General features: G+C 42.4%; 48 protein-coding genes and 1 pseudogene (2 of these 49 running past the window's edge). 17 read left to right on the forward strand and 32 right to left on the reverse strand.

Features of this window, described 5'->3' with window-relative positions; all coding sequences use genetic code 11:
- The 5 genes from glcD to MHI35_RS09195 all read left to right on the forward strand — a co-directional run.
- Nucleotides 1-336, forward strand: the final stretch of a protein-coding gene (gene glcD, locus MHI35_RS09175; RefSeq protein ID WP_211063947.1) for a glycolate oxidase subunit GlcD. Its footprint begins 1074 nt before the window's first position; the window shows 336 of its 1410 coding nt (coding positions 1075-1410); its start codon lies off the left edge, out of view; its stop codon occupies nucleotides 334-336.
- A complete protein-coding gene (locus MHI35_RS09180) occupies nucleotides 333-1676 on the forward strand; it encodes a (Fe-S)-binding protein (protein ID WP_211063946.1) in 1344 nt (447 codons plus the stop codon). Before glcD ends, MHI35_RS09180 begins: the two co-directional genes overlap by 4 nt.
- Before the next feature lie 73 nt (nucleotides 1677-1749).
- On the forward strand, nucleotides 1750-3234 hold the full coding sequence (locus MHI35_RS09185; protein WP_211063945.1) for a spore germination protein: 1485 nt from the start codon (nucleotides 1750-1752) through the stop codon (nucleotides 3232-3234).
- Nucleotides 3235-3246: 12 nt separating this feature from the next.
- The gene (locus MHI35_RS09190) at nucleotides 3247-4347 is read left to right on the forward strand and encodes a GerAB/ArcD/ProY family transporter (RefSeq protein WP_211063944.1); all 1101 of its coding nucleotides are present in this window, start codon (nucleotides 3247-3249) and stop codon (nucleotides 4345-4347) included.
- Nucleotides 4344-5444 carry a Ger(x)C family spore germination protein gene (locus MHI35_RS09195; RefSeq protein ID WP_335349390.1) on the forward strand — a complete coding sequence of 367 codons (1101 nt, stop codon included), beginning with the start codon at nucleotides 4344-4346 and terminating at the stop codon, nucleotides 5442-5444. Before MHI35_RS09190 ends, MHI35_RS09195 begins: the two co-directional genes overlap by 4 nt.
- Before the next feature lie 12 nt (nucleotides 5445-5456).
- Here MHI35_RS09195 and MHI35_RS09200 read toward each other — a convergent pair whose 3' ends face one another.
- Together MHI35_RS09200 and MHI35_RS09205 are read right to left on the reverse strand one after the other, a co-directional pair.
- Nucleotides 5457-6446: a hypothetical protein gene (locus MHI35_RS09200; protein WP_335349391.1), complete on the reverse strand. Its 990-nt coding sequence runs from the start codon at nucleotides 6444-6446 to the stop codon at nucleotides 5457-5459.
- A 20-nt stretch (nucleotides 6447-6466) separates the two neighbouring features.
- Complete coding sequence (locus MHI35_RS09205) at nucleotides 6467-6697, reverse strand: excisionase family DNA-binding protein (protein WP_012010197.1); 231 nt, start codon at nucleotides 6695-6697, stop codon at nucleotides 6467-6469.
- 281 nt (nucleotides 6698-6978) lie between these two features.
- On the opposite strand from MHI35_RS09205, the gene MHI35_RS09210 reads away from it, so the two are divergent.
- The gene (locus MHI35_RS09210; protein ID WP_012010198.1) at nucleotides 6979-7581 is read left to right on the forward strand and encodes a DedA family protein; all 603 of its coding nucleotides are present in this window, start codon (nucleotides 6979-6981) and stop codon (nucleotides 7579-7581) included.
- Between the two features lie 40 nt (nucleotides 7582-7621).
- Here the strand turns inward: MHI35_RS09210 and MHI35_RS09215 are convergent, their stop codons facing one another.
- Nucleotides 7622-8443 (reverse strand): uroporphyrinogen-III synthase, encoded by an 822-nt coding sequence (locus MHI35_RS09215; RefSeq protein WP_211063942.1) that lies wholly within the window; start codon nucleotides 8441-8443, stop codon nucleotides 7622-7624.
- Nucleotides 8444-8586: 143 nt separating this feature from the next.
- Here MHI35_RS09215 and MHI35_RS09220 point away from each other — a divergent pair, with 143 nt between their 5' ends.
- Nucleotides 8587-9207, forward strand: coding sequence for an acetate uptake transporter (locus tag MHI35_RS09220; protein ID WP_012010200.1), 621 nt, complete (start codon nucleotides 8587-8589; stop codon nucleotides 9205-9207).
- Between the two features lie 37 nt (nucleotides 9208-9244).
- On the opposite strand, the gene MHI35_RS09225 is transcribed toward MHI35_RS09220, so the two are convergent.
- Nucleotides 9245-10264: an LLM class flavin-dependent oxidoreductase gene (locus tag MHI35_RS09225; RefSeq protein ID WP_335349392.1), complete on the reverse strand. Its 1020-nt coding sequence runs from the start codon at nucleotides 10262-10264 to the stop codon at nucleotides 9245-9247.
- A gap of 174 nt (nucleotides 10265-10438) precedes the next feature.
- Here MHI35_RS09225 and MHI35_RS18895 point away from each other — a divergent pair, with 174 nt between their 5' ends.
- A complete protein-coding gene (locus MHI35_RS18895) occupies nucleotides 10439-12091 on the forward strand; it encodes a BclA C-terminal domain-containing protein (protein ID WP_445661559.1) in 1653 nt (550 codons plus the stop codon).
- A 210-nt stretch (nucleotides 12092-12301) separates the two neighbouring features.
- Nucleotides 12302-13525 carry a BclA C-terminal domain-containing protein gene (locus MHI35_RS09235; RefSeq protein WP_445661563.1) on the forward strand — a complete coding sequence of 408 codons (1224 nt, stop codon included), beginning with the start codon at nucleotides 12302-12304 and terminating at the stop codon, nucleotides 13523-13525.
- Between the two features lie 20 nt (nucleotides 13526-13545).
- On the opposite strand, the gene MHI35_RS09240 is transcribed toward MHI35_RS09235, so the two are convergent.
- The 10 genes and pseudogenes from MHI35_RS09240 to gltB form a co-directional block, all read right to left on the reverse strand.
- Nucleotides 13546-14106, reverse strand: coding sequence for a CatB-related O-acetyltransferase (locus tag MHI35_RS09240; RefSeq protein WP_144523268.1), 561 nt, complete (start codon nucleotides 14104-14106; stop codon nucleotides 13546-13548).
- Nucleotides 14107-14170: 64 nt separating this feature from the next.
- On the reverse strand, nucleotides 14171-15538 hold the full coding sequence (locus tag MHI35_RS09245; protein WP_335349833.1) for an MATE family efflux transporter: 1368 nt from the start codon (nucleotides 15536-15538) through the stop codon (nucleotides 14171-14173).
- Nucleotides 15539-15557: 19 nt separating this feature from the next.
- Nucleotides 15558-17042 carry a D-alanyl-D-alanine carboxypeptidase/D-alanyl-D-alanine endopeptidase gene (gene dacB / locus MHI35_RS09250; RefSeq protein WP_335349832.1) on the reverse strand — a complete coding sequence of 495 codons (1485 nt, stop codon included), beginning with the start codon at nucleotides 17040-17042 and terminating at the stop codon, nucleotides 15558-15560.
- 127 nt (nucleotides 17043-17169) lie between these two features.
- Nucleotides 17170-18150 carry a pectinesterase family protein gene (locus tag MHI35_RS09255; protein WP_144523271.1) on the reverse strand — a complete coding sequence of 327 codons (981 nt, stop codon included), beginning with the start codon at nucleotides 18148-18150 and terminating at the stop codon, nucleotides 17170-17172.
- 94 nt (nucleotides 18151-18244) lie between these two features.
- Nucleotides 18245-18940, reverse strand: coding sequence for a DUF421 domain-containing protein (locus MHI35_RS09260; RefSeq protein WP_144523272.1), 696 nt, complete (start codon nucleotides 18938-18940; stop codon nucleotides 18245-18247).
- A 66-nt stretch (nucleotides 18941-19006) separates the two neighbouring features.
- Complete coding sequence (nirD, locus tag MHI35_RS09265) at nucleotides 19007-19330, reverse strand: nitrite reductase small subunit NirD (RefSeq protein ID WP_144523273.1); 324 nt, start codon at nucleotides 19328-19330, stop codon at nucleotides 19007-19009.
- Nucleotides 19331-19344: 14 nt separating this feature from the next.
- Nucleotides 19345-21765: a nitrite reductase large subunit NirB gene (gene nirB, locus MHI35_RS09270; protein ID WP_335349831.1), complete on the reverse strand. Its 2421-nt coding sequence runs from the start codon at nucleotides 21763-21765 to the stop codon at nucleotides 19345-19347.
- 310 nt (nucleotides 21766-22075) lie between these two features.
- Nucleotides 22076-22168 (reverse strand): annotated as a pseudogene (locus tag MHI35_RS18900) (hypothetical protein); the annotation flags it as partial.
- Between the two features lie 75 nt (nucleotides 22169-22243).
- Nucleotides 22244-23728, reverse strand: coding sequence for a glutamate synthase small subunit (gene gltD / locus MHI35_RS09275; RefSeq protein ID WP_335349830.1), 1485 nt, complete (start codon nucleotides 23726-23728; stop codon nucleotides 22244-22246).
- 16 nt (nucleotides 23729-23744) lie between these two features.
- A complete protein-coding gene (gene gltB / locus MHI35_RS09280; RefSeq protein ID WP_335349829.1) occupies nucleotides 23745-28316 on the reverse strand; it encodes a glutamate synthase large subunit in 4572 nt (1523 codons plus the stop codon).
- 153 nt (nucleotides 28317-28469) lie between these two features.
- On the opposite strand from gltB, the gene MHI35_RS09285 reads away from it, so the two are divergent.
- The 3 genes from MHI35_RS09285 to MHI35_RS09295 all read left to right on the forward strand — a co-directional run bounded on the left by MHI35_RS09285 (nucleotide 28470) and on the right by MHI35_RS09295 (nucleotide 33031).
- Nucleotides 28470-29372: a LysR family transcriptional regulator gene (locus tag MHI35_RS09285; RefSeq protein WP_012010212.1), complete on the forward strand. Its 903-nt coding sequence runs from the start codon at nucleotides 28470-28472 to the stop codon at nucleotides 29370-29372.
- A gap of 99 nt (nucleotides 29373-29471) precedes the next feature.
- Nucleotides 29472-31205 (forward strand): ABC transporter ATP-binding protein, encoded by a 1734-nt coding sequence (locus MHI35_RS09290; RefSeq protein ID WP_119124980.1) that lies wholly within the window; start codon nucleotides 29472-29474, stop codon nucleotides 31203-31205.
- Nucleotides 31202-33031: an ABC transporter ATP-binding protein gene (locus tag MHI35_RS09295; RefSeq protein ID WP_144523278.1), complete on the forward strand. Its 1830-nt coding sequence runs from the start codon at nucleotides 31202-31204 to the stop codon at nucleotides 33029-33031. The genes MHI35_RS09290 and MHI35_RS09295 overlap by 4 nt, the downstream gene beginning before the upstream one ends.
- Nucleotides 33032-33077: 46 nt before the next feature.
- Here MHI35_RS09295 and MHI35_RS09300 read toward each other — a convergent pair whose 3' ends face one another.
- The gene (locus MHI35_RS09300; RefSeq protein ID WP_144523279.1) at nucleotides 33078-33899 is read right to left on the reverse strand and encodes a MerR family transcriptional regulator; all 822 of its coding nucleotides are present in this window, start codon (nucleotides 33897-33899) and stop codon (nucleotides 33078-33080) included.
- An 86-nt stretch (nucleotides 33900-33985) separates the two neighbouring features.
- Between MHI35_RS09300 and MHI35_RS09305 the strand changes: the two genes are divergently transcribed.
- Nucleotides 33986-34555, forward strand: coding sequence for a GNAT family N-acetyltransferase (locus MHI35_RS09305; RefSeq protein ID WP_211063934.1), 570 nt, complete (start codon nucleotides 33986-33988; stop codon nucleotides 34553-34555).
- Between the two features lie 45 nt (nucleotides 34556-34600).
- Here MHI35_RS09305 and MHI35_RS09310 read toward each other — a convergent pair whose 3' ends face one another.
- The 4 genes from MHI35_RS09310 to proC all read right to left on the reverse strand — a co-directional run bounded on the left by MHI35_RS09310 (nucleotide 34601) and on the right by proC (nucleotide 38483).
- Nucleotides 34601-35161, reverse strand: coding sequence for a GNAT family N-acetyltransferase (locus tag MHI35_RS09310; protein WP_335349828.1), 561 nt, complete (start codon nucleotides 35159-35161; stop codon nucleotides 34601-34603).
- Nucleotides 35162-35252: 91 nt separating this feature from the next.
- A complete protein-coding gene (locus tag MHI35_RS09315) occupies nucleotides 35253-36521 on the reverse strand; it encodes a glutamate-5-semialdehyde dehydrogenase (RefSeq protein WP_144523282.1) in 1269 nt (422 codons plus the stop codon).
- Nucleotides 36522-36539: 18 nt separating this feature from the next.
- On the reverse strand, nucleotides 36540-37658 hold the full coding sequence (proB, locus tag MHI35_RS09320; protein ID WP_335349827.1) for a glutamate 5-kinase: 1119 nt from the start codon (nucleotides 37656-37658) through the stop codon (nucleotides 36540-36542).
- A 27-nt stretch (nucleotides 37659-37685) separates the two neighbouring features.
- Nucleotides 37686-38483: a pyrroline-5-carboxylate reductase gene (proC, locus tag MHI35_RS09325; RefSeq protein WP_417894693.1), complete on the reverse strand. Its 798-nt coding sequence runs from the start codon at nucleotides 38481-38483 to the stop codon at nucleotides 37686-37688.
- 471 nt (nucleotides 38484-38954) lie between these two features.
- On the opposite strand from proC, the gene MHI35_RS09330 reads away from it, so the two are divergent.
- Both MHI35_RS09330 and MHI35_RS09335 read left to right on the forward strand, forming a co-directional pair.
- A complete protein-coding gene (locus tag MHI35_RS09330) occupies nucleotides 38955-40151 on the forward strand; it encodes a cytochrome P450 (RefSeq protein WP_335349826.1) in 1197 nt (398 codons plus the stop codon).
- 121 nt (nucleotides 40152-40272) lie between these two features.
- Nucleotides 40273-42315, forward strand: a complete 2043-nt coding sequence (locus MHI35_RS09335; protein ID WP_144523286.1) for a molybdopterin oxidoreductase family protein — start codon at nucleotides 40273-40275, stop codon at nucleotides 42313-42315.
- 243 nt (nucleotides 42316-42558) lie between these two features.
- Here the strand turns inward: MHI35_RS09335 and MHI35_RS09340 are convergent, their stop codons facing one another.
- The 3 genes from MHI35_RS09340 to xylA all read right to left on the reverse strand — a co-directional run bounded on the left by MHI35_RS09340 (nucleotide 42559) and on the right by xylA (nucleotide 46208).
- Entirely contained in the window at nucleotides 42559-43245 is a 687-nt protein-coding gene (locus tag MHI35_RS09340; RefSeq protein WP_012010223.1) for a glycoside hydrolase family 11 protein, read from the reverse strand.
- A gap of 90 nt (nucleotides 43246-43335) precedes the next feature.
- Nucleotides 43336-44835, reverse strand: coding sequence for a xylulokinase (xylB, locus tag MHI35_RS09345; RefSeq protein ID WP_335349825.1), 1500 nt, complete (start codon nucleotides 44833-44835; stop codon nucleotides 43336-43338).
- A gap of 35 nt (nucleotides 44836-44870) precedes the next feature.
- Entirely contained in the window at nucleotides 44871-46208 is a 1338-nt protein-coding gene (gene xylA / locus MHI35_RS09350; RefSeq protein WP_335349824.1) for a xylose isomerase, read from the reverse strand.
- A gap of 214 nt (nucleotides 46209-46422) precedes the next feature.
- On the opposite strand from xylA, the gene xylR reads away from it, so the two are divergent.
- Nucleotides 46423-47583 carry a transcriptional repressor XylR gene (gene xylR / locus MHI35_RS09355; protein ID WP_335349823.1) on the forward strand — a complete coding sequence of 387 codons (1161 nt, stop codon included), beginning with the start codon at nucleotides 46423-46425 and terminating at the stop codon, nucleotides 47581-47583.
- Nucleotides 47584-47628: 45 nt separating this feature from the next.
- Here the strand turns inward: xylR and MHI35_RS09360 are convergent, their stop codons facing one another.
- The 3 genes from MHI35_RS09360 to csaA all read right to left on the reverse strand — a co-directional run bounded on the left by MHI35_RS09360 (nucleotide 47629) and on the right by csaA (nucleotide 51497).
- Complete coding sequence (locus MHI35_RS09360) at nucleotides 47629-49236, reverse strand: glycoside hydrolase family 43 protein (protein WP_335349822.1); 1608 nt, start codon at nucleotides 49234-49236, stop codon at nucleotides 47629-47631.
- Nucleotides 49237-49259: 23 nt separating this feature from the next.
- Nucleotides 49260-50651 carry an MFS transporter gene (locus tag MHI35_RS09365; protein ID WP_144523292.1) on the reverse strand — a complete coding sequence of 464 codons (1392 nt, stop codon included), beginning with the start codon at nucleotides 50649-50651 and terminating at the stop codon, nucleotides 49260-49262.
- 513 nt (nucleotides 50652-51164) lie between these two features.
- Nucleotides 51165-51497 carry a chaperone CsaA gene (gene csaA / locus MHI35_RS09370; RefSeq protein ID WP_335349821.1) on the reverse strand — a complete coding sequence of 111 codons (333 nt, stop codon included), beginning with the start codon at nucleotides 51495-51497 and terminating at the stop codon, nucleotides 51165-51167.
- A gap of 231 nt (nucleotides 51498-51728) precedes the next feature.
- Here csaA and MHI35_RS09375 point away from each other — a divergent pair, with 231 nt between their 5' ends.
- Nucleotides 51729-52208: a site-2 protease family protein gene (locus MHI35_RS09375; protein WP_012010229.1), complete on the forward strand. Its 480-nt coding sequence runs from the start codon at nucleotides 51729-51731 to the stop codon at nucleotides 52206-52208.
- Here MHI35_RS09375 and MHI35_RS09380 read toward each other — a convergent pair.
- The 7 genes from MHI35_RS09380 to MHI35_RS09410 form a co-directional block, all read right to left on the reverse strand.
- The gene (locus tag MHI35_RS09380; RefSeq protein WP_335349820.1) at nucleotides 52198-53829 is read right to left on the reverse strand and encodes a YndJ family protein; all 1632 of its coding nucleotides are present in this window, start codon (nucleotides 53827-53829) and stop codon (nucleotides 52198-52200) included. The genes MHI35_RS09375 and MHI35_RS09380 overlap by 11 nt on opposite strands.
- A complete protein-coding gene (locus tag MHI35_RS09385) occupies nucleotides 53822-54427 on the reverse strand; it encodes a DUF4166 domain-containing protein (protein ID WP_335349819.1) in 606 nt (201 codons plus the stop codon). The genes MHI35_RS09380 and MHI35_RS09385 overlap by 8 nt, the downstream gene beginning before the upstream one ends.
- Complete coding sequence (locus tag MHI35_RS09390; protein WP_335349818.1) at nucleotides 54390-55274, reverse strand: hypothetical protein; 885 nt, start codon at nucleotides 55272-55274, stop codon at nucleotides 54390-54392. The genes MHI35_RS09385 and MHI35_RS09390 overlap by 38 nt, the downstream gene beginning before the upstream one ends.
- Before the next feature lie 148 nt (nucleotides 55275-55422).
- On the reverse strand, nucleotides 55423-55995 hold the full coding sequence (locus tag MHI35_RS09395; protein WP_335349817.1) for a TetR/AcrR family transcriptional regulator: 573 nt from the start codon (nucleotides 55993-55995) through the stop codon (nucleotides 55423-55425).
- Nucleotides 55996-55998: 3 nt separating this feature from the next.
- On the reverse strand, nucleotides 55999-56718 hold the full coding sequence (locus MHI35_RS09400; RefSeq protein ID WP_335349816.1) for an MBL fold metallo-hydrolase: 720 nt from the start codon (nucleotides 56716-56718) through the stop codon (nucleotides 55999-56001).
- Nucleotides 56719-56755: 37 nt separating this feature from the next.
- Complete coding sequence (locus tag MHI35_RS09405; protein WP_144523299.1) at nucleotides 56756-57229, reverse strand: GyrI-like domain-containing protein; 474 nt, start codon at nucleotides 57227-57229, stop codon at nucleotides 56756-56758.
- A gap of 54 nt (nucleotides 57230-57283) precedes the next feature.
- Nucleotides 57284-57671 carry the 3' portion of a helix-turn-helix transcriptional regulator gene (locus MHI35_RS09410; protein ID WP_211063928.1) on the reverse strand. 545 nt of this gene lie beyond the right edge of the window, so only the last 388 of its 933 coding nucleotides appear in the window; the start codon falls outside the window, past its right edge; its stop codon occupies nucleotides 57284-57286.

Here is a 57671-nt window from a genome sequence, read left to right on the forward strand (position 1 = left end):
ATTGCGAGAGAGTACGAAGTGAAAATTTGTACTTTTGGTCATGCAGGCGACGGAAATCTGCACCCTACTTGTGCAACTGATGCAAGAAATGAAGAAGAAATGAAGCGGGTTGAAGAAGCCTTTCAGGCCATTTTTGAAAAAGCAGTCTCCCTCGGCGGCACCATTACAGGTGAACATGGTGTAGGTTTAATGAAAGCACCTTATTTGGAGCTAAAGGTCAAAAAAGAAGGAATCGCTGCAATGAAAGCGATCAAACAAGCGCTAGATCCAGCAAATATCATGAATCCTGATAAGGTGTTTGGAAAAGCAGCAAGGAAGCGAGTGGTGATCTCATGAATTCCTCTAAACAAACAGAGATGCAGCAAACATTTCAACAGCAAATGGATGAAAAGGAGCTGCTCAATTGCATGCGCTGCGGCTTCTGCCTCCCTTCCTGCCCTACCTATATTGAATCCGGTCAACAAGAAACGCACTCTCCACGCGGCCGAATTGCTTTAATGAAGGCGGTAAGAGACGGCGTGATTGAGCCTGATAAAGACGTCGAACATTCATTGAACCTTTGTCTTGGCTGCCGTGCATGTGAACCGGTCTGCCCCTCAGGCGTTAAATATGGCCGTTTACTTGAGGATGCAAGAGACATTATTCAGCAGCACAAAAAACAATCTCTTCCTGTCAAATTTGTGAGACGTGTTGCGTTCAAAGGACTCTTCCCTTCCCAAAGCCGGATGCGTCAAGCGGCTGGACTTCTGCGATTTTATCAAAGCTCTGGTCTGCAAACGGCCGCCCGCAAATCTGGCATGCTAAAGGTGCTTCCGCCGCATTTACAGCTGATGGAGCAGGCCCTTCCAAAGGTGCCGCGTCAACAAAAAAGGCGTGCGTTAGAATACAAAGCCATTGGCACAGCAAAAAAGCGTGTCGCCTTTTTTACTGGCTGTTTAATGGACACCGTTTTTTCCAGCACAAATGAAGCGACCATCCAGCTTTTGCAGCTGGCCGGCTGTGACGTTGTTGTCCCCCCTGTTCAGACGTGCTGCGGCGCACTTCATGGGCATAGCGGAGAAAAGGAACAAGCGAAAGAGCTAGCAAGGCGGAATATTGAAGCATTTGAGGGCATAGAGGCTGATGCCATTGTCATGAATGCGGGCGGATGTGGTGCCTTTTTAAGTGATTATGATCATTTGCTAAAGGATGATCCAGATTTTCAAAAACGAGGTGAAGCCTTCTCACAGAAAATCACGGATATATCAGACATTTTAGTGGAGCTGGCATTTCACCGCCGTACGCCGCTTGCTTTGCCAGAGCAAGTCATCACCTATCAAGATTCTTGTCATTTGCGAAACGGAATGGGTGTACAGCAAGCGCCAAGGGTGCTAATGAAGGCGGTTCAAGGGGTATCATTTAAAGAAATGAAGGATGCCGACCGCTGCTGCGGATCTGCCGGAATTTATAATATCTTACAGCCGCAAATGTCGATGCAAATTCTAGATCATAAAATGACAGAAGCTAGGCAAACAGCTGCGGCTGCTATTGTCACCTCCAATCCAGGCTGTCAGCTGCAAATGGCAGCAGGTATCAAACGGTCAGGACAATCGCCTAACATGCGGGCCGTGCATCTCGTCGATTTTTTATTAGAAGCCGTTCAATATGGAAAAAAAGCGTCCAGTTCATCAAGCTGAACGCTTTTTTTCATGCATATCTTCAGGCAATTGGTTGGATAATAGAGGCAAATCGCGCAAGGAGATGGTTCAAGTGCTGAAGAAAAACAAACAACAAAAAGACCCAAATTCAGTATTTGAGGCATTGTCACGTTCCTCTGATTTTACAAACGAGTTGTCACGAAGTGAAGGATTTCTTTATCGAATTTCTTTTTTTCGTTCTTTAATTAATGGTCATCTACTCCATGAACAAATTTTGCCCTTCATGAAAGAATTACAGCTCACACCCACTCTTGAGGAGCTGAAAGAACGAATTCCCATTGAACAGTCTGTCATCACGACCGATCTCAAGGAAGTGGAAAAAGCCCTTCATCGAGGGAATATGGCCATTCGGCTTGAAACGGACTGGGGCAAAGCGCTTCTAATCCCGATTGAAGAAAAGAAAGGCAGACAAGTAGGTCCGCCTGAGATTGAATTTGGCATTATTAGCGCGCAGGAAGCATTTGTGGAAGTTTTGGATACCAATTTAAATTTGGTCAGACGGCGACTGCCGACACCGAATCTGAAAGTGTCGGAAAAGACGGTTGGCACGCTCTCGCAAACTAAAGTAGCGGTGTTATATATTGAAGAGATTGCGAATCCGGCAAACATTGAAACCGTTCTCCAGCGTATTGAAGACATTGATTTTGATCAAATTTTAGATGCGAATTACCTTTCACAAATGCTTTATGATGTGTCCAATACGATCTTTCCATTGTTTTTAAATACAGAAAGGCCCGATCGCGTATCTTCAGGTTTATCAGAAGGGAAAATTGCCATTTTAGTGGATGGCTCGCCTCATGTCTTGCTTGCTCCGACGATTTTACTTGAGTATTTTTCCACTATGGAAGACTACAATATGCCGTGGATTGCAGCTTCTTGCTTTAGGCTGTTGCGCATATTTGCTGTGATATTTTCCATATTTGCGACACCTTTATATGTAGCCGTTTTAACGTTTCATTATGAGCTGATTCCAAAGGATTTATTAGAAACCATCGTGTCCTCTCGCTATCTTGTTCCATTTCCTCCAATCATTGAGGCGCTATTTTTAGAGATTTCGATTGAATTACTCAGAGAAGCTGGATCGAGGCTTCCAGCTAAAGTCGGACAGACACTCGGGATTGTTGGAGGGATCGTTATTGGACAGGCTGCTGTGGCAGCGGGCTTAACAAGTAATATTTTACTCATTATTGTTGCCCTTTCTGCTCTTGCCTCATTTGTCACCCCTATTTACAAAATGGGCAGTGCTATTCGGCTGCTGAGATTTCCGTTTCTACTTGCGGCTCAGGTGTGGGGTGCACTTGGTATTGCCATAATGGGAGCTTTCCTTCTCACCCATTTAATGAAATTAACGTCTATTGGACGTCCGTATCTAGAGCCAATTTTTCCGCTGCGTCTGACGGATTTAAAGGGGAGCTTGATTCGTCCTCAGCTCCGCTTTTTGAATAAAAGACCGGCAAATTTACGTCCGAAAAATGAAATCATTCATCGGCAAAAGCCTAAGCAAGGCAAAAAGGGGAAAAATGATTTTTATGAATAAGGAAGTGAAAGCATGAGTTCTTCTTCTGTAAAAGAGAAATTTCAAGTTTCCCCTTTTTTCGTGTTTTTTCTCATTAATGCCAATCAAGTAGGTGTTGGTATTTTAAACTTTCAAACAAACCTTGTGCGTTCTATGAATAATGATGGATGGATTGCTATTCTTATTTCTGGCATCAGTGTCAATGTCATGCTCTTTCTAATGTACTTAATGTTTAAAAAGGCCCCTTCGGATGAATTTGGTGATATCACGCAATATGTTTTTGGCAAATGGATTGGGCAATTATTCAACATCCTCTATATTTTATATTTTGCTTCCTTATCGTTGACCGTTCTCGTCCATTATATGGATGTGATCCATGTATGGCTGTTTAAAGAGATTCCAGGTCTATTGTTTGCGTCTGTACTATTGTTGCTCGTGTATTACATTCATACTGGCGGATTTAGAACGATTGCTGGATGGGCATTTTTTAGTATTGTACTGACATATTGGATGACGTTTATTTGTTTTTATGCCATGAAATATAGTCACATTCGCTTCATGTTCCCGATGTTTGATCATACATTTTCGCAGCTGCTAGTGGGAGTCAAAGATGCGTCATTATCCATGTTTGGTTTTGGCACATTGCTTGTCTATTATCCCTTTATTAAACAAGCGCAGACGTCTCAAAAATATGCTCACATGGGGGCATTATTCACGACATGCTTAAACTTACTCACTTTTCTCGTCTCCATTGCATATTACTCAAGTGCACAGCTTAAATTAACCAAATGGCCGACGCTAACGTTAACAAGCATTGTGAAGCTTCCGTTTATCCAGCGCTTTGAATTTATTGAAGTGTCTCTTTGGCTGTTTTTGATCATTCCAAATATCACGATTCCATTATGGGCTGCGAGCCGAATGGCAAAACAAGTGCTTCATACAAGTCAGCGTGTCACGTTCATCGGTCTCAGCATCCTCATTCTGGTCATGTTTTCATTTTTTACAGGGGCGACTTCTTTTGAAGCCTTTAACCAATGGCTAGAATATAGCGGATACTTTCTTGTATATGGCTTGATTGTCTGTATGGTCATTGGACTGATGTGGAAAAGAAGGTGGGTGAAAAAACGAGCATGAAACGTTATATACTCACGGGTCTCATGTTGTTTAGTCTTTTGTTAACTAGCTGTGCACAGCCTCGCCTTTTAGATGAATTAAATATTTCACAGGCGGCAGGCTTTGATTTAATCGAAGATGGAGAAATGAAGGGCTTCTTTGTCTTCCCAGTCTTTAAAAGCCAAGAACAAGGAAGTTATCAAATATTAAGCGCAAGGTCAAATACCATTAGTAATATTCAGTTTCTCGTATCAGAAAAATCACCTTTTCCAGTGGTCATGGGCCAGGTGCTTGTTATTTTAGTGAGTGAAAAATTAGCAAAGGATGTCGGCATGATCGATTTAATGAATTACATTTATCGTGATCCTATCATTGGTTCACGCCAAGTATTTGCCGTTGTAGGCGGAGATGTTGAAGACTTATTATATACAAAAATGAATCAAACAAACTTAAATATAGGCGTATATCTCTCTGATCTGCTATCCCAAAATATGCGAAATGGCAATCAACCTGTCACCAATCAGCATATTTTTATGAATCAGATGCTGGCAAAAGGAGTCGATGCTTCCCTGCCTTACATCAAGAAAACGAGCAATGCTATCAAAGTCACAGGAGTTGCTCTGTTTGATCAGGAAAAAATGGTCGGCCATATTCCTGGAGAAGACACATTCACATTTAAAGCGATGATTGAAAATCATAAAAATGGCATCTACGAGTTTCAATTGGCTGATCAAGCAAAGACCCATGTCGTCATTGAAAATATTAAATCACATGTGTCCTACCAGATCAAACCAACAAATCACTTAACAAAAAAACCTCATATCACGATTGATATCAAGCTGAAAGGCGAATTAAAAGAATTCATGAAGTCCAAAAAAATTGATAAACCGAACATATTGGACCAAGTCGAAAAAGAAGTAGAAAAACGTGTCGCTCAGCAAGGACAAGACCTTGTTCAGTCCTTTAAAAAGCAACATATTGACCCGCTTGGGCTAGGTTTAAGGTATCGATCAAAAGACAAAGCCATGACACCAGAAAAATGGCAGAAAATCTATCCTGATGCGGATATACAAATTAAATGCCATATGAATATTGTGCAAACTGGTGTCAGTCAATAAAGGAGTTGGAAATTATTCGAAAATATCTTCTTTATTGTTCAATATGGTAGACACGTTCGTTTTGACTCTTGGAACGCCATCTTTTTGAAGATAGTCATTTAAAGTGTTCTCTACTTCACTTTTATCTGTGTGAAGGATTTTAGGAGAATATTGTTCCACAAGGACTGGTCTATTCCCTTTAGCACAGTGTGCCATTGTTTCAAGGGCAATTAAACTGAAAGGTCTTCCTTTGTCTAGCCATGTTTTCATTCGATCCCAGGTTGGATGGCTTAAGGCTGCCAGCCTTCCCCAATGAACGTGAAAATGAGTGCAAGCTGACTCCATCCAATCCAGTATTTTGTTAGAACGGAAACGGTACAGGCAGATAAAAGCATCTGTCGGCAATTCTTTTTCACTGATCGATGTCAATTTCTCTAATACATGTTGTAAACCTTCATTTTCTGGCAAACTGCTGGCCGTTGCCCAAGAAAGTGGATAAAGCAATTCTTTGTCAGTCTGAATCATAAGTTCCCTTACCCACCCAGCGGCAGATGTACCTAAAACATCAGCTGTGATTTCTAGCATACGTGATTTCACTTCAATATGCTGAGTCTGATCAAACCGATATTGAACAGAGTCTAAGATTCTTTGCTGATCATGCTGTTTCAGCGCATCAATGACATCAGCCTCAAGAAACCACCTAGTGATTGAAAAGTCTAATAAAGACGCCAAATCTTGCCGAACATCTTGTAATGTGGGGGCTTTATCTTCTTTTGTGACGATGACATCACCCTCTAATAAGACAGCCTGTCCGTCCTCTCCATAAAAGTCATCATGCAGTAAAAATTGTTTAGGTGAATGGAGAACGGCTAAGTGATACCATTCAATCGGTCGTAAAGAATTGTTGAGTAGTCTCTTGTGACACGGTTGGCATAATTGATAAGGTTGTTTTGGTTCATCCGTATCTTCTACCACATTCATTGCGTTCTTTTGACAGGCTTCACACAAGACGGCATTTTCCACTCCATTCACTTCCTTTGAATCTAATCTTCGTCCTTTACATCTGGATCTTCAGGAATCGGTTCATTTAAAATCTCTTGGACGAGCTCTTTATATTGTTCAAGCTGCTTTATATGCGTTTGAAACTGTCCTTGATAAATGAGATATGATTCTCCGTCAAATACAAAACGGATCTTTTTTTGCTGAATTAATTTCTCAATATACGCCTCAGAAACTTCTAAGTATTCAGCTGTTTCTTCAATGGTTAAATACATGTTTGTGCACCACCCGTTCGTTTCATCTATCAAAGTATATCATGATTTGTTGAAAAAACGGTCACAGCCTGTACATGATAGTTCTTCACATAACAAGTGTTCACCAAGTAAATCGTCTAGGTGTGAGCAAATATGGTATGATAAAGTTTGCTCGATGGGCGTTTTTCGGTTTAGCCTTAATGAGAGGTAAGCGTAATCAGACTCATGAGAAAAGCAAAACAAGCATAGGCTTTTATCAGGATGCTTGAAGAAAATTCGTATTTAAAGGCAGCGTGAAATGAATGGGAACCTTTTTTAATGAAATTTTAACCTGGCTGACAAGCCTTGGTTATGTAGGTGTAGCTCTAGGTCTGATGATTGAAATCATTCCGAGCGAAATTGTACTAGCTTATGGCGGATATATGGTGTCAACAGGAACAATCGGTTTTGTGGGAGCTGTTATCGCTGGCGTCATCGGGGGTACGCTCGCACAGTGTTTTATATACTGGATTGGTCTTTATGGCGGAAGACCATTTTTAACAAAGTACGGAAAATACTTATTCATCCATGAACATCATATCGCCACTGCAGAGCGCTGGTTTGATCGATATGGAACCGGTGTGGTGTTTACAGCGCGCTTTATTCCTGTTGTCCGCCATGCCATCTCCATTCCAGCTGGTATTGCCAAAATGCCTTTTTTGAAATTTGTTCTATTGACAGGATTAGCAGCCATCCCTTGGTCGATCTTATTTATCTATCTCGGTATGCAGCTTGGGACAAAGTGGGATCACATTCAAAGCGTTGCTCACGCTTATACAACTCCTATTATGGCCATTGCAATCGTCTTGATCGTTCTCTATTTCGTCATAAAAAAAATTCGGACGAACCGAAAACGGACAATCTAATGAAAAACGCCTTCCACTGCTTTAGTGAAAGGCGTTTTTTCTATGAGTGTGAGGATTGTTTTTTCATATATTGAGATAATTCCATAATCATTGCACCCATTCTCTCAAGTGACGGGGCAAGAATCCTGTCAATGCCCTCTTCTTTTAAAGCTTCAGCTGTGACTTTTCCAACAGCTACTGCCAGTACGTGCTGCTCAAATAGCGCTTTAAGTTCTTCTTTTCTGCCCCATTTTGCTGCTAATGTGAAAAAGGCGTGCACCTGAACAGCGGTTGTAAAACAGACGGCGTGGACTTTTCCGTCTTTCATTTCTTGAAACAATGTTTCTGCGGCTTCTGGTTCAGGTGGTGTGTGCTGATAAGGTAAAAGTGGCAATACCTCTGCCCCTTTGTCATGTAAAAACTTCATGAGAGCTGGAGCATTTTCCCCGTGCAGCTGCACCATGACACGTTTGCCTTGAAACTCTTTGCCTTCAAGCTTTGAGATCAGATCACGCACTGTTCCATCTTCATCAGACACGTCTGGCTGAATTCCACGTTTTTTGAGAGCAGCATAGGTTTTGTATCCTCTTGAAGCAATTTGTGCATTTGATAGAATATGCATAAATTCTTCTCCTAAATCAAGCTCTTCTGCACTCTCAATTAATGTATCAGTCCCAATGCCTGTTGTTAAAATCACCCAGTCAGTACCTTGTTTCACAAAGGTTTCAATGCCTGGCTTTAACTCCTCTTTGGCTAAAAATACGGTTCCTTGAAGAGAACGAATAACAGCTTGTCCCCCTTGCTTTTCGACAAGTGTACGCATTTCTTCTGTTTTTCTCGTTCCACAAATGGCAATCGTTTTTCCAGATAAGCCTTTACTCAATTTTATCCCTCTTTTTCTATCACATTTGATATGTATTAAATATAGATTTATTTGGAAGACGATGCAAGTGTCTACTAAAAAAGAGCTTGACGTTTCGGTCTAATTCGAGTATCTTTTGTAAGTGCAAATTGTAGGAGGTCATTATGGAAAAACAGAATGTTCAAGCTTATCGATTATCAATTGCAGACCCAACACCACTTGGTTTGTTTGGTTTAGCAATGGTGACGCTCGTTGCGTCCTCACAAAAACTAGGAATTACAGATGGCACTTCCCTTATTTTACCTTGGGCTATCTTCCTTGGAGGCATCGCGCAACTGATCGCGTCCATACAAGATTCAAAGCATCATAATATTTTTGGAGCCACTGCCTTTGGCGCATTCGGTCTTTTTTGGATGGGCGTTGGAACGACTTGGCTCATTCAAGCGGGCGTTTTTGGGAAAACGCTTGCGGAAGCAGCAGATCCTAAACAACTAGGTTTTGCGTTTATCGGGTATTTAATTTTCAGCTTGTTTATGACGATTGGTGCAATGGAAACACATAAAGTATTATTTTTGATTTTTGTCTTTATTGATTTCTTATTCCTTGGTCTTTCCCTAAGCTCTTTTGGTGTGATGTACGACGTGACTCATACCATTGCCGGTATTGCAGAATTGATCATTTCCCTGCTTTCATTTTATGGTTCAGCAGCAGTTGTGCTCAATACTCATTTTGGCCGTACTGTGCTGCCAATTGGACAACCATTTCGTATTTTTACAAAAGCATAAGTAAAAAAGAACTGCTTTATGCAGTTCTTTTTTATGTTTATTTTTCTTGTGCTTCTTGGAAGATCTCGCCAATGATTTCATATGAACGCATTCTTTCTTGATGGTCAAACATATCCGAATTAATCATCAATTCGTCTGCTTGAGTGGCTTCAACAAAGGCTTCCAATTCTCTTTTCACCTTTTCTTTATCTCCGATCATTGTCGAACTTAATTGTTCATCCACCATTGCTTTTTCATATGGACTCCAAAGACTGTCCATACTGTCGACAGGCGCTTTGAGTTTTCCTGGAGTATTTCGAATGAGGCTCAAAAACCGCTGATAATGAGAGGTTGCCAAATATTCAGCTCGCTCTGTTTGATCTGCAGCAAAAGCTGTCACCCCCACCATGGCATAAGGCTCTTTTAACACATCAGATGGTCTAAATGACTGTCTATACAACTCTAAAGCAGGAATTGTATTTTTAGGTGAAAAATGTGCCGCAAATGCGAATGGCAATCCAAGCTCTCCTGCAAGTCTTGCGCTAAAACCACTTGACCCAAGGAGCCATATCGGAATGTCTAGCCCCTCTCCCGGAACGGCTCTTACATGCTTTTTGACCTGGCCGGTTGGCTTGAAATATTGCATAAGTTCTTCTAGCTGCTCAGGGAAATCCTCTCCATTATGAAGATTACGTCTAAGTGCCCTTGCCGTTAACTGATCTGTCCCTGGTGCTCTGCCAAGACCTAAATCAATTCTCCCTGGATATAATGTCTCAAGTGTGCCGAATTGTTCAGCAATGACAAGTGAAGAGTGGTTTGGCAGCATAATTCCGCCAGACCCTACTCGAATTTTCTCGGTTCCGCCAGCAATATATCCAATTAAAACGGACGTTGCTGAACTTGCAACACCTTCCATATTATGGTGTTCCGCAAGCCAATATCTATGATAACCCCACTTCTCCGCCTTTTTTGCTAAATCCATACTATGTTCAAAAGATTCCTTAATGGTGCCGCCTTCTGTCACAGAGGATAAATTTAAAACGGAATAAGCTGTGCGCTTTAAAACTGATTGACTCATAAATGATGTCCCCATTTCTGTCAAAAATCATACTAGTTTCATACTTTCAACACCATAACATAAAATCATAAAACATTTAAATGATTTGATTCGATGATTTTCGAAATGATGATTTTCTAGGTTTTACTTCCAATTTAAAAATTTGCTCATAGAATGAAATATCAATTTTAGGAGATGGGCAATTTGTACAATCAATTCGATCACAAATGTCCCTTTTGCGGTAAATATCATGAGGAGCCTCATTACAAAAGATCACGTCATGATCGTCCTCAAAGAAGAGACTGTCCATTTATCAAACAAGAACATTCAAAACAAAACAGACCTCAAGGGGATCCCCCCTGTGCAAAAGGAGAAAAACAACCAAAAATAATTCAAAGGGTTGGACGAAGAGGCCCAGCAGGTCCCGCAGGGCCTACCGGACCAACCGGACCTGCTGGCGGATTAACCGGCGCCCTCTCATTTAACCCCTCACAATCACAAGATTACGAGGCGGGTCAAGTCGTTACGTTTAATGGCAGTACTTATATTGCCAAGGTAGATGCTCCCTCAGGAATACCTGGACTTTCCCCCGATTATACGCTTTTGGCAGCTTCTGGGGAAACTGGTCCGACTGGCCCTACAGGGGTAGGATTAAGTGGTATTGAAGCATATGATCCAGCAAGAGCATCCACGTATTCAGTGGGTCAAGTGGTCACTTATGAAGGTGGTACGTATATTGTGAACTCGGCTCCACCTTTAGGTACGCCAGATACGTCCCCGGATTATACGCTTTTGGCAGCACCTGGTGATCCGGGTTCTACTGGCGTCACAGGTAGCACTGGTTCAACCGGACCTACTGGAGTTACAGGTATCACTGGGGCAACCGGACCTACTGGTGACACGGGAATCACTGGTTCAACCGGATCTACTGGTGACACGGGAATCACTGGGGCAACTGGACCTACTGGCGTCACAGGTATCACTGGGGCAACTGGATCTACTGGTGCCACAGGTAGCACTGGTTCAACCGGACCTACTGGCGCCACAGGTAGCACTGGACCAACTGGTCCGACTGGCGCTACAGGAATCACTGGTTCAACCGGACCTACTGGCGCCACAGGTAGCACTGGACCAACTGGTCCGACTGGCGCTACAGGAATCACTGGTTCAACCGGACCTACTGGTGACACAGGTAGCACTGGATCAACTGGATCTACTGGTGCCACGGGAATCACTGGGGCAACTGGATCTACTGGTGCCACGGGAATCACTGGGGCAACTGGACCTACTGGCGTCACAGGTAGCACTGGACCAACTGGTCCGACTGGCGCTACAGGAATCACTGGTTCAACCGGACCTACTGGTGACACAGGTAGCACTGGGGCAACTGGATCTACTGGTGACACGGGAATCACTGGGGCAACTGGACCTACTGGCGTCACAGGTAGCACTGGACCAACTGGTCCGACTGGCGCTACAGGAATCACTGGTTCAACCGGACCTACTGGTGACACAGGTAGCACTGGGGCAACTGGATCTACTGGTGCCACGGGAATCACTGGGGCAACTGGACCTACTGGCGTCACAGGTAGCACTGGGGCAACTGGATCTACTGGTGACACAGGTAGCACTGGTTCAACCGGACCTACTGGCGCCACAGGAATCACTGGGGCAACTGGATCTACTGGTGCCACAGGTAGCACTGGGGCAACTGGATCTACTGGCGTCACAGGTAGCACTGGGGCAACTGGATCTCTCCGACTGGCGTCACAGGAATCACTGGGGCAACTGGACTGGCGTCACAGGAATCACTGGGGCAACTGGATCTACTGGACTGGTCACAGGTAGCACTGGGGCAACTGGATCTACTGGGCCATCACTGGGGGACCTACTGGTCCGACTGGCGTCACAGGTAGCACTGGGGCAACTGGATCTACTGGCATCACTGGACCTACTGGTCCTACTGGCGTCACAGGTAGCACTGGGGTCACAGGTAGCACTGGGGCAACTGGATCTACTGGCATCACTGGTGCAACTGGACCTACTGGCGCTACAGGAATCACTGGGGCAACTGGATCTACTGGCGTCACAGGTATCACTGGTTCAACTGGATCTACTGGCGCTACAGGAATCACTGGGGCAACTGGATCTACTGGTGCCACAGGTAGCACTGGGGCAACTGGACCTACTGGCATCACAGGTAGCACTGGTGCAACTGGACCTACTGGCGCTACAGGAATCACTGGGGCAACTGGATCTACTGGTGCCACTGGATTCACTGGGGCAACCGGATCTACTGGTGCCACGGGAATCACTGGAGCGACTGGATCTACTGGCATCACTGGAATCACTGGTGCCACTGGATCTACTGGTGACACAGGTAGCACTGGTTCAACCGGACCTACTGGCGCCACAGGTAGCACTGGGGCAACTGGATCTACTGGTGACACGGGAATCACTGGGGCAACTGGACCTACTGGCGTCACAGGTAGCACTGGACCAACTGGTCCGACTGGCGCTACAGGAATCACTGGTTCAACCGGACCTACTGGTGACACAGGTAGCACTGGGGCAACTGGATCTACTGGTGCCACGGGAATCACTGGGGCAACTGGACCTACTGGCGTCACAGGTAGCACTGGGGCAACTGGATCTACTGGTGACACAGGTAGCACTGGTTCAACCGGATCTACTGGTGCCACGGGAATCACTGGGGCAACTGGACCTACTGGTGCCACGGGAATCACTGGGGCAACTGGACCTACTGGCGTCACAGGTAGCACTGGTCCGACTGGGGCTACAGGAATCACAGGACCAACCGGACCTACTGGCGTCACAGGTGTTACTGGAGCTACTGGAACAGGTGGTTTTACGGATACAGCACTTTATGCTGCTAATAGTTCTGGTCCTACCATTGTTACTGTAGCCGGGGGAACGAATATTCCATTGCCGAACTTTCAAAACATTACTGGTTTTACAGCAAACGGCACAAGTACGGTTTTTACCGTTCTGCAAACAGGTAAATATTATATTACGTATCAAGTCAACACCACTACAGCACTTTTGATTAATACGCGTTTGCTTTTAAATGGAGCAAATACTATTTCTGGTTCTGTTCAATCACCTGTTATCTCTACTTCATTTATCAACAATACTGTCATTGTTAATTTAACAGCTGGTAATACTATTTCACTGCAGTTTTTTGGGGCGGTTGTCACAGCTATATTAGTTGGCGGTGGTGGTGCTGCCGGAGCAACCTTGACTATTATACGGCTCAGTTAAACAAAAAAAGAAAGGCTTTTTCAGCCTTTCTTTTTTATGTCTTCTATGACTTTTATACATTGTTCGATATCATCAGATTGTAAGAGGTGAAAAATAGATTGGATGACGGTAAACTCTAAATTCCACCATTCTAATAACTGAAGTTTTTCAATTGTTTTAGATGAAAATCGGTATTTCATGAGCTGCTGCGGATTTCCTGCGGCGATTGCATATGGCGGTACATCTTTTGTGATCACACTATTTGCTCCAATTACTGCTCCGTTCCCTATACATACTCCTGACATAATCGTCGCTCCATTTCCAATCCATACGTCGTGCCCTATGTGCACATCTCCTTTTGATCTGGGATGTCCTTTGATGTGGGCAGCTTCTTTGAAAATTTGATTAAATGGATACGTTGTGACCCAATCTGTCCGGTGTTCACCGCCAAGAAAAATTTTCACTTCGTTTGCAATGGAACAAAACTTACCGATGGTTAGTGTCGTTCCTTCCCCCCATGTCAACACTTGGAAATCTGGTCCGGCATAAGAAAAATCACCGATATCGTGCGTACTCAGTTCACTTCTTTGATTCAAAAACATAGAAGATCACACCTCCTGAAATGTGATAGATCTTCGTATGTATATGCTACTTCACACGTTTACATTATGATTGCACAAGCGCTACAATCTGTTTTTTCTTCCAAACCAGCTGATAGTAGCCGTATTGAAGGAGTAAGTTCACAAAGAAAGCCGCAGGATAGCCAATCCATATGCCCTTGATGCCAAGGGATGTGTAGTGCGATAACACATAAGCAACTGGTACTTCTACAAGCCAAATAGAGCAAATACTAAAGATTGTTGGCCATAAAACTGTTCCACTTGCTCTCATCGTGGCTGCAACAATTTGGGCTGTTCCAAAAATAAGATAGCTCCATAATGTAATGACGACTAAGCTATAGGCAATGTCAATCGTCTTAGAATCTGTTAAAAAGATAGATAAAATCTGTGGTGCTAAGAGATAAACGATGATAATAATGAATCCGCCTATGGCGAAATTGAGCCCTAACCCGATTTTTATTACATCTTTCAAGCGGTTGATATTCCCTGCACCGATGAATTGTGCTGCAAAGATCGAGACTGCAATGCCGAGACTTACCGCCGGCATCTGCACATAGCTCACAACTTGATTGACAACGCCATACGCAGCAGTCGCCTGTGACCCATAATCATTGACAAAGGAAATAACAGCAATTTCTGATAAGGAAATGAGAATCATATTAATGCTCGATGGAATGCTGAGCTTTAATAATGTTTTTAGTAAATCCCCTTTCATCAATAAATGCTTTCTAACTGATGCATCAATACGAAGCGGGTGCTTTGTCTTATATAAGTAGATATGTAGAATAGTAAACGTCACAATGGTTGAAATCACAGAAGCATATGCAGCGCCGTATAAACCGAACGCTGGCAGTCCGAGCCAGCCAAATAATAAAATCGGCAGCATTAAAATATTCGTTGCTGTACTAATCATTAAGAAATAAAAAGGTGTTTTCGAATCCCCAGTTCCTCGCAGGAAGGTCGTGTACACAAAATAAAGAAATAAGATTGGCATTGAGATGAATAGAATTCTGGCATACGCCGCACTTTCCTTCACGATATTTGCAGGTGTCCCCATGAGGTTTAAAATGTCAGTGGCAAAAAAACCTCCAATAATTGCTAAAGAAAGTCCGATCAAAAAAGTGAATGAAAGCGTTGTGCCGATAATTTCTTTTAACCTTTGTTCATTTTTTGCTCCATACGCTTGTCCAATTAGGATTGAACTTCCTGATCCAATTCCAATGGAAAAAGAAACGAGTAAAAAGAAAAGCGGAAAGAATGCAGAAATGGCAGCTACTGCATCCTCTCCGATCCATCTGCCAACAAGAACGATGGATACAAGCTGTCCGATTGATTGCAAAATATTGCTAAGCAAAAGCGGGACGAGAAAAATGGACATGGTTTTTACTAAAGATTGATTGTTATCTAACGTCATGATGGTTCTCCTTCTCTATCTAAAGATTCTCAGCTAAAATGCTGACAATGTGGTCTTCTATCTCTTTCCCCTTTTCGTCATCAACAAGATGATTTAATAAGATGGAAAAAGCGATTGTTTTTCCGCTCTTCGTGTCAATGTATCCAGAAAGTGTACTGACTGTAGTTAATGAACCTGTTTTTGCACGTACTTTTTCTAGTGTAGCAGGTTTTTTTAATCTGTTCCTTAACGTCCCTCCGACCATTCGTTCACTTGCCCCAGCTAACGGAAGCGCATGTTCAAAGGTCTTAAACCACTTTTCTTTTTGAATGTTTGCTAAAAATAATGTGAACTGATTGGCAGAAACAAGGTTAATAGGTGATATGCCTGACCCATCTCGCAAAACTGTCAGAGAAGAATCTATGCCAAAGGCAGGAAGACGTTCATTCATGACATCTAGTCCAGCTTCAAAGCTCCCTTTGTTCTTCACTTTCTTGCCTAGCTCCTTTAGCAAAACTTCTGCATGGGTATTGTTGCTGAGTTTCATCATGGGAACAAGAAGCTCTGATAAAGGCATAGATGAATGGGAAGCAATTTTCTTCGCTTTTTTAGGAACTTGTTTTGTTTTCAGTGGTCCCTTTACTTGGATCCCTTCCACCCTTAATGCGTGTTTCATTAAATCTAACGCATAAGAGGTTGGTTCCCATAACGCTACCCATTGCCTAGATACACTCGCTTTTACCGGAATAGTTCCAGTCAAAGTGATCTTGTTGGTTCCGTGAGAACGCTTAAAAGAAATTTTCTTTTTCCCGCCTTCTGGTACGGTTTTTACTTGATTGATGACTTGAGGGACAGAAGTCTTCGGAATCATGTCATAGGTCGCTTTTTGCCCTGCCTTTTTGCCAGGCTTAACTTCAAGAATCACTGTTCCGGCATCATAATCTTGATTCGGTGAAGCTGTGAGAGCAGAGATTTGTGCACCGTAATATTGATCCTCATCACTCCAAGGTAAATCAATCGAATATCTTGTGTCATCATACCATGTATCGTCTGCCGCAAGCTGTCCGCGAATCGTATGTATTCCGGCCTTTTTCACTTGTTTGGCAAGTGCTGCAAAATCCTCTTCTAATAAAGTCGGATCTCCGGTACCGCGTAGATACAGGCTTCCATGTAACGTTTTCTTTTGAATAGAACCATCCATCCAGATGTCTGTAGGGAATGTGTGTGTTTCTCCAAGTATATCAAGGGCGATGGCTGATGTGAGAAGTTTAATATTAGAAGCAGGAGTGAGACGCATATCAGCTTGATGTTCATAAAGAAGAGAGGAGTCAGAAGTATCGCGGACGCTAATGCCTGAGATTGCGCCCTCTAAATCAGGTGCTGTTCGTATGAATTCATCTAAAGTTGTCATCCACGATAGTGAGCCGTTACGAGCTGTCAGTTGATCATCTTTTGCTGAAAACGGGAGAAATAAAATCGACAGAATACATATTTGTAAAAACAAGAGCTGTGAAAAACGCTTCACGGAATCCCTCCTTTTTTGTCTCAGCCAATTTTAGAAGAATATGTTCATTATACACAAAAGAACGTTTGTTCTCAAAGGTTTTTTAAACAGAAAAGTCAGCTTTCTTTGACGAAAACTGACAAGCCCTTTACCTTTTTTCTGGATTCCAGCCATCGGCTCCGCCAAGAACAGCTTGCACCGTGATTTGACTTGCTTCATTTTTCGTTAAAATGCTGGACCATTTCACGCGGTTTGTCAAATTGCTTCCTGCCCCTGTCGATCCGTATTCTTTATATCTTGCTGTTCTTTCGTTATCGCGGTTATCCCAGTTATGCCACCCCTCTGCCTTTATATGATGATCCATTTTTGTATTGAGGAATGTCACAGCAGAATGAGGCCTCCACGGACGTCCTAAATAAACTGATTGAGCAGCAGCCGTGCCCTTTTGCAGCGTAGAATCAATCAATACATAGCCATATTTTTGAAATTCTGTTGTGGATGCTGCAGTAATATACCCATTTCCAAGACTTTTTATTTCAGCTCTTTTAAACACGGCTGTAGCTGATCCAAAAATAAAATCGACCGTTCCTTCGATATAGCAGTTTTCATAATATTGCCGGCCTGTACCCGTTGCATAAAGTGTATCTTGATACCCTAAGACTCGTACTTGTTTGAATGCAGCCCGGTCACCAGAGACGTACAGTGCAACCGCCTGACCAGCATGTCTGCCGGCCGTATTTTGAAAGGTAATATTTTCTGCGTAAAAGTCGTTCGCACGAATCATTGTGCTTGAACTATTTGTTGTGCTTCCAGTACTTGCATTTGTATCATTATACGTCAGAATCGTCTTGTATTGGTCTTCCCCGATAAAGGACACGTAAGGTTTATTTTGTGGAAGCAGGATTTTTTCTTTATACACACCATTTTTAATATAGATCGTGACGCGCTGTTGATTATTTGCTGGAATCGCATCAATGGCAGACTGAACGGTTCGAAACGAGCCATTTCCCTTTTGATCGACCACAAGGACGCGATTTGTTTGATTCTGATGTCCGGCTGCTTGAAGTGAAGCAGAGTTCAATAGTAATAAAGACAAGGCGATCACAAGCCATACCTTTCCATACTTCATCGTACATCTCCTCCTCTTTGTGAACGTTTTCAATCAAACATTCTTTTTGATCCTATTCATGACGGGCATAAAAAACACCCACTTCTTCTTAATGTTAGGGGTGTTTTTTAGACTTTTCATATTTCATTGCATAAATCCCTTCATTTTCAATCCATTCACAAAATAGAACGTCTCGATAGGAGGAAATGTGCTGCTTTTTTAATTGCTCACTCAACCATGTTTCGTCAAAGCCAGCTTCTTGTAGATCATCTTTTAAAATTTCACCATCAATAATAAACGTTCTAGGCAATTTGACTTCTTTTCCCTTCACGTTCACATCTTCTGCGGTGGCTGTTGCGTATTTCATTTTCGGAAGAACACTGACAGAGCCGTCTGTTTCCAAAATGGCATATTCAATTTCATGCAAGGAAAAATGACCTTTCGCGCGGATCAATGTCTGAAGCTGATTGAGATCCAGCATATTTTTCTTCAAGCGATTGTAGTGAATCTTCCCTTGATCAATGACAAGTGTCGGTCTTCCTTCTAAAAAGGCCCTGATCCCTTTAAAGCGCTGTGAAAACCATTCAACTGTGTAGATGAGGACGCCCCATACCGCAACAGCAAATAAAATGTGCTGAATTTTGACTTCTGGGTCAAAAATGGCGTTTCCGACCATTTCGCCTAAAATGAGTGCAGAAATAAAATCAAACGGCGTGATTTGAGCAAATTGTGTTTTCCCTAATAATTTTGTAATTAAAAACAAGGCGAAAAATCCGATAAAGAGCTCAAGCAATATACTAAGAAACGGCACGAAGATTCCTTCCTTTCTTGCTCTATTTACATACAGCATTTACATGAAAGGAAGGATCTAAACTAGTTATATAGGGAATAAAACAAAGACCTCGTTCCCCTCAACCAATGTTTCATATGTTTTAACGCATCCATGATCTGGTGCTTGAACGTTCCCTGACGAAAGATCGATTTTCCAATCATGCATTGGGCAGAACACATATTCTCCGCTTACCATTCCTTCAGCCAGAACACCGCCTTTATGAGGACAGCGGTTTTCAATCGCTTTGAACTGCTGTTGAGAGGTTTGAAAAACAGCTAATTCAAGAGTACCTGCTTCAACTGTTTTTCCTAGCTGCAGCGGAAAATCTGATAAGGTGCCAATGTGAACTTTTACAACTGAAACTGTCATATGATCTCATCCCTTCAATTGATTGATACAGAAGCCGTTGCTTTTTGAAATAATTGTTTCGTCGCTTTTTGACTCTCGCGAAGCTCCTGCCAAGGCTCTTCATACGTGGAAAGTGCGATGTCCATTCTTTGGATCAAGGCTTCTCGTTTCTCATCGTCTAGAAGTACAGATTGAATATGATCTAATCCAAGTCGTTCAACCCAAGCAGAGGTTCTTTCTAAATAATTAGCCGTTTCTCTGTAATATTGAAGATATGCAGCTGCCACTTGCTCTACTTCTTCAGCTGTACTGACCTTCATCAATAAATCTCCAGCACGCAGATGCGTGCCGCCATTACCGCCAGCGTACAATTCGAATCCTCCATCTATCCCCACAATGCCGAGGTCCTTAATGCCAGATTCTGCACAGTTTCTAGGGCAAGCAGAGACAGCCAATTTGACTTTATGCGGTGTCGCAAGACCTTCGAATTTCTTTTCAAGTGCAATACCAAGCGCCATTGAATCCTGTGTGCCGAACCGGCAAAATTGTTCGCCAACACAAGTTTTGACCGTTCTTAAAGATTTTCCGTATGCATAACCAGAAGGCATATCCAGGTCTGCCCACACTTTAGGTAAATCTTCTTTTTTGACACCTAGAAGGTCAATACGCTGACCGCCCGTCATTTTCACAAGCGGTATTTCATATTTGTCGACGACATCAGCTATTTTTCTCAGGTCATTTGCATTTGTGACGCCACCATACATCCGCGGAACAACCGAATAAGTGCCATCTTTTTGAATATTGGCATGCAAACGTTCATTCACATATCTTGAGCTTCTTTCATCTTTGTACTCAAGAGGTTGAAGCATGCCTAAATAGTAGTTTAAGGCAGGTCGGCATTTTGAACAGCCTTCTTCTGTCTCCCAATCAAGTACACTCATGACTTCCTTGACATGCTGCAAGCCCTTCTCTTTGATTTCGTGAATGACTTCATCCCGTGAAAGAGTGGTGCAGGCGCAGATGGTTTCTTTTTGAGCTGTTCGGTTCGCACCATCGCCCAACGTGTGCCAAAGAATCTCTTCAACAACGGGTTTGCAGCCTCCGCATGATCGTGAGGCACTTGTACATTGCTTGACTTCCTGAAGCGTTGTTAAGCCTTCTTTTTGAATAGCTTCCACAATCTGACCCTTTGAGACCCCGTTACAGCCGCAAACGATATGGTCATTTGACATGCTTTCAATCGTGCTTTCTTGCGCCGGATTATTTGAGGTTAGAACAGACACCTTTTCCCTATCCGACATATCTATCCCTTTTCTAATGTATGAGAATAGGCGGGGCCCATCACTTGTTTCTCCAAACATGACGGCACCTACTAATCGATTTTGCTGGAAGACTAGTTTTTGGTAAATGCCTTTTTGCTCATCAAAAATTTTGATCGCTTTTTTCTCATCGTTTTCTATAAAATCACCGGCGGAAAATACGTCAACTCCTGACACTTTCAGCTGTGTTGACATCACAGAGCCTTCATATGGGGCAGGATTCATGTCACATATATGCCCAGCAAGCACATGCGCTTGGTCATATAAAGGAGCAACAAGACCGTACGTTTGTCCCCTGTGTTCTAAACATTCTCCGACGGCATAAATGCCTGGTACACTTGTTTCCATGAAATCATTCACGATAATACCTTTGTTCACTTCAAGACCACTTATTTCTGCAAGCATTTTACTTGGTTTAATTCCTACAGCCATGACGACGAGATCTGTCTCAAGTGTTGTGCCGTCTGAAAATGATAATTCTTCAACTCTTGTTTCTCCTAAAATCTCAGTTGTCTTCTTTCCTAATAGGAAGTTCATGCCCTGTTCCTCTAATGCTTTTTGAAGAAGCTGACCTGCAGTCGGGTCTAGCTGACGTTCCATTAAATAGGGGCAGAGGTGAATGACATTCACTTCCATGCCTAAGTTAAGTAGGCCGCGTGCCGCTTCTAGTCCAAGAAGCCCGCCTCCAATGACTGCTGCTTTTTTGTACTTGTGAGAGGCTCTCACCATTTCCTCTGTATCTTGCAATGTCCGAAAGCCAGTCACACCTTTTTTATCACTTCCTGGAATCGGCAGGATAAACGGAAGTGAGCCTGTAGCTAAAATCAACCGGTCATAAGGCACGGTGCGTCCTTGATCACTGGTGACTGTTTGGTTTTCTGTATCGATCTTCACAATGGTTTCATTTGTAAAAAGCTGAATCTCATGCGCCTCATACCAGTTCCAATCGTTTAGTGTAATATCTTCAACCTTCGTATCTCCTTGAAGCACCTTTGATAAAAGAATCCGGTTATAGTTAGGATGCGGTTCGCTTCCAAATACCGTCATCTCGAATCGTTCGCTGTCCATTTTTAAAATGTTTTCGATGCTCCGAATACCAGCCATACCGTTCCCCACTAATACGAGTCTTTCTTTCATGATAAAACACCCCTCAAGTGATCATTTTTAGAAAGTACCATCATTTAAACATAGATATAAAATACATGTTTTGATTTCTCACATAGTCTGGCAGCTGTACAGGACAGTTCCCTAGCCACCTTTTTTCATGTTGTGTGACAACGACAAATTTTGCTCCACTATCATAATGTGAGCATTCATTTTTAAAACATCGTTCGGTTCATAGGTCATGCCAGAATAATCAGATTCTTCAACTTTTATTACAGCTCACCATTTTTCTTCTGCGAGTGAAAAAGCCGTATTTGCCTTCATAGAGTTGTTAAAATACAAATGGATATGTTGCTTCTTTTAGCGTAACGCGCCCTTCTACGTTTGTCACGGTACCTTCAGCCTTTAAATATGACGAAGTAAGTAAAATTACATCTTCTGAATCATAAAAAGCCATGACCACTATTTGGTCATGGCTTTTCTTTATATGTGTAAACACCCTTTGTTTGACCTATTTTGGCAGAACCGAACTCCCCATTAAATACCGGTCTACCTCATGCGCCACTTGTCTGCCTTCATTAATTGCCCAGACAATCAAGCTTTGCCCGCGTCTTGCATCTCCCGCTGCAAATACGCCTTCTACATTTGTTGTATATTCCCCATACTTTGCGTCAATGCGATTGTTTTTGCTGTCCACGCCAAAGTGTTTCACAAGTGGCTGTTCAGTTCCCTCAAAACCAATTGCAATAAAGACTAGCTGAGCTGGCCATACTTTTTCTGTCCCTGGAATCTCATGAAATTCAAACTTCCCATGTTCGTTTTTCACCTTTTCCATTTGGATCGTATGAAGCTCTTTTAATTTTCCATTTTTATCTGCCACTATTTTTGTGGTTTGAATGGAATATTGACGCGGATCTTCCCCGAATTTCGCTTGAGCTTCTTCATAAGCATAATCGAGTGAGAAGACGTAAGGCTGTTCAGGCCACATGTTATCCCCTACACGTGTATCTGGAAGCTTCGGATGCTTCCCGAACTGAACAACACTTTTTGCTTTTTGGCGAAGGGCAGTTGCAACGCAATCTGCACCTGTATCTCCTCCGCCAATGACAATAACGTCTTTTCCTTTTGCATCAATAAAGTTTTTGTCTTTAAATCCTGAATCCAGCATGCTTTTTGTTGCGAGGGTTAAATAATCCATCGCAAGGTGAATCCCTTTAGCTTCACGGCCTTCAATCAACAGGTCACGCTGCTTTTGTGCACCTGTACAAAGGATGACCGCATCAAACTGTTCTTTCAGTTCATCGGCAGTGACATCTAAGCCGATTTCTGTGTTTGTCACAAAGTCAATGCCTTCTTGTCTCAACAGTTTGACTCTTCGCTCCACGACTTCTTTGTCCAGCTTCATGTTTGGAATGCCGTATGTCAGCAGTCCGCCAAGGCGGTCAGACCGTTCAAACACGGTAACGGCATGACCTGCTTGGTTTAATTGATCCGCACTTGCAAGTCCTGCTGGTCCTGAGCCGACAATGGCAATTTTTTTGCCTGTACGGCTTGAAGGAATTCGCGGTGTGATCCAGCCATTTTCAAAGCCTTTATCAATGATCGTGCGTTCGATATTTTTAATCGAAACAGCTGGATCATTGATAGCGACTGTACATGATCCTTCGCAAGGAGCTGGACATACTCTCCCAGTAAATTCAGGGAAATTATTTGTTTTTTGCAGTCTTTCGAGCGCTTCTTTCCATCTTCCGCGATACACAAGGTCATTCCATTCAGGAATTAAATTATAGATCGGGCAGCCTGACACACCGCCCCTGATCTCCATTCCGATTTGACAAAACGGTGTGCCGCAATCCATACATCTAGCGCCCTGCTTCTTCAATACGTCATCTGTATAAGGAGCTGAATATTCTTTCCAGTCATTTTGACGAGTGAGAGGGTCACGTTCATTTGGCTTTTCTCTTTTATAATCCATAAAACCTGTTGCTTTGCCCATTGTCCTCTCCCCTTTCTTAATGAGCGAGGGCTGCTTTTTGCCCGTTTGCCGTTTCTTGATTTTTTGGTTTCGTGTTTGCTTCAAAGGCGAACATGACAGCTTCTTCATGACTAAGGCCTGCTTGCTTTTGTTCTTCAATACTTTGAAGCATCATTTTGTAATTTCTCGGAATCACCTTGATGAATTGATCCTTTTCTTGCGCCCAGTTTTCTAAAAGTGCCGAAGCTTTTGCGCTGTTTGTATAGTGAAGGTGCTCTTGAATTAGCTGTTTCACTTCTTGCTCTTCATCGTGATCTATGAGTTTTTCAAACATAATCATTTCCATGTTGCACATTCTTTTGAATTGTTTCGCATCGGATGTATGAATGTAAGCTACGCCGCCAGACATGCCTGCGCCGAAGTTCTTTCCGACGTCTCCTAAAATGACGACACGTCCGCCTGTCATGTATTCACAGCCGTGATCACCGATTCCTTCAACGACTACATGCACACCTGAATTACGAACGGCAAACCGTTCACCTGCACGCCCATTAATAAAGGCTTTTCCGCTTGTCGCTCCGTAGAATGCAACGTTTCCGACAATGACGTTTTCATGTCCATTTTGTACAAAGTGATCAGAGGTTTTGACAGCAATTTTGCCTCCAGAGAGTCCTTTGCCGATATAGTCATTTGAATCACCCGTTAAATAGAGAGACATGCCCTTTGGTACAAATGCGCCGAAGCTTTGTCCTGCGGAACCAGTGAACCTTAGTGTGATCGTATCCTCTGGCAAGCCTTCTTCCCCGTAGCGCTTAGACACTTCACTTCCAGTAATGGTTCCCGCCACGCGATTGATATTGCGAATATTCAATGATAGATCCACCGGTGTTTGATGATTCAGCGCTTCCTGTACATAAGGGAGGATTTCATTCATATCCAGTGATTCATCAATTTTATGATTTTGCGGTGTTCTGAATGTACGAGCTCCTTCTGGCTGATAAAGCAGTGTTTCAAGGTCTAGCTGGCCTGCTTTCCAGTGAGCTTTTGCTCGTTTGCTAACTCCTAGAACATCCGTGCGTCCAATTAATTCATCCATTGATGTAAAGCCAAGCTCTGCTAAGATTTCTCTGACTTCCTCTGCAATAAACATCATGAAATTCACAATGTGGTCAGGGTTCCCCATGAATTTTTTACGAAGCTCTGGATTCTGTGTAGCGACACCGACTGGGCAAGTATCTAAATGACAAGCTCTCATCATGACGCAGCCCAATACGACAAGTGGAGCTGTTGCAAAGCCATATTCCTCTGCTCCTAAGATCGCAGCCATGACAACGTCGCGGCCAGTCATTAACTTTCCGTCCGTCTCAAGAACGACTCTTTCGCGAAGGCCGTTTAGCACAAGGGTTTGATGCGCTTCTGCCAAACCGAGCTCCCAAGGAAGTCCTGTATGTTTAATACTCGTTTTCGGGGAAGCTCCTGTGCCGCCGTCGTATCCACTGATGACAATGACATCCGCCGTCCCTTTTGCAACACCTGCTGCAATCGTACCAACACCTGCTTTAGACACAAGCTTGACGCTGATACGTGCATCACGGTTCGCGTTTTTCAAATCATGGATCAGCTGCGCTAAATCCTCGATGGAATAAATATCATGATGCGGCGGTGGTGAAATCAACCCAACGCCTGGTGTAGATCCGCGTACATCGGCAACCCAAGGGTATACTTTATTTCCTGGCAGCTGTCCACCTTCTCCAGGTTTTGCTCCCTGCGCCATTTTAATTTGCAATTCATCTGCATTGACCAAATAATGACTCTTTACACCAAAGCGTCCAGAAGCAATTTGTTTAATCGCACTTCTTCGATCATCACCGTGCTCATCAACTGTAAAGCGAGCAGGGTCTTCCCCGCCTTCTCCGCTGTTACTTTTACCGCCAATTCGGTTCATGGCAATGGCAAGTGCTTCGTGCGCTTCTTTACTTAAAGACCCAAATGACATGGCACCTGTCTTGAATCGGCGCACGATGGATTCAGCAGATTCAACATCTTCCAAACGAACTGATTTTTGCTTTGGCTGAAAAGCAAATAAATTTCGAAGGAAGCCGATTCTTTCTTCATCTGCTGCCTTTGTATATTGCTTAAATAGATCGTAATCTTCATTGCGGCATGCCCACTGAAGCGTATGGATCGTTTTTGGATTAAAGGCATGGTGCTCCCCATTTTTTCTCCACTGGAAATCACTTCCTGATTCAAGTGTTTGGTCAGTCGCTGCCTGATACCCTGCTTCATGACGGAGTTTTGCTTCATGTGCAATGGTCTCAAGGTCAATCCCGCCAAGCTGAGAAGCTGTTCCCGTGAAATACGCCTGAATGACGTCTTCACTAATGCCGACGGCTTCAAAGATTTGCGCGCCTCTGTAGCTTTGCACAGTGGAGATTCCTACTTTAGACATGACTTTGACGACACCTTCGGTTACGCTTTTTCCAAACTTTGTAACTGCTTCATCAAAGCTGAATGAGATCGCTTCTTCTGCAATCAACTGTTTGTACGTTTCATACACAAGATAAGGATGAATCGCGTCTGCTCCGTAGCCAATCAGTGCGGCAAAATGATGGACCTCTCTCACTTCTCCAGATTCAACGATCAGACTCACCTTTGTCCGTAAGCCTTGACGCACAAGATGTTGATGCAGTGCACTTAGCGCTAGTAGTGGTGGGATCGGCACCTTTTGTTCTGTCATGTCACGATCTGAAAGGATTAATAAAGATACACCTTCACGAATCGCTTTTTCCGCCTCTTCAAACATCGCATCCATTCCACGCTTTAAATCATCGGTGAAAAGAGTATGAATCGTTTTGCTTTTAAAGGCATTATGAACAATTGTTTTCAAACCGTTAAACTGCCCACTTGTTAAGACGGGTGTATACAATTTAATTCGCCGGCATGAATATTCATTCGGATGTAAAATATCTCCTTCAGCACCTAGCCACGTCATCGTAGATGTCACAAGCTGCTCACGAATGGCATCAATCGGCGGGTTCGTCACTTGTGCAAACAGCTGCTTGAAATAAGAAAATAGAGACTGTGCACGATCAGATAACACAGCAAGTGGAGTGTCGCTTCCCATTGAACCAATTGGGTCCTTGCCTTCTTCTAGTAAAGGAATTAAATACTTTTGAATGTCCTCATACGTATAATGGAACGCACGCTGGCGCGTCAATAAATCATCCATTATACTAGAATTTTCTGAATTTTCTTCCGAGCGATTGACGTGCACCATTTCTTCATCAAGCCATTTTTGATAAGGAAGTTCATTCGCAATCGTCGATTTCACTTCTTCGTCAGAGATAATTCGTCCTTCTTCTAAGTCAATTAGTAGCATTTTACCTGGCTCAAGTCGATCTTTATACTTCACATCCTCTTCATTTGTGTCGATCACACCGACCTCAGAAGAGAAAATAATATGATCATCATTTGTGACATAGTATCTTGCCGGTCTTAATCCGTTTCGGTCTAAGATGGCTCCGATTTGTTTACCATCAGTAAAGGAAATGGCTGTTGGTCCATCCCACGGCTCCATAAGAGAACTATGGTATTCATAAAATGCCCGTTTCTCTTTCGACATGTGCGTGTTTTCAGTCCATGGTTCTGGAATCAGCATCATGGCTGTATGAGCAGGTGTACGACCTGCAAGCACAAAGAATTCAAAGGCATTGTCTAGAATGGATGAATCACTTCCGTCTGCATTCAGCACTGGCAAAATCTTGTCTAAATCGTCTCCGAAAGCTTCAGATACGAATTGTTGTTCTCTTGCTCTCATCCAATTGATGTTTCCTCTTAATGTGTTAATTTCACCGTTGTGAATCAAGTAACGGTTTGGATGGGCTCTTTCCCATGTAGGAAATGTATTTGTACTAAATCGTGAATGAACAAGTGAAAATGCAGAAACAAATGTTTCATCCTGAAGATCAAGATAAAAAGCATCGACTTGATCTGATGTTAAAAGCCCCTTATATACAATGGTTTGACTCGACAAGCTGACAAAGTAAAATTGCTTTTCCTCTTCTGTTCCCCAGTTCTCAGCCTGCTTACGAATGACATATAATTTTCTTTCAAATGACAAACGATCTGTGATCTTGTCGTTTGCCCCGATAAAGACTTGCCTCACAACCGGACAACTCTTCGCTGCGACAGTACCAATTTTACCGGTATCAACAGGAACTGTTCTCCAGCCAATCAATGTTTGACCTTCTTGCTTAATGAATCCGTTGATTTTTTGCTCGATGGCTTGACGCGTTTTCTCGTCATCCTCTTTTGAAAAGAAGACCATTCCTACCCCGTAACGGCCCTTTTCAGGAAGTGCAAAGTCTTTGCAGCTTTTTCTAAAGAAAGCGTCTGGCAGTTGTACCATTAAACCGGCACCATCACCTGTATACGGATCACTGCCTTGCCCGCCGCGGTGATCAAGCTGGCATAGCATTTGTAATCCCTTTTTGACGATGCTGTGTGTCGCTTCCCCTTTTAAATGAGCGTACAGTCCGATCCCACATGCATCATGTTCAAATTCAGGACGGTAGAGACCTTGTGGTTGTGGTAGTTGATTATAAGTCATCGTTTCTCTCCCCCGTTTTAAAGATCCGTTTTTTCAAAGTAATAAAATCTCACAAACTCTGTAACTTATTTTAAGTTTTCAAATTAATATAAACAATATATAATTTAGATGAAAACAATCTCTTTTTGAGATAGATGGGTGTGAAGTGTAAAAATGGAGCTTCGTCAATTGCGTTATTTTGTAGAAGTCGCAGACCGTGAACACGTGTCAGAAGCGGCTGAAAACTTACATGTTGCCCAATCTGCGATCAGTCGGCAGATTGCGAATTTAGAAGAAGAACTTGGAGTGGCCTTATTCGAACGAGAAGGACGAAATATCAAATTAACGAAGATTGGCAGGCAATTTTTAGATCATGTCAGAACAGCACTCAAAGCCATTGATTATGCGAAAGAGCAAATTGATGAATATTTAGATCCGCACAAAGGAACTGTCAATATTGGCTTTCCTACTAGCCTAGCAAGCCAAGTGCTACCTTCTGTCATTTCCGCCTTTAAGCAGGAATACCCAGAGGTCGATTTTTTACTTCGTCAAGGATCCTATAAATTTCTCATTGAAGCTGTAAAAAATCGAGATATTGATCTCGCCTTTTTAGGACCTGTACCGACAAACGACCCTCAAATAGAGGGAAATATTTTGTTTTCAGAAAGCATTTATGCCTTGCTGCCTGTCAGCCACCCCTTTAGCGGACAAAGGAGTATTCATCTAAGTGATTTAAGAAAAGATCATTTCGTGTTATTTCCGGAAGGATATGTGCTGAGACAAATTGCGGTTGATGCTTGTAAGCAGGCAGGCTATGAGCCAACCATTTCATCAGAAGGAGAAGATTTAGACGCCATTAAAGGTCTCGTATCAGCGGGTATGGGCGTTACCTTATTACCCGAAAGTGCTTTTTATGAAACCACACCGCGATTTACAGTGAAAATTCCGATCGATTTTCCGCAAGTGAGAAGAACTGTTGGCATTATTGCTTCTAAATCACGAGAAATGTCTCCATCTGCTCATGATTTTTATGTGTTTGTGAAGGATTTCTTTTCTAAAATTGAACAATATAAATAATTCACTCAAACAAGACATTTCATTTGTAGAAATAAACCCTCTTTGTATATGATGGGTTACAGAACAGAACAACAGACTATATGGAAGAAAGGTATTTGTATGAAATCAATTTTATCGTTTTTAAAGCCTTATCGGCTATCCGTTGTGTCCATTGTGATCCTCACCTTTTTAAGCAGTATGCTCCAGCTATATTTACCGACGCTTACGGCAGATATCGTCGATGTCGGGATCGTCCAAGGAGATATTGCTTACATATGGAAAGTAGGCGGCTGGATGGTGGCTTGTTCTTTACTTGCCATCTTGCTCACGATCTGGAAATCTTACTTGTCATCAAAGACTGCACTTGGCTTCGGGCGTGATATGAGAAGACAGCTTTTTGTGCATGTCGAACAATTTTCACTAGAAGAATTTCAAAAAATCGGCACGTCTTCCTTTATTACAAGATCGACAAATGATGTGAAACAAGTCCAAGATGTTACGATCATGATTTTACAAATGATGACGAGAGCCCCGCTCATGCTTGTGGGCGGAATTATTTTGGCTGTATCCCGAGATGCTGTCCTATCTCTCATCTTTTTAGCAGCCCTTCCCCTTCTTGGCGGATTTATCTATTTAGTATCGAGAAAGGCCATTCCGCTCTTCGGTCAGCTTCAGAAAAAAACAGACCGGCTGAATTTAATTATGCGAGAATCTCTTTCAGGCATCCGGGTCATTCGTGCTTTTAACCGTGTAGATGATGAAAAGGAACGTTTTCAAGAAGCCAACACATCCTACAAGGATACGGGCCTTAGAGTTAACCGTTTAATGGCTTACTTGTTTCCATTTATGCTCATCATCATGAACTTCACAAATATCGGCATCGTCTGGCTTGGTGCAAATCGAATTGATGCCGGAGAGATGGAAGTTGGGAATCTGATTGCCTTTATCCAATATGCGATGATGATTTTGATGGCACTGATTATGCTGTCAATGAGTTTTATTATGGTCCCAAGAGCACAAGCATCAGCTAAACGCATGAACGAAGTGTTAAACATGGAACCGAAAATTCAAGACAATGAAGGAACGGTTACTGACCTGCGTGCGCCCGCACAATCCATTCGTTTTGAGGATGTGTCATTTTATTACTCAAATGCGGAAAAACCGGCGGTTCAAGACATTACGTTTGAAGCCAAAACTGGCGAAACGACAGCTATTATCGGCAGTACAGGTTCAGGGAAAACCACCCTTCTCCAGCTAATGACGCGGTTTTACGAAGCGACAGAAGGCAGGATTACACTTGATGGTGTAGACATTAGAGATTTGCCTCAGGAGAAGCTGAGAAGCCAGATGGGTTATGTTTCTCAAAAAGCGGTTTTATTTAGTGGAACCATTGCCGATAATGTGCGCTTTGGCAGGCAGGATGCAAGCGATGAAGATGTTTGGCAGGCGCTTCGCACGGCACAGGCAGAAGAATTTGTTTTGCAAAAAGATGGCGGCATCGATGCGGAAATTGACCAAGGTGGATCGAATCTATCTGGCGGTCAAAAGCAACGTCTTTCTATTGCAAGAGCGCTAGTGAGAAAGCCGTCATTCTATCTGTTTGACGATAGTTTCTCAGCACTTGATTATAAAACAGATGCAAAGCTTCGGGCATCATTAGAAGCCGAAAAAGCACATGCTGCTCTCATCATTGTGGCGCAAAGAATTAGCACAGTGAAGCATAGTGATAAAATCATCGTACTAGATGAAGGGAAAATTGCAGGTATCGGAACGCATGAACAATTACTGAAGGACAATCTTGTCTATCAAGAGATTGTGGCATCACAGGAAGGTCAGGAGGTGGAGCGAGGATGAGTAAGAAAATGTCTTCCGGCATGGGCCATAAAGGCGGCCACCCTAGAGGGCCTGTCGCAAAACCAAAGGAATTTAAGAAAACACTAATTCGTTTGATTGGCTATTTGAAACCGAGAAAATTTCAGCTGATCCTTGTTTTCATTGCAGCGGTCGGTTCAACCGTTTTTAATGTCATTAGTCCAAAGCTGCTAGGGGATGCCACCTCTTCCCTATTTGACAGCTTTACTCAAGGAACGGCTGTTCAATTTGATGTCATTTCGCGGATTTTATTACTGCTTATCCTATTATATGTCGTTGCCTCTCTCTTTTCATTTGTTCAGCAATATGTGATGGCGGGTGTCTCCCAACAGACCATTGCTGAATTGAGGCAGGAAGCAAATGACAAGCTCACCCGTCTCCCCCTTCGGTATTTTGATAAAACAACCCATGGGGACACACTGAGCCGTGTGATGAATGACATCGATAATATTAATACTTCGCTTCAACAGGCACTCACCCAAGTGATTACATCTGTCATCACGGTCATTGGGATTGTTGTCATGATGCTATTCATTAGTCCGCTTCTGACCTTGCTCGTTTGTTTGACGCTGCCGCTCAGCCTGTTTGCGATTCGCGGCATTACGTCATTTTCTCAAAAGCATTTTAAAGCGCAGCAAAAAGAGCTTGGGATGATCAACGGACATATTAATGAAATGTTCACAGGACATCAAACGGTTCGTGCATATGGCTATGAAAAGAAAGCGATCGATACATTTGATCAATTAAACGATCAGCTATATGAATCATCGAGAAAAGCGCAGTTCATATCCGGATTAATGATGCCATTGATGACGTTTATCGGGAACCTTGGCTATGTGGCAGTCAGTGTAGCCGGCGGTATTCTTGTGATCAACGGGAATATTCGTGTTGGGGATGTGCAGGCGTTTATCCAGTATACGCAGCAAATGTCTCAACCGCTCGTGCAAGCATCAAGCGTCGCCAACTTGGTTCAATCAGCGATTGCTTCTGCTGAAAGGGTGTTTGACATCCTGGATGAGGAAGAAGAAAGCGCTGAGGAAGATGCAGCAATTGACCTTGAATCACTTTCAGGCGATGTGAGCTTTGAACAAGTTCAATTTGGATATGAAAAAGACCATCCGATTATTAAAAATTTGAGTTTAGATGTCAAAGAAGGTCAAACGGTTGCGATTGTTGGACCAACAGGTGCTGGAAAAACAACCATCATCAATCTTTTAATGCGTTTCTATGAATTAGATCAAGGCTCTATCCGCATCGGCAGCGTCAAAACAACTGATCTCAGCCGTCAGCAAGTACGCGACTTATTTGCGATGGTTCTTCAGGATACGTGGCTTTTTGAAGGGACGATTCATGACAATATTGCCTATGGCAAGCAGAACGTCTCAAAAGAGGATGTCATCAAAGCCGCCAAACATGCTTATGCTGATGACTTCATCCGCACGCTTCCAGACGGATATAACACACTCTTAACAGAAGATGCCGGCAATCTCTCCCAAGGTCAGCGCCAGCTGTTAACCATCGCCCGTGCGATTTTATCTGATCCTAAGATCTTAATATTAGATGAAGCGACGAGCAGTGTGGATACACGGACAGAGATGCACATTCAAAAAGCGATGAATGAATTGATGAACGGCAGAACGAGCTTTGTCATTGCACACAGACTGTCGACGATTAAAGATGCCGACCTTATTCTAGTCATGAAAGATGGCACCATCATTGAAAAAGGAACGCACAGCGAACTCTTAAAACAAAATGGCTTTTATGCAGACTTATATATGAGCCAATTTACGGAGAATCAAGTCGGTTAATATCAAAAAGGATAGACGCGCATCCATGCGGTCTATCCTTTTTTGGTTAATCTGAGTGCTTTTTCACTTTTACACTGAGTTTTGTTATATACTCTGCTTCATCTTTAGACATGAGTGAATGAAGCAAATACTCTTCAAATACATCTCCATCTAGTATCATGTCCTCTTTTTCAATTTCATCTAACAAGCGCGAATAAGCAGATTCAATCTTTTCATATGATCCTTGCTCATACATCACCGCATAGAGGCCAGCAGGTTTTTTAACTGCTTCCGGCGCTTCCATTCGGCAGAATAACTGATCTGACTGATGATATTGTCGCTGAAGGAACTGTTCCTTTTTTAAGACAGCTCCATTTGCGGCAGCCCCTTTTATGCCAATTTCCTTTAGAAAATGTCCAACAATACGAGATATTTCTTCTACGGATGTATTCATGTCAATCGGGTTTGACACGCTTAATACAACTGGTTCTTCTGGGAGCTCTTGAAACAGCACCTCCCCTATTTTTACAGATGAAAGTTCATGTGTCGTCTCCATCACCCGCATAAGGAAAGACTGGATATCTTGAAGTTTTTCAATCTCTTGTTTAACCTTTTCTATTTGTTCAGTTGCTAGGCTTTGGAGCCTTTCGCGAGAAGGCTCAGTGAAATATTGTTTTAATTCTTTTATCGGAAATTGCACAGCTCGAAGGGATTGGATCGCTATAAAATGATCAAATTGCTCAAGGGTATAGTAACGGTACCCATTTTCATGGACACCAGCTGGCTTAAATAAGTCAATTTTATCGTAATAAAACAAAGTATCCTTCTTTACATCAAATAACTTGGCAAATTCTCCAGTGAAAAATGTTTTTTGCACATCATTTATCATCATTAAGGCTCCTCTCTTGACTATGGAGTTACTCCACCCTTTATGATAACATGCAGAACACCACTACGCTTGGAAAGGATAAAAACATGAACAACATCACTCAACATGAAGTAACATTAGAACTTGCAAAAAAAGAGGACTTCCCTTTTATGAAAAATGAGCTACAGAAAGCTTTTACAGCTGGCGTGATTGACGCATTTGGCGATGCGCAAGACGGACCGATTCCTCCAGATGAAGTGATTGATGAATCTTTTCATTCGAAGGAACACATCGTTTATCATATTATGCTAAATGATGAAAAGGCAGGCGGCGTGGTCATGAAAATCAACCAAGAGACCAACCACAATTCAGTTGACCTATTATACATCTCTTCATCCTCACACGGAAAAGGCATTGGTCAGGCAGCATGGAAAGCCATCGAGGCGCAATATCCAGAAACGATTGTCTGGGAGGTTGTGACCCCATATTTTGAAAAACGCAACATTCACTTCTATGTCAATAAATGCGGCTTTCAAATTGTGGAGTTTTATCATATGAAACATCAAGATCCAAACGCACCTCAAGAGGATGAGAGAGAAAGTGAGCATACAGCACCTGAGGAATTTGAATTCTTTAAGTTTGAGAAAATGATGAAGAAAACCTGCTGTAACAAATGAATGCATAGAAACGATAAAAAAACTCCCTCGCATAGGGAGTTTTTATCATGATAGAAAACTTGGTCGTTCATCTGTAGACAATATGGCAAATAAATAATGATCTTTCCATTCTCCATTAATTTTCACATTTTGCCTAGATAGACCTTCTTTTTGAAAGCCTGCTTTTTCAAGGACTCGTATAGACCCGAGGTTATGAGGCTGAACACCTGCCTCTATCCTATGCAGGTCAAGCTTTTGAAATGCCTCATCAAGCATGAGCGCAATGGCTTGAGTTGTGTAGCCTTTGCCATTTTGATTTTGATCAAGACCGTAGCCAAGCCAAGCACTTTGAATCACATCTCTGACAATACCAGACAGTGTAATCGATCCAATGAGTTGATTGGTCTCACGATGAAAAATACCCTTTGCATATGTTTCATCGTTTTTCCGACCTTTCTGATACATCTCAATTCGCTTCAATTGCTCACGTATGGTGTAAAAATGTTCTTGTCTTAATGAAGTAAAGGGCTGAAAGAAATCACGATTTTCATATTCAAGTGTTGTCAGCGCTTCAGCATCGTCTTCTATCAAATCTCTCAAATAAATGGATAAGTTGATATTCTCCATGTCATACCCCTTTCTCATCTATCTTTTCATCATACACTAAAAAAACACTACCCCATGAAAAAAGGTAGTGTTTTTTGAATCTCATTCTTATCTAGCTTCTAATCTGACCGTCACCAGACAGAAGCAGCTTCGTTGTTGTCAGTGCTGGAAGTCCCATTGGGCCTCTGGCGTGCAGTTTTTGAGTGGAGATACCAATTTCAGCCCCATACCCAAGCGCACCGCCGTCTGTAAAGCGAGTAGATGCGTTATGATAAACTGCCGCCGCATCGACTTCGTTTAAAAATGTGAGTGCCTGCTCTTCATCCTCTGTCACGATAGCTTCTGAATGTTTTGTACCGTATTTCTCAATATGCTGGATCGCTTCCTCGATTGAATCGACTACCTTGATGGCAAGATCAAGACTTAAATACTCATCTGTCCAGTCCACTTCCTCAGCAGGACTGGCATTTGAAAAATGAGACAATGCAGCCTCGTCGCCATGTACGGTGACATCGTGCTCCAGCAGGGCATCATTCAATGGTGCCGCATTTTCTTTCAGCCAATCGCGATGGATGATCAGCGTTTCAAGTGCATTACATACAGCTGGACGATTCGTTTTTGCATTGATGACGATCTCAATGGCTTTTTTCACATTGGCTGTTTGATCAATAAAGACATGACAGTTTCCTGTTCCTGTTTCAAGGACGGGAATGGTCGATTGTTCAACCACTGTTTTGATTAAAGAAGCTCCGCCGCGCGGAATCAAGACATCAATCCATTCTTTTAGATGGAACATAGCTTGAACCGATGAACGATCTGTTTGTTCTATCAATTGCACCGCATCACGCGGAATTTTTGTTTGATCCAATGCTTGATGAATCACACTCACGATCGCTTTGTTGGAAGAAATAGCGGAGGAACCGCCTTTTAAAATCACTGCGTTACCTGCTTTAAGGGCAAGTCCTGCTGCATCGACAGTGACGTTCGGTCTCGCTTCATAGATCATCCCGATCACGCCGAGCGGTACTCTTCGGCTTTTCACATGTAAGCCGTTTTCAAGAGTCCATTCATCCAATATTTCTCCAACAGGATCTGTTAATCTCGTCACAAGCCTCAAGCTTTCGGCAAACTCATGAATTCTTTCTTCATTTAACATTAAACGATCCAAGAGTGCCTCTGAAAAGCCCTTTTCCTTCCCGGCATCTATATCCTTTTGGTTCTCTTGTAAAATGAACGTGCTATTTTGTTCTAACGCTTCTGCTAGTTTAAGCAGTGCCTCGTTTTTATCCTTTGTATGAAGTAAACCTAGTTTTTTTGAAACGTGCTTTGCTTTTTTCGCTTTTTCTTTGACCGATGTGACAACTTCAGCTGTCAGTGTCATGAAATTCCTCCCTTTTTGTTAGCAAACTGGTATCGATAAATCTAAATGACAAACAAAAGCTTCAAGATCGACGACCTGAACCACTTCATCCTGTAACGAGTCACGGCTTAGTGCAAGTTCGTCAGATGGATAATTTACAATACCTAACCCGATTTCTCTTTCATCTTGATCTAAAATACGGACGACATCGCCTTTTTTAAACGAACCTTTTACATTGACAATGCCACCGGAATCAAGGCATTTCTCCCGGTGCATAAGATGTTCCTGTGATTTCTTTTGCACAACGATCTCGCCTTTTGGTCCAGAATGAAAGGCAATCCACTGCTTCTTGTAATTCAGCGGTGCTAAGTTTTCATCAGCGGTAAAATAAGTGCCATCCTCTGTTCCATTGATTGCTTTGTCTAAAATGTGAGGCGTATCCGCTTTGCCTAAAAAGCCATTGATACCAGCAGCCATTGAAATTTTAAACGCATCGAGCTTTGATTTCATTCCGCCTGTCCCTACGCTGCTACCTGCATCTCCAGCTGCTGCTTCGATGTCTTCTGTAATGTCTGTGACTTCAAGGATTCTTTTCGCATTCGGATTTGTATGCGGGTTCTCTTCATACAGGCCATCAATATCAGATAAAATGGCAAGGAAATCCGCATCAATGAGTCCAGCTACTTTTGCAGACAATGTATCGTTATCTCCGAACTTCAAGCGATTAATCGTCACTGTATCATTTTCATTGATAATCGGAATGATGCCTCGATCTAATAACACATTCATCGTGTTGCGCACATTTTGATAGCGCGTTTCATCTGAAAAATCACTTCTCGTGATTAAAAGCTGTGAGGCAATATAACCGTGTGATAAAAATAAAGTAGAATATGATTCCATTAAAAGCCCTTGCCCGATGGAGGCAGATGCCTGTTTTTCCGGCAGTGTTTTGGGTCTATCAATAAATCCTAGTTTTCGGTAACCAGCTGCAACCGCACCTGATGAAACCAAAATGACTTCGTGTCCTTCATCTTTGAGTTTCACAATTTGATTGACGAGGTTTTCTAGTTTTTTTAAACTAATCTCCCCTTGAAAGCTAGTAAGAGAGCTGCTTCCGATTTTCACAACAATTCGTTTTCTCTCTTTATCTGCGTACACCTTATCACTCCTGTATTTGAGCTCTATTTATATAGATACTTTTTGTTTTTGCTGTTTGCTGATCTCTTTTGATCGATTGACAGCATGTTTGACGGCCTGCTTGATGGCTTCTCCTCCGCCAAAATCATCTAATGCATTCAATCCTGCCGCAGTTGTTCCATTTGGTGACGTAATTTTCTCTCTTAGTGCAGAAGGGTCTTCCTCTGTTTCTTGCAGCATTTTCGCAGCACCGAGAAGTGTCTGCGCGCCGATTTGGCGAGACAATTCCTTAGATAAACCTGCTTCTTCCCCTGCTTCTTCGATTCTTTCCATTAAGAAATAAAAATAGGCTGGTCCGCTTCCGGCAATTCCAGTAAAAATATCCATTTGTTCTTCCTGAATGGTATACACTTCACCCATTTCAGATAAAAGAGCCTGACTCATGCTGATATGGTCGTCTTTCACATAACGCCCAGCACATAAAGCGGTCGCTGAAGCCCCAATCGTACTTGACGTATTCGGCATGACCCTCATCACGGGCTGCCCTTCATGCAGCATATCTTCAATATAGGATTGCTTCACGCCTGCAAGGACAGACAAGATCAGCTGATCTCTCTGAATATGAGGTTTTAACGATTCAAGTGCTGTTTCAGCATCCTTTGGCTTCATGGCCAGGATCAACATATCCATTTCTTCAAAAGGAAAAGAATCCATTGTGGCTGTTTGTATTCCGTAACGTGTCGTTAGTTCATTCAATCGAAGTTGATTTTGTCTGTTTGTTGCGTATATTTGGCCCGGCGGCATTTGTCCTGATCGCACAATCCCCGCAATCATTCCTTCCGCCATAGAACCTGCTCCAATGAAAGCAACTTTCTTTTGATCAATGATATTGATCCTCTCCCTTGTTCGCTTTTTGTTCGTGTTTTTCGCACGTTAGTAATCGTAACATGAAGAGAAATCGTGTCAAGAAAGAGCCAGCGCTTTTCAAAAGTCCCGAATACGTGTTTAACCGCTTGCTGTGTGTATACTGACTGTGTTTTTGCAAAACAACAATTTAGATCTAAAGAACTATACATATTTGCATCATAGTACCCTTTCGTTCGACTGAATTCCCCATTTTATTTTTGGTTTCGGTGACTTCAATTCTATTTTATAGAAAGCGCTATCATTTTTAATGGATTTCTATTTTCCTATACGACGAATGTGCTTGAATCTTCCGATTAGACTATTGACATATTTTAGAAAACATGTCCGTTGAAATGATATTTTACGGGTGATACCGTGAAAGAGAAACCAAGTGAAAAAGGAGCGTTCATAATGAAAGTGAAAGAAAACTATATCAATGTCATTCCAATGAAAGAAATCCGTTCGACAGATGACCTTCTTTTCCCGTTCCCTATTTACAATGAGCTACGTGCAGAGAGTGATATTAGATATGATGAAACAAGAAAGTGCTGGGATCTCTTTCGATATGCGGATATCCAGTCTGTTCTGAAGCAACCCAAAATGTTCTCATCACAGCGAGGAAGAAGCACAACAAAAACGAGTATTTTAACGATGGACCCGCCAAAGCATACAAAAATGAGAGCACTCGTGAATAAAGCATTCACGCCAAAAGCGATCAAACAATTAGAAGATAATATTAAAGACCTGACACATGACCTGTTGCAACAAGTCAAAGATCAGCGTACGTTTGATATCGTGGAAGATCTAGCAGCTCCCCTGCCTGTCATGATCATTGCTGAGCTTCTCGGCGCAGAGGTAAAGGATAGAGCGTTCATTAAGAAACATTCTGATGCCCTAGTAGCAGGTGCAAAGGATGAATCAAAAGAAGCCATTCAAGCAGTAGTCGATATGCAGAAACGCGCAGAGGAAGAGCTGTCCGCTTATTTTACTCACTTGATCCAAAAACGAAAAGCAGCTCCTGCTGATGACCTGATCTCACTTCTTATTCAAGCAGAAATCGATGGTGAGCGTTTAACCGAGGATGAACTACTTGGTTTTTGTATTCTATTACTTGTTGCTGGTAATGAGACAACGACAAATTTGATTACAAATGCAGTAAGACTGCTAACAGAGCAGCCGCATATCGCCGAAGAAGTTCGGCAAGACCCTTCTCTTATTCCTCAATTGACCGAGGAAACGTTACGCTATTACCCACCTGTTCAAGCCATTGGGCGAATCGCGGCCGAGGATGTTGAGATTGCAGGCTCAAAAATTAAAAAAGGAGACTATCTCATTAGCTGGGTCGCTTCAGCAAATCGCGATGAACAGAAATTTGACGATCCAGATACGTTCCGCCTTGACCGGAAATCAAACCCGCATATGAGCTTTGGCTTTGGTATTCATTTTTGTCTCGGTGCACCGCTTGCCCGCCTTGAGAGCAACATTGCACTTGAGGTCTTACTCCAGTCGTTTCAAGACATCACCTGCGTTGCAGATCAGCTAAAACCTATTCAAAGCACATTTGTTTTTGGGGTAAAAGAATTTCCTGTACAGGTCACCCGATTTTAAAAGTCCCTCTTAAGGGGCTTTTTTTCAATTCATCATCTCTTTCTTACCTTCCATCTCCGAACATGCTAAAATAAAGTCCATACAAAGAGATAACGGATTTCAGAAAAGGAGCCAAAAATTCATGACCGATTATACAGCAACGAAAGACGGAATATTCAAATCAGTTTGTTCGTTAGATTGCCCGGATCAGTGCGGTCTTTTGATACATAAAGAAAATGGAAAGATCGTAAAAGTGCAGGGAGATCCAGACCACCCCGTCACCCAAGGCAACATATGCAACAAAGTACGGAATGTCACAGCCCGTTTATATGATGAAAAACGACTGACGACTCCTTTGAAGCGTGTCGGCCGAAAAGGCGATGGGCAATTTGCGCCGATTACGTGGGAAGAAGCCATTGAAACCATTCGGCAAAAATGGACAAAGCTCATTGAAGAAAAAGGTCCAGAAAGTATTCTGCCATACAGCTTTTATGGAAATATGGGCAATCTGAATGCAGAAGGCATGGATCGCCGCTTTTTCTATCGTCTTGGTTCAAGTCAATTAGACCGGACCATCTGTCAGTCAGCAGGAACGACTGGCTATAAATATACAATGGGTGCAAGCATCGGGACTGACCCAGAAGACACCATTCATACGAAACTATTCATCTTTTGGGGAATCAATGCTGTGTCGACCAATATGCACCAAATCACCCTCGCGCAAAAAGCCCGAAAGCAAGGAGCAAAGATTGTTGTGATTGATGTTCACAAAAACCAAACTGGACGGATGGCAGATTGGTTCATTCCGCTTCGACCTGGTACTGACAGTGCCCTTGCCCTTGGCATCATGCATGTCCTTTTTAAAGAAGGACTGACAGATGAAGCCTTTTTAGAAACGTATACAACCGGTCATCAGGAGCTGCGTGAGCATGTGAAGCAGTATGATCCAGACACTGTTGAGGGGATCACTGGGGTTTCAAAAGAGGACATCGTGACACTTGCAAGAATGTATGCAGAGACATCACCATCTCTTATTCGTATTGGCAATGGGTTGCAGCACCATGATAATGGCGGGATGAGCATTCGAACCATTGCCTGCCTCCCTGCTCTGACTGGTCAGTGGCTCCACAAGGGCGGCGGTGCGATGAAATCAAACTCTTCTTTTCTGAGCTATAATGAAACAGCTCTTCAGCGGCCAGATCTATTAAAGGACCACACGCCTAGGTCATTTAATATGAATCAGCTTGGCAGTGTGCTGACGAATGCAGCGCCTTCCATAGATGCACTCTTTGTCTACTCGTCAAACCCAGCCGTTGTCACGCCTGAAGCAAATAAAGTAAGAGAAGGTTTGCTGAGAGAGGACTTATTTACAGTCGTTCATGATCTATTTCTGACAGAGACCGCTAAGTACGCAGATATTGTCCTGCCTGCCACATCAGCCTTTGAAAATGAGGATTTCTATACATCATACTGGCACCATTATATTCAAATTCAAGAGCCAGTGATTGAGCGCTATGGAGAAAGCAAATCCAATACGGAAGTGTTCCGCTTATTAGCTCATGCGATGGGCTTTGAAGATGAAGCCTTCCGCGAGACAGATGCAGAACTTATGGAACAAGCCCTTCATCATCCAGAAAATCCGCATTATGAGGACATTTCATACGAGGCATTAAAAGAAAAGAAATGGATCAAAGCAAAAAGAGGACCTTTCCAGGACTTAAAGCTCTCTACTCCGAGCGGTAAAATTGAGCTTTATTCTGAACAAATGAAAAAAGACGGGTATCCAGCGCTTCCAACCTATGTGCCCCTCTATCAGGAAAGCGAATATCCACTTACTTTTATACCGGGTCCGAATCATAATTTTCTTAACTCGACCTTCTCTCTTCATGAAAAGCATCAAAAACTCGAGAAGTTTCCTAAGCTTCATATGAATGAAGCGGATGCAAAAGCAAGAGAGATTGAAGATGGTGATATGGTGCGTGTGCTGAATGACCGGGGTGAATGCGAGCTTGTCGTGTCAGTTGGTCAAAATGTATTATCAGGTGTTGTGGTGAGCCAAGGATTATGGGCAGATCAAAAAGGCAAAAAACAGCTAGTCAATGGACTAACACCTGATCGGCTGGCAGATATGGGCGGCGGTGCGACGTTCTTTTCTGGCAGAGTTGAAGTTGAAAAGTTATCATAGACAGAAGAAAAGCCAGCAAAAACTGCTGGCTTCAGATTGTTGACAAAGTGCTAAAATGATCTTGATTTTAGCACTTTGTCTTCTTTTCAGCGTGATAGAAAACCTTTGCAGTCTAGAAAGGACGAGTACTGGCGCGGAGCGAATTTGTCATTCGTGAGCACCAGCACGCAGGACCGACAACGAATGCGAGGGTTTGTCTACACGCTGGAGCCAGCAAAAAACTGCTGGCTTTTTTGTATTCTATTATCGTCCAATCATCAGCTGGTTGGTAAACACATTCGCACTTCCGTTGCTTCGGTAGCCTTCTACAGTCAATGCTGTTTCATACATTTTCCCCATCGGCATACCTAGGCTTTCCCATTTTCTGAAATGCTGACTGACCGATACAGTTCCGCTCGTACGTTTTGTTTGACGTACACTCCAATATTGCTTAAAGGTAGCGTCTCCAATAATAGAAGGTTGGTTGACACGTAGCGTTTCATAAATGTCATATGTGCCGCCATCGGCATAAAATGATCCTTTATACGTTCCTGTTGGGCGATATGTGCCCCATGACTCAACAATGTAGTATTCAGCTAATGGAGATTGTGTCCAGCCGTAGACACATAAGTAGGAATTCCCGCCTGGGTTAAAGGCTGCGTTGTAATTGATGGAGATGTTGCCAAGTTGATGATGAGTTTTAGTGGAATCAAACTTCTTCCCTTTTCGAAACAGAGCATTTCCGATATTGTTCCATTGCGCGCTAAAAGCGCCGCCATTATTAAGTGTCATAGAGGTATTTCCGTAATCCTTCCATAACTCAAAATCGTATCCGCCGTGTGTGCCGATTCTATTATCATAAATCGTTTCCGCATGAGCTGGCACAGCCGTCAGTGTCAGCACAAATCCAATACACAATACAAACAACAGCCTCAATCTTTTCAAATTCATTTTCCATCCCTCTCCTTTTTTCAATCAAATTATTCTGCCTTTTCTAAGATGAAGCGAACCCATCACCTCCTTTCATATCAGCCTTTTCTGCTAGATGGAACGATATTGCGCTAAACCGGCATGGATGTCTCTTGTTTGTGTATAGATCTTTTGATACAGATGAAATAGATCAGCATATAGATTTGCATGTTTCTGCTCTGGTTCATAGACAGCAGCTTGATGAATACACTGATCTGCACATGCCTCAAGCGACGGATACCAGCCGCAGCCAACAGCGGCAAGCATCGCTGCACCTAAAGCAGGCCCTTGTTCATTGTCTAACTGGATGACCTCAGCCTGAAAAATATCTGCTTGCATTTGAAGCCATGTTCGGCTTCTCGCTCCGCCTCCAATGGAGACAATAGAATCTATGTGTTTCCCTGCTTGCCGGAATAAGGCGATCGATTCATTTAACGAGAAGGTAATCCCTTCTAGCACAGCCCTGACAACATGTGCCCGTTCATGCCGGCTGTCTAATCCAATCAAGCTTCCACGAATGATAGAATCCGCATGAGGTGTTCTTTCTCCTACTAAATAGGGTGTGAAGAGCAATCCATTCGCTCCAGGCGCAACATCAACCGCACCTTCTAATAGTGATTGGAACGATTCCTCTGGGGCCAGCAAATGTTTTACCCAGTTCAGGCTGTATCCTGCTGAAAGGGTCACACCCATTGTGTAAAAAGCATCTTTTTTTGCATGGTGAAACAAATGCAAGTTTCCTTGAAGCGCTCTTTCATGATCCTCTTCATAAGAAAGAATGACGCCAGATGTGCCAATGCTGCATAACGTGCGGCCAGAAGATAAAATGCCGGCTCCAATTGCTCCGCAGGCATTGTCTGCCCCGCCAGCAAAGACTTTGGCCCCCTCTTCGATCCCCGCCTCACGTGCAATGTGCGGCAATAGGGTTCCGACCTCATCCTCTGATGTGACAAGTGGCGGGCAAATTTGAAAAGGAATATCAAATGTCTGACAAATCTCTTCACTCCACGCTCGCTCCCCAATATTTAACAGCAAGGTACCAGCCGCATCAGAATAATCGATATGAACAGAACCAGTTAAACGAAATCTGACATAATCTTTCGGAAGTAAAAACATGTCGATTTGTTGATCGATTTCTGGTTCATGTTCCTTTACCCATAATAATTTTGGCAGTGTGAATCCTTCTAGCGCTTGATTTTTCGTTATTTGGTAGAGTCGTTCCCCCAGCTTGTTTGTGATGTGTGTACACTGCGCTGTCGTTCGTGTATCATTCCATAAAATCGCAGGGCGGAGCACCTCGCGGGATTCATTTAAAAGAACCAGACCATGCATCTGTCCAGAAAAGCTGATGCCCTCTACTTTCTTTGAAAGGACAGGCTGCCTTGCCATCAGTTCTTTCATCGCAGCCACTGTTTGCTCCACCCATTCCTCTGGGTTCTGTTCACAATATCCAGGTTTATCTTGAATGAGGCGGTAAGGCTTAGTAGCCTCGCCGCACACCTTTCCATTCTCATCGACTAATATGGCTTTGACTCCGCTCGTTCCAAGATCAATTCCCATCACATACTTCATGTCTTCACTCCTTCAAAACAGATCCGCTTCTCCAATCAATCTTCTAACAAGTATTGATTTAACCGGGCTTTTAACTGTTCCTCTCTTCCCGATTCGTTTCTGATTAAAGGATGTTTCAACGCATACTCTTCTAATGTATGAAAGTTTGCTTTTCCTTCTGAAATGTCACGGCCAATCCCTTCAGAAAAACTGCGATACCGGTGCTTAATGACGTCTTCAAACACACGATCTTCTATGAGTCTATGAGCGACCCTCAATCCTTTTGCGAATGCATCCATCCCCGCAATATGGGCATACAAAATATCTTCAAGCTCAAAAGAAGCTCTTCTAACTTTTGCATCAAAGTTGAGACCACCAGTACCTAGTCCGCCATTTTGCAGAATTTCATACATGGCAAGCGTTGTGGCATATAAATTGGTTGGAAATTCATCAGTGTCCCAGCCAAGCAGCGTATTCCCTTGGTTCGCATCCACAGAACCGAGCAATCCATGTATTCTCGCGACACGTAATTCATGCTCAAACGTATGACCAGCAAGCGTCGCATGATTCGCCTCAATGTTCAATTTAAAATGTGTATCTAATCCGTATTGCTTTAAAAAGGCGATAGATGTCGCTGCATCTGCATCGTATTGATGAGTAGTCGGTTCCTTCGGCTTAGGCTCAATTAAAAATTGGCCAGTGTATCCAATTTCCTTTGCATAGTCAACAGCCATATGCAAGAATGACGCCATGTGGTCAAGCTCTCTTTTCATATCCGTATTCAGCAGAGTATCGTATCCTTCTCGTCCTCCCCAGAAAACGTAATTTTCTGCGCCAAGTTCTTTAGCTGTTTCGATGCCTTTTTTCACCTGTGCGGCTGCATAGGCAAAGACATCTGCATGACAAGATGTCGCTGCACCATGTACAAATCTAGGATGCTTGAACATGTTGGCCGTGTTCCACAGTAGCTTAACTCCGCTATCCCGCATGTATTCTTTCATTCTTTCTAAAATGATGTCTAGTTGTTGATTCGTCTCTTGAAGTGTTTCTCCTTCCGGTGCAATGTCACGGTCATGGAATGAAAAATACGGGACATCTAATAGATCAAACAGTTGAAAGGCAACTTCCAATCTAGCTTTTGCTAAATCCATCCCGCTGTAGGAATCCCATGCTCTCTGCATCGTGCCAGTTCCAAACATGTCTGTTCCATCAGCAGTCAATGTATGCCAATAAGCGACTGAGAAGCGCAGGTGATCTTTCATTGTTTTTCCGCCAATTACTTCACTTGGATTATAGTATTTAAAAGCGAGTGGATTTTTTGATTGTTTTCCTTCAAATTGTATTTTTCCGATTCCTTCTAAGCTGTGTAACGTTTTCATATTTGAGTTGGCCATTTTTTATTCCTCCTATGATTACACTTTGTAAGTTGGTTCAACAAACTAAATTTCTATTGATGAACCATTCACTTTGAATTTTCCATATTTTTTAGTTTTTTAGAAATATATTCGTTATAATAAAGTTAAAAGCATCCTTCTTACAGATGACAGGCGAAGGAAATTAGCTTTTTTCTTCACTTAATCTAAAGACGAAACAAATGGAGTGGATAACATGGATATCGCTGATCAGAACTTTGTGAAAAAAATAAATCAAAAGCTATTATTAAAAGAAATTCTCCAGCATGCGCCAATTTCTAGAGCCAAATTATCTGAACGCACTGGGTTAAATAAATCGACTGTTTCCTCTCAAGTGAGTACATTAATGAAAGAGCAACTCGTCTATGAGATCGGTCAAGGTGAGTCTAGCGGCGGGCGAAGACCCGTTTTACTCATGTTTAATAAACGTGCTGGCTGCTCCATCGGGATTGATGTCGGCGTTGATTATGTCAATGGCATTTTAACCGACCTTGAAGGGTCCATCCTTCACGAAGAGCAGATGGGGCTCCCATCAAGCGCTCCTGATGTGACCATACGCATATTAACTGAATTAATACAGCAGTTGATAGCCCAAATCCCCTCTTCCCCATACGGGCTCATAGGTATTGGCCTATGTATACCCGGACTAGTGGATGCCGATCAACAAATCGTGTTTACGCCTCATTCTAAATGGAAAAATGTTGACCTGAAAAAGGCGCTACAAGATGCATTCCAAGTTCCGGTCTTTATTGAAAATGAAGCAAATGCCGGTGCATATGGTGAAAAAATCTTTGGTGCCGCTAAACATTATGATCATTTGATCTATGCAAGCATCGGCACTGGCATTGGAATTGGAATCATAATCAATCATCATTTATACAGAGGTGCATACGGCTTTTCTGGTGAAATGGGACATATGACCATCGACTTTAATGGACCAACATGCAACTGCGGAAATCGTGGTTGCTGGGAGCTGTATGCATCTGAGAAAGCTTTGTTTCAGTCCCTTCAAGCAAATGATCAGCCCATCTCCCACCAAGATGTGGAACAGCTGGCGACGTTAAATGACATGAAAACGCTCAATGCACTGCGCAACTTTGGTTTTTACCTTGGGGTCGGTCTCACAAACGTCCTGCATACCTTTAACCCGCAAGCGATTATTTTACGAAACAAGGTGATTGAAGCGCAGCCAACGGTTTTACGTGTGATTCAAGAGGAAGTATCTTCAAGGATAGATACTCAATTCAGTTCACATGTCGAGCTACTACCTTCGTCATTAGGACATAACGCACCGGTATTAGGGATGACATCTCTCGTCATTGAAGCCTTTCTGCAAGATGCCACCCTCTCACCATGACAGATTCTTAGATAAAAAAGACAGCTCTTACCATGTTGTCTTTTTTTATTTATCTGTTTCCTCATAACGGAAATAGTTGAAATCAGCAGGAAGACGCTCTCCGCTTGTATCCTGACACTGCATGCCGACAAATGCCCCTGTAAAAAATCCTCCTCCTCGAATAAAGTCATCAGATAGATGGCTAGATTCAAATATCACATCAATGTCCTTCCAGTCCTTTTGATCAAAAGAATAAGAATAGGTATATGTTTCTTTCTGAACGGTCACTTTTAAATACACATAGGTGACTTCCTCTGGAATGACGATTTTTTGTGTCAATGGCTGAGAAAAGGAAAGGTTTTGACAGGCAGATAATTCAAGAATGCGGCCAAGTTCCTCGTCATATGTCACCTGAATCGCAGTCCAATTTTCCGTATTATAATAATTCACAAGACCAGCGGCTTGCTGAAAATTCTCTGGAAAGAACGATACAGCTGTCTCTGCTTCAAAATAAAAGCTTTGCCAGCGCCTTGCAACAAAGGCTTGGGTAAACTTAGATGTAAGAGATTCCTGACCATATAACCTTAAATGCTGAGGTTTTTCGGTTAATGAACCGATCTGATCAGTAAAAGGAATTCTTAATGTTTGGAAGTGTCTATTTAACGTTGAATCTTTAAATTCATCGACTGTATAATGGGTTGGAGCAAAAACCTTTTCGTTGATCGCTGGCGCTTCAACCTCCAGCGCTCCCTCTTTTCCGCCCACAACATACGGCCAGCCATCCTTCCATTCAAGCTTTTGAATCGCTGTTTCTCTTCCTAAAGGACACCACCCTCTCTGTTGAAAAATAGATTCCTTGCTTGATTGAATAGGGCGGCCAGTCAAATGGGCGAGATACCATTCATTTGTGTGCGTTTGAACAATGGAAGCATGCCCGCATTTTTGAAGCGGATGTTCAGGTGTGTGAAAAGCACTTAAAATTGGGTTATCAGGATGAACCTCATAGGGCCCTTCAATCTGCGGGGAACGGGCAATCGTTGCCGCATGCTCGTAGCGGGTGCCTCCTTCTGCTGTTAATAAATAATAGTAATCACCGATGTGATAAAGATGCGGTGCTTCTGTCAATTTGATCGGTGTGCCTTTAAAAATAACCTTCCGCTCATCAATGAGTTTCTTTTCTGTCACGCTATATTCCTGCAGGGCAATACCTGCAAAGGAATGGTGCTTTTCCCTATGATCCCACAGCATATTTAAGACGTATTTCTTGCCGCTTTGGTCATGAAATAAAGAGGGATCAAAGCCAGAGCTATTAAGCTTCACCGGCTCACTCCAATCACCGTCAACTTCATTTGCTGTCACCAAATAATTATGTCCATCTTTAAATGGACCATCCACTACTTTGATATCTGAATAAATAAGCCAAAACTGACCATCTGCATAGCTTAGGCACGGTGCCCATACTCCGCCAGAATCAGGGTTCCCTTTCATGTCCAGCTGCGACGTTTTTTGCAAAGGACGCGCAGCAAGCCGCCAATGAACAAGATCCTTCGAATGATAAATTTGCACCCCTGGAAACCATTCAAATGTAGAGACCGCCATGTAATAATCTTCTCCTACGCGGCAAATACTTGGGTCTGGGTTAAATCCTCTCAGCACTGGATTGGTAATTTTCATTCAACTTCCTCCTCTTTCACGACCTACATTTTAAAATCATCCATATGATCAATATATACTTGATCCCTATTCTCAAGCTCCCTCACGACTTTTTGGTGCTCTTCTTCATCTAAATTATAAAAATTAATATCAATCATCGCTAAAATCAGTAAGCATACAGGGATCACTGTTACCGTGAGTAAAATGCCAAGCAACGCTTCAGGCGTCTGTATTTGGTTCGCGACATAACCAAATCGATCGAGTACAAGCCCCGGAACAATTCCGCCTAATGCCATCCCGAATTTAAAGAAAAATCCAATGACTGCGTAGATCAGTCCGCCCATCCTTTTTCCAGTTTTATATTCGCCATATTCAACGGTCTCAGGAATGAGTGCCCACATGTAAGCACCGGCTGTAATACTCCCCGCAGCAGCAACGAGCCTGAAAATCAGGATTAACGTGATTTGACTCGGTGGTATCACAAGTAAGGCAAGAAGACCTACGATATTCAGCGATAATGAATAATTCAGCAGTTTTTTCTTTCCTAAGAACTTGTGCAGCTTTGGAATAAACGGTAGCACCATTAAAGCTGGCAGACTGCCAATCAGTCCATACCATTTCACTAAATCTTCTCTTCCAAGGTTATACGTCACATAATAGATCCCAACAGAGTTGCTGATCGAGTTCACACCAAAAATAATAATAAAGAAAATACTTAATACAACAAGCGGGCGATTCACTCGTAACTGGACAAAAATATCACTGAATTTAATCTTTTCCTCTGGTTTTTGAAGCGTGACACGTTCATTCGTGCTTTTAAAACAGAAAATCAGTAATGCGCCGCCAAGAACGCCGAGAAAAGCCATCGTCATCTGCCAGCCGAGTGCTGTATTTCCTGTCGTATCACTTAAAAAGGTCGCAAGAAATGGAACAAAAAAAGCCACAACGAGACCACCTAGATTGGCAAACACCATACGAACGGACGTAATACTGACAACCTCTTGGTTATTTCTTGTCATTGCGGAAGTTAAAGCACCATAAGGAACGTTGATGAATGTGTATGTAAGCGATAGACCAACATACGTGATGTAGGCATAAATGAGTTTACCCATTTCGGAAAAATCAGGTGTTGTAAAGCAAAGAATGGCAAGTACGACAAAAGGAAAGGCGCCGAATAACAAATAAGGTCTAAATCTACCAAAACGGCTGTTCGTTCGGTCTACCAATGCACCAATGAATGGATCTGCAAGCGCATCAATGGCGCGAACAACCAAAAACATCGTCCCTGCTGCTGCTGCTGATAAACCGTACACATCTGTATAGAAAAATAATAGATACGTAGAGACAGTTGCGTAAATCAAATTACATGCGAAATCCCCTGAAGCATACCCCACTTTTTCAGACATACGAATCTTCTTTAAATTCTCACTAACCATGAGCTTTCTCCCTTCTTCACTTAGCCTCTTCTAACGAACAGATGATGGAGGGCAGCAGCAATCAATGCAGGAAATATAAAGCGCTTTCAATTTGATATAAAAACGTAGCTGAACATCTTATTCTTTCAGCTTAGCCCAAATGCGCAGCAAAACAGTCGAATGACAGAATCATCTCCTTCAAATAGGGAACATGACTTGAAATTCATCTTAGTTTATTGACCAAACAAACTAAGATGAATTCATTTTATAAAATCTGATCTGACTTTTCAATATTTTTTGAAAAAATAATCCAAATAATTGATTTCTTGTCATTTATTTTTGTGAAATAACGTGAAAATCTGAAAGAATTCATTTAATGGTTGCATTCAAACTCATCCCATGCTATATTAATCAAGCGATGAGCTGAATTGTGTAAGTCGGGTAACATGTCTCTTTGAGACACACACGAATGTGGCGTGTGGTTATTCCGCCTCAATACGCAAAAGACATCTTCTTAGGAAGATGTCTTTTTTCTTACCCTATTTTGGTTCCATTCTCAACTGGTTCATCTGTCGCTAGCAAAACCACGTCTTCTTTTGACGGCATGCCTCCTAAGACAAGCACTTCTGATTTGAACCCTGCAATTCTTCTTGGCGGGAAATTAACGACCGCTACGATTTGTTTGCCAGTAAGATTCTCCGCTGTATAACGCTTTGTGAGCTGAGCACTAGATTGCTTAACACCGATTTCTTCACCAAAATCAATCTTGAGTTTCAACGCAGGCACTCTTGCCTCTGCAAAAAATTCTGCTTCTATGATCGTCCCAATGCGAATGTCTAATGCCAAAAACTGTTCAATATCTGCCATCTGCCTCTCTCCCCTTTTTAAAAGGTAACGTGCTCTATTGATTATCCATTGTAGCACATTCATTTTGTCATAGAGGAGGTTCAAATAGCCTACAAAGCGTTAAATCACATTTCTTAGTTTACATAATAAGTTTATGGTCGCGTATTAAATGTTTGCATCCTAAAAATGATTTCGGTAGAATGGCAAATAATCCTACTGCTTCCTCTCGAATACTTTTGGGAGGGTTCACACTTGTTTACATTATCAGATATGTGGACGTTTTGCTGGTCGTTTTTTGTCATTCTTCCTATTGTTGCCATATTGCATCAACTTGGCCATATCTTGGTTGCGTGGATGTTTGGAGCAAAGGTTTCTTTTGCTCTTGGCAGAGGTAAAAAAGTGTTGAAAGTCGGCGTCGTTGAAATTAGACGAATCTATTTTCTAGATGCATTTTGCCACTATGAAGAAATGAGAAAAAACAACCGATTGTCGCACATTTTAGTCTACTTGGGCGGATCATTATGTAACTTGCTCAGTGTTCTCATATTGAACACAATGATCGCCAATGATTTCCTGCCAGAGCACCAATTTTTCTATCAATTTGCTTACTTCTCAGTCTACTATGTATTTTTTGCACTTCTGCCAGTCCAGTATGCAGATCATCATCCGAGTGATGGGCAAGCGATTGTGAACATTATTCGGCACGGTGAACCATGTGACATCATTGACTAACATGATGACTTTCACTGTCAATTTGATAATGAATCGTTAAAAAAGGAATACCGAAAAGCTTCATTTGATGTACCGCTGTGAGACTTTGATCCGTCTTCGGTTTCATATGAAAGCTTTCTTCCATTGGCAGTTGCATGGTGATAAAAGGCGTATGCAAATACAATCCTTCGTCACCGGTACTGCCTTTTGGACATGTACTTTTTAATATAAAATCTTCTTTCTCATTAAAAGGCCTTAAAATAGCTGTCAGCTGAGAATATGGAAGCGGCAGCGCAATATTCATATAACCCGTAGCTGCATCGTGATGAAGAGCATATAGTGCAAAAAAGACTTGCTCTCCTTTTACATTGTGCCGTATCCAAGCCCGAACATTTTTCCTTTCTTCCTTCGGATGTTGAAATCTAATCAGACGTCCCTTCATTTCATATGGATGACGAGATAATCCCAAAAAAAGCTGCCCTATTTGCTTAAATAGTGGTTTAAGTAAAAAGACGAACGGCCTTATCCACCAATGAAAGCTGACGGCCGCTTTTAATGTAAAAGCCATAGGGTCTTCATAAAATCTGCGAATCACAGGTGACACCCTATCAGCTGAAAATGTCGTTCCATTTAATTCATCAAGCGAATCGACTAAACCCAGCTTCTCAGGGTTATGCACACTTTCCTCTTGAAAAGAAATCATTTGAAACCGGCCATGCACTTTCGAAATCGGAAAGTTCTTCTGCTTTAATTGATCCTTCGGCCCTTCAATCAGCCAGCCAATCAAACCTGGCAATATCACAAAAAAAGCATTGATACTGCCATGAAACCAAATCATCTGATCAATGCTAATGTAGGTCACACGCATCAGCATCCCAGCGGAATAAAGGAGTGATAACACGATCGTCCCCATTAAAACTATACTAGACAACACAACAAGACCTTTTGCGAAAGTTGACCGAAATCTTATTTTCATACAAAGGATGCCATATATGTAGAGGGCCACCACATAAAGAATGACACTGAACGTATCAAATAGACGGGAAAAGCTAATCCCCACAGCAATCATTACAGGCGACAGCAAAATCACCCATCCCGCCGCTTTGTATAAAGCTCTTTCTTTTGCTTGCTGCCGTCCTAAAAATCCATAAAAAAGAGGGATAAAAAAAGCAGAATAATGAAAATGAATAACGGTCAAAAGAACAATAATCGGCGAAAATGTCATCACCTGTATATCTGCTGTATAAAGCCAAAACCACAGCCCGCCTAAAGCAAGATACATCCATGCGCCATCAATCATCAGCTCATGGAGCGGGAAGATTCCTCTTTTCAGCAAACGAAAAAAGCCAAATAACGCCAATAAGATTGTATATAAAAGCCATCCCGATGCGAACCAAGCAGAATGATAGATAAAAGCAGCAGTTGCACAAAAAGCCGCTAGTGGAAAGGCTTTCATTAAAAACCCGATCAGCCTCTCTTCCTTGTGTTTCTTCCCTTCTTTCTCAAAAAAGTGTAAGGCGGTGGGAAGAAAAAATAGAATGGCCAAGAGAACAAAAAATTCTGCTATCAGACCTGTCATGAAACGAGTGGCGATAAAATAAGACATGAAGATCAGACTGGATGCCAAATGCCACTTATTCATCATGAGACACCCTTTCTGTAAAACGGCCTTTATATGTAAAAAGAGTACCGAACAGGCGATTTTTCACGTGGACATCAATGATATATTCACCTGCATGCTCATCGTAGCCTTCCGTTACATCTGACACACCATAAAGCCATGATGGAAGCGGCCATTCTCTTCCGAACATCAAAAACTTCTGCCGGCCGGATTGGATGTGCAAGAAGCCATGCTTTGTTACTGTAAAATGGAGCTCTGACACAAGAAGTCTAGGCTTTCCAAAATAGTCTAGTACGGTATGACTCTCCTGATCAATGATCATATCTGCATCAAAGTGCCGCTCCTTCTTTGGGAAATAAAACGTTCGATACCAGTGCATCCCTTCCTCCCCCTTATTTGTCACAAAGGGCTCGTTGACAATTTGGAAAGGAATGTTTTTCCCTCTCTCGGTGAAAAAACAACGAAACAGTGGACCCATTCTGAAGATCAATCGAATGAGTCTTGACCCGCCGCCTATTTCCTCCATAATGCCTTCAGCAGTAAATGCGCGGTTGTATCTCTCTTTTAGTTTTGGATGCAGTTTATCGTAATCCTTTACTTGATGACGATGAACGACCATGTCTACCTCCCCTTTTTCGTTTGATGGAAAATACATCTACACAATCTTTTAAATTGAACATACCTGCAATCGACAAAATCAAAAATGCACTCATCACAAGCGGTTCATGAAGCGTCGTTTGCGGCGGAGATAGAATTCCTATACAAAGCATCATAAGAAGAAACATACTTTGTAAAATGAAGAGATATTTCTTTGATAATTTGGGCATTAGCCATGCTACGCCTAAAAGCGCATAAAACAATCGAAAACTCATGCTATGATCAAAAGTCGAATGTGAAAAAGGAATGACTGCTTGGCATAGCCAGACGATGGCAAACAGCAAACAAATCCCGTAATGAGCGAGTGTTCTCTCTAGTAATAACCGGGGATGCGTTCCCTTTTCAAGCCACGTCTTTAATGCACCAAAACTAAAGGCCGTCATAAACCCGATCATTGGTCGAAAAAGAATCTTGTCTGCCCATGTCCATCCTTTTCCTTCTTTCGTTTTGTAATCAAATTGAGTTTGAAACACAATGTGGTCGCTTGTTTTTATATACTTCCAGTAACCGCTGCCTTCTTTAATAAAAGACAATGGGTGTGACGATTTGAAATTTAGTGAGGATGCCCGCTCATTCCGTTCATCCATCATTCTTGTTCGATAAACTCCTGTCCCTGTGACACTTAAACCAAACCCAAGGTGCTTTTCATACAAAAAGGATTGGGGCTGTTCATTTTGAGGTTCATTTAATGAAATGGTTGAAAAACGCAAATCCCATTGTTCATGAAGCTTTGGATTTTGCGTATGCTCCCATACTTTCTCTATCGGTGCATGAATAGTTGTTTCCACATAAACAGGCTTTCTTTTCATCTGCCTCTACTCCTCTATGTGAATTATTTCACATAATAATCATAACATGTTTCACAAAACTGTCAAATGTTTATTCTTTTTTTGACAAAAAATTGGTTCAAGATGGCCGCCTCTTTAACATATCGATTCACTACCAAAAAAAGACCTGTCAATAAGACAGATCTTCTTTTTGCAACACACCTGAGATATAAAGCTTGACCGCATAGCTCACACTGTCTTCAAGCTGTTCTTTTCGTTGAAATCCCTTTTTATTTGAAATATCACCAAAGCCGTGCAATAAGCTTCTTAATCCTCTGACCACATGTGTCATCTCTTCTTCTTTGACACCAAAACGGGAAATGATCGATTGGACAAATTCAACAAGGCGCTCTGCCTCACTTCTTACTTTTTTGTCCTCCATATGTGAAAAGGCTGCTTCATAAAGACCTGGATGTTCGCGGACAAATTGCACATACTGTTTGGCAAAAGCTAATACAGCTTCTTCTTTATCCAGCCCCTCTGTTACGCTTATGCCTTTTTCACGTAGCATGGACAGTCCTTTTTCTGCGAGTGCCGCCTGAATTTCCTGAAGACCAGATACATGATTATAAATGGAAGGTGGTCTGATGTTCAGTCTTTTAGACAATGTAGCAATGGTCAAAGCTGAAAAGCCCTCTTCATCAACAAGTGCGGCTGCTGTATCCATGATTTTTTCTTGCGTGATTCCCATTCTTGGAGACACGGTTTACTGCTCCCCTTTCTTCAGTTGTTGCTGCCTTTTATAAACGGCAGCTTGAAGCTTTTCCTGAGGTTCTATGATGAGATCGCCATGTCCTGCAGCAAGACAGGATAGGCGAAGTGTCAGTAATTTTTCAGCGCTTTTAAGTGCGGTTTCTGCATCCCATGTAGCAAAAGCCGGGAACGGAAAAGTCCAGCGAAATTCACCCGTAACTGATAAGCCGCCTTTTGTTACAAGGGCATCCCCAGCAATCACAACTTTTGACCTTTCATCGTATAAGGAAATGCTGCCAGGTGTGTGCCCTGGTGTCGCAATCACTTTCAGCGGTCCAATTTCATCTCCTTCTTCGACAAGCACATCCGGTTTTGTACGAATATGTTTCGAAAAACTGCCTTTGATTTTTTGCTGGGGTTCGCCAGGAAGTAAGGACAAGTCACCCTCAAATAGGCGGGCATCGCGTTTTGATAAATAGACGACAGCCTCTGGAAAAACCTTTTTCACTTCATCTAATTCGCCGATATGATCCATATGACTATGAGTAAGAATAATTTTGTTAATAGGCTTGTTCTTTTGTCGAACAAATTCGATAATCGAGTTTGCTGCCATTTTTAACGCAGCATCAATTAAGATCAGTCCATTCTCTTCCTCAAAAATATAACAGTTTACCGGGAATAATCTCGGCATTAATGTGAGCTGGTGCAGGCGGTCAAAAGTTGTCAATCTCATCAAGTGTCCCCCTAAAACTAATATTGTTAGTTTTATATTAACTAATGCTATTAGTTTTAGCAAGCATTTTTTCATCAACCGCAATATAAATATCAATTTGCGCTTCTTTTGGGTCTATAGATCTTTCGTCATACCATTCAAAATCGCCTGTATATGTGCGGTAATGGCGCTCATCCCACGTCCAAATTTGCTGCCATGTTTCCAAAACGACCTCTTCAATCGGCCCCTTTCTCGTTTGAAATTTTGCGTAGGTGGACGCAGGAATCTCTATCACATGTTCTAACTGCTGATCCGCGAATTGCCCAGCAGTAAATAAATAAGAACCATGCTCATCTTTTTCATAATCTGAATACAATCCTATGACCGGCGCTTGCCCTCCGTAAAGCTGCTGCGCAAAAAATTCCTGCCAGAGTGGAGCAATCTTCCGCTCTTTTGTTTGCTCCATTTCGTTTGTTGTTCGAACAGACAACCCTTTTATCCAAATTTTCTCTAATGTCACGATATCGTACATACATTCTCATCTCCTTTTTTTCTATCATATAAAAAGAAACCTGACAACATTGTGTCAAGTTTCTATTCGTTTGAAAAATTGTTTCAACTGGAGATCAAATGCTTCTTTGACATGCTTCGGAGAAAGAATGTCAACATCTGGACCTAAATGAAATAGGAAACTATTTAACCAATCATCAAGAGGTACGGTGATGGTGGCAAGATAGGTGCCGTCTGAACAGACATTCAATTCGTTCTCATCTACCCATTCCTTTACTTTACCCACTGATGCTTCTGTTAATCTGAGCGTAACAGAGCTGACCGATGGTTGTTCTTGCCAAGAGTCATTCCAAGGCTTCTCTTCGTTTTTGATTCTTTTCGGTTGAAAATACCCTGAAATGGTGACAAGACCGGTCATTCTAGTCAGCTTAAACAGACGAAAAGCTTTTTTTACACAACAGAAC

Source organism: Bacillus sp. FSL K6-3459, assembly GCF_038003305.1.
Lineage (GTDB): Bacteria > Bacillota > Bacilli > Bacillales > Bacillaceae > Bacillus > Bacillus pumilus_O.

Excerpts from the sequence above, each read along its gene's own strand:
- xylR (WP_335349823.1), top strand. The coding sequence starts at position 46,423 with ATGGATATCGCTGATCAGAACTTTGTGAAAAAAATAAATCAAAAGCTA.
- gltB (WP_335349829.1), bottom strand. The coding sequence starts at position 28,316 with ATGACTTATAATCAACTACCACAACCACAAGGTCTCTACCGTCCTGAA.
- MHI35_RS09405 (WP_144523299.1), bottom strand. The coding sequence starts at position 57,229 with ATGTACGATATCGTGACATTAGAGAAAATTTGGATAAAAGGGTTGTCT.
- MHI35_RS09385 (WP_335349819.1), bottom strand. The coding sequence starts at position 54,427 with ATGGTCGTTCATCGTCATCAAGTAAAGGATTACGATAAACTGCATCCA.
- MHI35_RS09305 (WP_211063934.1), top strand. The coding sequence starts at position 33,986 with ATGAACAACATCACTCAACATGAAGTAACATTAGAACTTGCAAAAAAA.
- proC (WP_417894693.1), bottom strand. The coding sequence starts at position 38,483 with ATGGCGGAAGGAATGATTGCGGGGATTGTGCGATCAGGACAAATGCCG.
- MHI35_RS09245 (WP_335349833.1), bottom strand. The coding sequence starts at position 15,538 with ATGACGTTAGATAACAATCAATCTTTAGTAAAAACCATGTCCATTTTT.
- MHI35_RS09205 (WP_012010197.1), bottom strand. The coding sequence starts at position 6,697 with ATGTATTTAACCATTGAAGAAACAGCTGAATACTTAGAAGTTTCTGAG.
- MHI35_RS09335 (WP_144523286.1), top strand. The coding sequence starts at position 40,273 with ATGACCGATTATACAGCAACGAAAGACGGAATATTCAAATCAGTTTGT.
- MHI35_RS09285 (WP_012010212.1), top strand. The coding sequence starts at position 28,470 with ATGGAGCTTCGTCAATTGCGTTATTTTGTAGAAGTCGCAGACCGTGAA.
- nirD (WP_144523273.1), bottom strand. The coding sequence starts at position 19,330 with ATGACAGTTTCAGTTGTAAAAGTTCACATTGGCACCTTATCAGATTTT.
- MHI35_RS09310 (WP_335349828.1), bottom strand. The coding sequence starts at position 35,161 with ATGGAGAATATCAACTTATCCATTTATTTGAGAGATTTGATAGAAGAC.
- MHI35_RS09210 (WP_012010198.1), top strand. The coding sequence starts at position 6,979 with ATGGGAACCTTTTTTAATGAAATTTTAACCTGGCTGACAAGCCTTGGT.
- MHI35_RS09390 (WP_335349818.1), bottom strand. The coding sequence starts at position 55,274 with ATGAAAAGAAAGCCTGTTTATGTGGAAACAACTATTCATGCACCGATA.
- MHI35_RS09290 (WP_119124980.1), top strand. The coding sequence starts at position 29,472 with ATGAAATCAATTTTATCGTTTTTAAAGCCTTATCGGCTATCCGTTGTG.
- MHI35_RS09365 (WP_144523292.1), bottom strand. The coding sequence starts at position 50,651 with ATGGTTAGTGAGAATTTAAAGAAGATTCGTATGTCTGAAAAAGTGGGG.
- MHI35_RS09195 (WP_335349390.1), top strand. The coding sequence starts at position 4,344 with ATGAAACGTTATATACTCACGGGTCTCATGTTGTTTAGTCTTTTGTTA.
- MHI35_RS18895 (WP_445661559.1), top strand. The coding sequence starts at position 10,439 with ATGGGCAATTTGTACAATCAATTCGATCACAAATGTCCCTTTTGCGGT.
- MHI35_RS09190 (WP_211063944.1), top strand. The coding sequence starts at position 3,247 with ATGAGTTCTTCTTCTGTAAAAGAGAAATTTCAAGTTTCCCCTTTTTTC.
- MHI35_RS09380 (WP_335349820.1), bottom strand. The coding sequence starts at position 53,829 with ATGAATAAGTGGCATTTGGCATCCAGTCTGATCTTCATGTCTTATTTT.
- MHI35_RS09360 (WP_335349822.1), bottom strand. The coding sequence starts at position 49,236 with ATGAAAATTACCAATCCAGTGCTGAGAGGATTTAACCCAGACCCAAGT.
- nirB (WP_335349831.1), bottom strand. The coding sequence starts at position 21,765 with ATGAAAGAAAGACTCGTATTAGTGGGGAACGGTATGGCTGGTATTCGG.
- MHI35_RS09225 (WP_335349392.1), bottom strand. The coding sequence starts at position 10,264 with ATGAGTCAATCAGTTTTAAAGCGCACAGCTTATTCCGTTTTAAATTTA.
- MHI35_RS09315 (WP_144523282.1), bottom strand. The coding sequence starts at position 36,521 with ATGACACTGACAGCTGAAGTTGTCACATCGGTCAAAGAAAAAGCGAAA.
- MHI35_RS09180 (WP_211063946.1), top strand. The coding sequence starts at position 333 with ATGAATTCCTCTAAACAAACAGAGATGCAGCAAACATTTCAACAGCAA.
- MHI35_RS09300 (WP_144523279.1), bottom strand. The coding sequence starts at position 33,899 with ATGATAAATGATGTGCAAAAAACATTTTTCACTGGAGAATTTGCCAAG.
- gltD (WP_335349830.1), bottom strand. The coding sequence starts at position 23,728 with ATGGGCAAAGCAACAGGTTTTATGGATTATAAAAGAGAAAAGCCAAAT.
- MHI35_RS09330 (WP_335349826.1), top strand. The coding sequence starts at position 38,955 with ATGAAAGTGAAAGAAAACTATATCAATGTCATTCCAATGAAAGAAATC.
- MHI35_RS09240 (WP_144523268.1), bottom strand. The coding sequence starts at position 14,106 with ATGTTTTTGAATCAAAGAAGTGAACTGAGTACGCACGATATCGGTGAT.
- MHI35_RS09340 (WP_012010223.1), bottom strand. The coding sequence starts at position 43,245 with ATGAATTTGAAAAGATTGAGGCTGTTGTTTGTATTGTGTATTGGATTT.
- MHI35_RS09220 (WP_012010200.1), top strand. The coding sequence starts at position 8,587 with ATGGAAAAACAGAATGTTCAAGCTTATCGATTATCAATTGCAGACCCA.
- MHI35_RS09400 (WP_335349816.1), bottom strand. The coding sequence starts at position 56,718 with ATGAGATTGACAACTTTTGACCGCCTGCACCAGCTCACATTAATGCCG.
- MHI35_RS09255 (WP_144523271.1), bottom strand. The coding sequence starts at position 18,150 with ATGAAGTATGGAAAGGTATGGCTTGTGATCGCCTTGTCTTTATTACTA.
- csaA (WP_335349821.1), bottom strand. The coding sequence starts at position 51,497 with ATGGCAGATATTGAACAGTTTTTGGCATTAGACATTCGCATTGGGACG.
- MHI35_RS09295 (WP_144523278.1), top strand. The coding sequence starts at position 31,202 with ATGAGTAAGAAAATGTCTTCCGGCATGGGCCATAAAGGCGGCCACCCT.
- xylB (WP_335349825.1), bottom strand. The coding sequence starts at position 44,835 with ATGAAGTATGTGATGGGAATTGATCTTGGAACGAGCGGAGTCAAAGCC.
- xylA (WP_335349824.1), bottom strand. The coding sequence starts at position 46,208 with ATGGCCAACTCAAATATGAAAACGTTACACAGCTTAGAAGGAATCGGA.